The following is a 53,666-nucleotide window of genomic DNA, read 5'->3' on the forward strand; positions in this document are numbered from 1 at the left end:
GAAGGGCCCGCGCGCTCCGGCAGCAGGTTCAGCGCGTCCTTCCCGGCGGCCCGCTGACGGGCGATCTGCAGCCATACCTGCGCGGCGGGCGCCCACACGTCCGGGCGCGGGCCGTCGGTCACGGGATTCCACCCTCGGGCCAGCGCCCGCATGGCGATGCCCGAGTCGACGCTGTCCACCGCGACGGTCACGCAGCCGCCGTGGCTGGAGCGTGGCCCGTAAACCTGCGCGAGGTCCCGGAGGATCGCGGACTTGTCGGTCGAGGAGGCGATCCGCAGCTGCGCGGTGGGCCGCGGGCAGGCCGCGAGCGCGGAGTCCTGGGACGCGGGGCCGCCACTGTCCGCCCGAAGGCTGATGACGGTGACGGCGGCCACCACCACGACCAGCCCGGCCGCGAGGCCCGCCGTCCACCGGATCCGCGCCGCCCGGCCGCCGCGCGATCCGCCGCCCCCTCCGGACCCTGACCCGCCCGGCCCGGAGCCGCCCGTTCCCGATCCGTCCGAGCCGGAGCCGCTCGGCGAGGCCGACCTGGAGCCGCCCCTGGTGGAGGCGCCGCCCTCTCCCTGCCCGCCCGGCCGTACGGAGCCGGAGTCGTCGCCCTCCTCGGTGGAGGCGGCGGGAGGGGTCCAGGAGGCGAGGAGGTCCTGCGCGGTTCCCACCTGCTGTGCGGCGAACTGCTCGGGCAGGCTCGTAGTGCCCAGCTCGACGAAGGCCTCCGCGAACCGCCGGAGCTCGTCCGCCCCCTCGCCGGACTTCTCCGCGAGGTCGCGCAGCCGCTCCCACGGCCCGGTGTCCTCGACGCCGTGGATCGCGAGGTATGCCCTCATGGGCCCCAGCGACGGCAGTTCCTTCCCGTTGGTCAGCCTGGAGACCCTGCTCTTGTCGTAGTTGATGAGGCGGCCGATCTCCTCCAGGGTCCGGTGGCCGTCGTGCCCCCGCGGGGGACGCAGCACGAACAGGGCCCACGCGAGCGCCATGAGCGGGCCCCTGTGCGGGTCGAGATCGGGAGCCGGACGCCCCCGCCCTGCCTGCCCCGGACTCATCGCGCGTCCCGGCCCGGAAGCAGGGGTCCGAACACCTGGCGGATGACGTGCCCGGCGGCGAGGCCGGTGCCCACCACCACGGCCAGTGTGGTCGGCAGGTCGTAACCCGCCACCAGCAGGACGACCACCACAACCTGGATCACGACGAACACACCCGCCCGCCAGTTCGGCGATACGGCGGCAGACTCCCGTACGTCGTTGTGCTGTGCCTTGCTCACGACGAACTCCTCCGGTCCGGACTGCGCTGCGGTGGGCCGCGGGACGTGTACGACGGCCGGGAGCTGCAACTCCCGGCCGGGCCCGGCGGCTGCCTCAAGAGTGGGCCACTCCGCCACCGCACACGAGCAGTAAATCGTCAAAAGCAACATGTAGCGGGCGGTTCGCAATATCAGTGGGTCCGTCCACCGGCACCTCCCCGCGCGGCGGGCCTGCGGCCCCCGCCGTGCGCGGCACCTCGCCGCGACGGCCGCCCGTCTTCCGGAGTCGTCGCAGGTCAGAGGGGAGGCGAATTGTTGCACTCCCTGCCGCGCAACAAAGCGCGGACCACATTCAACGGCGGCTGGACGACACTGGTGACCGATCCCGTCATGCCGGGATCGGTCACCGCGGAGGTCCTCTGGTCCGGACGCCGCGACGCCGGGGCCGGTCCGCCGCTGCAACGGAGGGCCGGCCCTCCACCCCCTCCGGCAACAATTCCCGCCGCCGCGCCGAGCGTGGACATGCCGGCACTCGACTGGAGTCCACTCCAGGTTCCTAGGGTGGAGGGCATGGAATACGGACATCTCGGCCGCACCGGCCTGCTGGTCAGCAAGCTCTGCCTGGGGACCATGAACTTCGGTCCGCAGACCACGGAGGACGACTCCTTCGCGATCATGGATCGCGCGCACGAGCTCGGGATCAACTTCTTCGACACGGCCAACGTCTACGGCTGGAAGAAGGGCGAGGGGATCACCGAGAACATCATCGGCCGCTGGTTCGCCCAGGGCGGGGGCCGCCGCGAGAAGACGGTCATCGCCACCAAGCTGTACGGCTCGATGGGCGACTGGCCGAACGAGGAGAAGCTGTCGGCGCTGAACATCCGGCGGGCCGCGGAGGCCTCGCTGCGCCGGATGCAGACCGACTACATCGACGTCTACCAGGCCCACCACATCGACCGGGACACCCCGTTCGAGGAGTTCTGGGAGGCCATGGACATCCTCAAGCAGCAGGGCAAGATCCTGTACGTCGGCTCGTCGAACTTCGCGGGCTGGCACATCGCCAAGGCGCAGGAGTCGGCCCGCCGTCGCGGCTCGCTCGGCCTGGTCAGCGAGCAGTCCCACTACAACCTGCTCGTCCGCGCCCCCGAGCTGGAGGTCATCCCGGCCTGTGCGGACTACGGCCTCGGCCTGATCCCGTGGAGCCCGCTGGCGGGCGGCCTGCTCGGCGGCATCCTCCGCAAGATCGACAAGGGGCGGTCCGCGGACGACCGCATCGTCGCGCAGCTCGACAGGCACCGCGACAAGATCGAGGCGTACGAGGCGTTCTGCGACGAGCTCGGCGAGGACCCGGCCAACGTGGGGCTGGCCTGGTTGCTGCACCAGCGGGCGGTCACCGCGCCGATCATCGGTCCCCGTACGGTCGAGCAGCTCGACGGGACGCTGCGGGCGCTGGAGATCAAGCTGGACGACAAGGCGCTCGCCCGGCTCGACGAGATCTTCCCCGGCTTCCGGACCGCCCCGGAGGAGTACGCCTGGTGATCGGGCCCGTGATCAGGCGTTGTTGAGCAGCGCGCCGACGACCACGATGAGCACGAGCAGCGCGAGCACCGTGGGCAACAGCCAGCGTCGAGGACGATCCACGTCATGGAGCCTAGCCGCGCACCGCCAATGCGTACGCCTCGACCTGTTCGTACCGCACGGTCGCGCCGGTGTGGCTGCGTACGAGGTGGACCGACGTCGCCTCCCAGCGCCGCCCGCCGAAGGCGCCCAGCGCGCCGCCGACCAGGGGGCGCAAATCGTCGCCGTGGCCTGAGCGGGCTCTGGAGCGGGCCAGGGTGAGATGGGGATGGAACCGCTTGCGGTCCGTCTCCTCCGCCCCGGCCCGCCGCGCGCCGGCCGCCACCGACTGGGCCAGTCTCGTGAGGGCCGGGCCGGCGTCGAGGCCCAGCCAGAAGATCCGGCCCCGGGCCGGGGAGGGGAAGGCTCCGGCGCCGCCGAACGACACCGTCTGCGCGGGGTGCCGGGCCGCCGCCCGGGCCAGCCGTACGCGCAGCTCGGGCAGGACCTCGTCGGGCACCTCGCCGAGGAAGGCCACGGTCACGTGCCACAGGGCGGGATCGACCCAGCGCAGCTCCGGCCACCCGGCCCGTACGGGCTCGACCGCCGTGGCGATCTCCGCCAGCGCCTCAGGCGGCGGCAGCAGCGCCACGAACAATCTGCTCACGCGTCGATTCTTCCCCGCGCTCCACGCGCGCCGCGACCATGCGGGTGACCAGCACGGCCAGGCAGACCCCGCACATGCTCAGCGCGCCCGCGGCGGCGACCGCGAGGCGGGGACCGGTCACCTCGGCGAGCCAGCCCACCAGCGGCGCTCCGATCGGGGCTCCCCCGGTGAAGACCAGCACGTAGATGCCCATCACCCGGCCGCGCATCTCGGGCGACGCGCCGAGCTGCACGATCGTGTTCGCGGTCGTGTTCACGGTGATCATCGCCATTCCCGCCGGGACCAGCAGCAGCAGGAAGGCCGGATAACCGGGGGCGAGCCCGGAGGCGATCTGGAACAGTCCGAAGCACAGCGCGCCGGCGATCAGGAACCGGCGGCTCGGCTTGACCCGCCGGGCGGCCAGCAGCGCGCCGCCGAACGCCCCGACGGCGAACGCGCTGGACGCGATGCCGAACGAGGACGCCCCCGCGCCGAACACCTGCTTGGCCATCAGCGCGATGCTCGTCGAGAAGCTCTGCGCGAAGATCGCCATGAACGCCACCATCAGCAGCGGCAGCAACAGGTCGGGCCGGCCGCCGACGTACCGCAGGCCCTCCCGCAACTGTCCCTTGCCCCGCGGCACCGGCTCCGGCGTGCGCAGCTCGGAGGACCGCATCAGCGCGAGGCCGGTGATCACGGCGGCGAACGACACGGCGTTCAGCACGAAGATCGGGCCGGTGCCCATCCAGTAGATCAGCAGCCCGGCCAGCGCCGGGCCGACGACCCGCGCGAGGTTGAAGGTCGAACTGTTCAGCGCGATCGCGTTGGGCAGGTCGCGCCTGCCCACCATCTCGACCACGAACGACTGCCGCGTCGGCACCTCGACGCAGGACACCAGACCGAGCGTGAACGCCATGGCGTACACGTGCCAGACCTGGGCCGTCCCGGTGAGGACCAGCGCGCCCATGGTGAGCGCGAGCAGGCCCATGAGCGTCTGGGCGGCCATGAGCACCCTGCGCTTGGGATACCGGTCGGCGATCACCCCGCCGAACATCCCGAACAGCATCGTGGGCAGGAACTGCAGCGCGACGGTCACGCCGAGGGCCGAGCCGCTGTTGTGGGCGAGGTCGAGGACGAGCCAGTCCTGGGCGGTGCGCTGCATCCAGGTGCCGACGTTGGAGACGACCCCACCGGCGGCGAACAGCCGGTAGTTGTGGTTCCGCAGCGAGCGGAACATGCCGCCTACATCGTCGACAGCTTCTCCAGGATCGGCGCCGCAGCCCGCAGTGCCGCCCTCTCCTCCGGCGTCAGGTCCTTGAGCCGCTGCGCCAGCCAGGCTTCCTTCGTCCGGCGCTCCTCCTTGAGCAGCGCCGCCCCCTGCGGCGTCACGCTGACCGTCACCTGCCGGCGGTCGGTCGGATGCGGGGTGCGTTCCAGCAGGCCCCGGGCCTCCAGCTTGGCGATCACGCGGGTCATCGAGGGCGGCTGCACCTTCTCGTGCTCCGCGAGCTCGCCGGGGGTCATCGCGGTGTGGCGCTCGACGGCGACGAGCGTCGCGAGCTGTGTGGGTGTCAGTGAGTGGTGCGCGGCCTGCTTGCGCATCCTCCGCGTCAGCCGCGCGAGGGACACGCGCAGGGCGGACGCGAGAGCGGCGTCGCTGCGCAAGTTCTGGGCGTTCGTTAGCATGAGTCATTACCTTTGCTAACTATATGCCGCATGTCGTCATTCCTCCAAACGGTCCCCATCTGGGGTGATGCTCGTGGACCGACCGTACCGGCACGGAACCGATGTTGATCACGGAGTCGGCCAGGGAGGACGCAGTCTGTCAGCTGACGGAGAGGCCCGGCCCCCGCATCGGGGGCCGGGCCTCTCCACGAACCGTTCCGCCGTCAGGCGAAGTCCCCCGGCGAGAACTGCTTCGGCTCCACGAGGACGAGCCAGTTGCCCTGGTTGTCCCGCATGACGGCCTCGACCCCGTACGGCCGCTCCGCCGGCTCCTGCAGGAACGTCACCCCCTTGGCGGTGAGCTCCTCGTAGGTCTTCCGGCAGTCGTCCACGGCGAGCCCCAGGCCGCCGGCCTGCCCCTTGTCGAGTTGCCTGCGATGGAAGTCGGCGCCCTCCTCGTCCAGCGGAGGCCCCGGCTTCATCAGGGTGATCTCCAGCTCCGGACGATCGGGAAGGCCGACGGTCAGCCAGCGATATCCGTCGAGCGTGACGTCGGTCCTCGTGACGAAGCCGAGGACGTCCACGTAGAAGTCGCGGGCCTCGTCCTGATCCTTGCAGTAGACGGTGACCAGAGAGACGTTCGTAATCATGCGTAGACGCTACTGCCGCCCCGCTGACCTGGGCTTCTCCAAAATTGCAGAGTCGGAGACGCGGTGCGCTCCGAGGTCGAGCACGCCTGACATGAACAGGTAGCAGCCGGGGACGCGGGGGCCGCCGCGCGCCGCCCACCTGTCGCGGTACTCGCTCGGGCTCTCCCCCACCAGCCGCCGGAACTTGGCCGAGAACGACCCGAGACTGGTGAACCCGACCGCCATGCAGATCTCGGTGACCGTCAGGTTGGCCCCGCGCAGCAGGTCCTGCGCGCGCTCCAGCCTGCGCCGGGTGAGATAACGCATCGGCGTCTCGCCGTACACCGCCTCGAAACAGCGGACGAAGTAGAACTTGGAGATCCCGGCGACCGCGGCGAGCCCGTCGAGATCGAGATCGCTCCGGTAGTCGCGGTCGATGCGGTCGCGGGCCAGGCGCAGCCGAGGCACCAGGTCCGCCGGCACCGCCCCGCCTCCTCTGCGCGCCACGTCACGACACTACCGTCCCCGGCGTCTTGCACCGCCCTTTCTAACAGCGTTAGAGTGAGCCTAACGATGTTAGAAAGGACTGCTTGTGAGCCCGGCCGCCCGTATCGACACCGAATCGGTCCTGCGCGCCGCGCTGCAGGTCCTCGACGAGGAGGGCGTCGCGGCGCTCTCCATGCGCACGATCGCCGCCCGCCTCCAGGTCAGGGCGGCATCGCTCTACTACCACGTGCCCAACAAGGCCGCGCTGCTCCAGTCGGTCGCCGACAGGGTGGCCGCAGAGGTGATCGCGTCGGTCACTCCGGGCGGCGGGTGGCGCGACCTGCTCGCGGACGTGGCCCAGGGGCTTCGCCGGGCCCTGCGGGCCCACCCCGGCGCGGCCGCCGTCGTCGCCGTACGGCACGCGTCTCCGCAGGTGTTCGAGCGGGCCGTCCCGACGGTGCTGGCCGCCATGAACGCGGGCCTGCGGGTGACCGACGAGGAGGCGCTGTATCTCGTGCAGTCCCTCTACATCCTCGTGACCGGCCACGCCCTCGCCGAGTTCGGCGACACCCCCGAGCCGCCGGCCGCGCCCACCGCGTACTACGACGCCTGGTTCGACATCGCCGTCTCGACCTTCCTCGCGGGCGTCGAGGCGCGCTACGGCGCCTGACCCCCCGGCCGCACGGAAAGGAAGCCCCATGGTGTCCATCGCGCTCGTCCTGCTGATCCTGGCCGACGCCTACTTCGTTCTCACCACGCTCGTGGACCTGTTCCCGTTCAACAACGTGCGGGAGGCGAGGCGGTCGGAGAAAGCCACCGAGGTGGCGATCAACGCACCGGTCATGGCGCTCCCGGCCGTGCTTCTCGCCTGGGCGGCCGGCGCCGGGCTGCCCGCCCTGGCGTACGCCGGCGGGGCGCTGGAACTGCTCGCCGTCCTGAACGGCCTCATGCTGTGGTGGCTTCCCTACCTGGCCGCCGTGACGGTCCCCTGGGCGACGGCGGGCACCGGGGAGAGCTGGGCCGCGTTGCACGCCCGGACCTACGCGAAGACCGTCATCGTGCTGCCGCGCCGGGGCGACCGCCCGCGCCCCAACCTGGAGCACATGATCCTCCACGCGCTCATGCTCGCGGCCGCGATCTGCACGTTCGCGGCCGCCCGTACGCTCTGAGACGCGAAGAGGCCGCCGCGGCCGGAGGGCGCGGCGGCCTCTGGGGACCGAACCGGCGGTCAGCTCAGGCCGAGCAGGTCCTTGAGGGGCTCCAGCGCGAAGTACACGACGAACAACGCCCCGACCAGCCACAGCAGGGGGTGGATCTCCTTCGCCCTGCCGCGGAAGACCTTGATCACGATGTAGCTCACGAAGCCCGCGCCGATTCCGGCGGTGATCGAGTACGTGAACGGCATGAGCACGATGGTCAGGAAGGCGGGGATCGCGGTCTCGAAGTCGCTGAAGTCGATCTCCTTGACCTGCGTCATCATCAGGAAGCCGACGACCACGAGAGCCGGGGTCGCCGCCTCGAACGGCACGATCTCCGTCAGCGGGGCGAAGAACATGGCCAGCAGGAAGAGCACGCCGGTGACGATGCTCGCCAGGCCCGTGCGCGCGCCCTCGCCGACACCGGCCGCCGACTCGATGTAGGTGGTGTTGGACGAGACGCTCGCCGCGCCGCCGGCCGCCGCCGCGAGCGAGTCGACCAGCAGGATCTCCCGGGTGCGCTCGACCGTCCCGTCCTCCCGGACGAGGTTCGCCTGCCGGCCCACGCCGACGATGGTGCCCATGGTGTCGAAGAAGTCGGCGAGCATGAGCGTGAAGACGAACATCACCGCCGCCAGTCCGCCGATCTTGGCGAAGCCGCCGAACAGGCTGAACTGTCCGAGCAGCGACAGGTCGGGCACCTCGATGAACGTGGCCGGCCAGGCGGGCACGTTGAGCGACCAGCCGTCGGGGTTGGCCGGCTGGCCCGGGGCCACCTGCGGCCCGATCTTGCCGATCGCCTCCACGATCATGGCCAGCACGGTGGTGCCGATGATGCCGATCAGGATGGCGCCCTTGACCCTGCGGGCGACGAGGAAGGCCGTCACGAGCAGGCCGACGACGAACACCAGGGTCGGCCATCCGGTCAGCGAGCCGTTGCCCAGGGCGCCGAGCTTGACCGGGACGGTGGTGCCGCCCGCGTCGGGCATCCTCCGGACGAACCCGGCGTCCACGAAGCCGATCAGCGCGATGAACAACCCGATGCCGACGCTGATCGCGGTCTTGAGCTGCGCCGGGATCGCGTGGAACACCGCCACTCTGAAGCCCGTCACCACGAGGATCGCGATGACGACGCCTTCGAGCACCACCAGGCCCATCGCGTCCTCCCACGACATCTGACTGGCGATGCCGAAGGCGAGGAAGGCGTTCAGGCCGAGCCCGGTGGCCAGGGCGAACGGCACCCGGCCGAAGACGCCCATCAGGATCGTGAGGATGCCCGCCGCGAACGCGGTGGCCGCCGCGACCAACGGGATGTTGGGGTTGGCGCCGTCACCGAGGAACTGGCCCGTCTTGTCGGCGACGGTGCCGATGATGAGCGGGTTGAGCACCACGATGTAGGCCATCGTGAAGAATGTGGCGAAGCCGCCGCGGACCTCCTGGCCGACGGTGGAACCACGGGCTGAGATGGAAAAGTATCGATCGAGGAAATTAGGGGTATTCATGGGGTTCGTTTTCACGCGCGCAGAGTCGCAGGCCCCTAGCATCGGCGGGAAGAGCCAGGGGAGCAGCGTTGTCCTTTCGTGACGGGTTTGTCATAAAAATACCCGGTCGCCGTCATGCCCTTCTAAGCTGGCCCACGTGAGCGAACGCCGGCCGGACCCCACGCCCCTCAGAACCCGGGACACCCTGACGATCCTGACCGGAACGGTGTTGTGGGCGGTCGCCCTGGTCGTGGTGCTGCTGGTCGTACGGCCGGCCGACACGCGGCTCGTCTGGACCTGCGTGGCCGGCGTCGGTCTCGGCCTGTTCGGCCTCCTGTACGTCCGCCGCCGGGACGCCCGCATACGTGACACCACCCCCGCCTCCGGCCTGTCCGGATCGGAGCCGCACAGTCCCTGACCCGGCGGCTCCGCTCAGGGCGTGTCGGTGAGGAGCATCGAGATGCCGTCGAGGAGGCGCTGCAGGCCGAACTCGAACAGCGCGCCGATGTCGAAGTCGTAACCGCTCGCGCTGAGGGACTCGAACATCGGCAGCCTGCGGCCCGCCATGATCGCCTTGAAGGCGGGCTCCTGGGCGTCCATCCACTCGTCGACGCTCATCCCGGTGAGCTCCTCGGCCTCCGCCTCCACCTCCAGGTTGATCGCCGTACCCCGGACGTGGTTGAACACGGTGATGTACGCGGTGAACACCGTCTCCAGGTCGAGACCGTGACCGTCGAGAGCGGTGAGCATCCACTCGCTGAAGGGCAGCGCGGCGGCGATCGGCTGGGGCCGCGTCACCGACATGGCCGGCGCGAGCCACGGATGGCGGCGGAACGTCACCCACAGCAGGCGCGCGGCCAGTTCGATCCGGCCTCTCCAGTCGCGGGGCGGTTCGTCCGGGAACCGCATCCGGGCGAAGATCTCCTCCATCATCCGCAGCACCAGGGCGTCCTTGTCCGCGACATGGCGGTAGAGCGACATCGTCGCCACCCCCAGCTCGGCGGCCACGCGGCGCATCGAGACCGCCCCGAGCCCCTCCGCGTCGGCGACCGCGATGGCCGCCGAGGTGATCCGCGCCGGTGTGAGCGCACCGTCCGGGGCGCCCCGGCGCCGGGAACGGACCGGCGCGCCCAGCCGCCCGCCGGAAAGCGGACCGCCGCTGGCGGCCTTCCCCTGCGGCGGAACGGCGGGTGACGGCCGGCTCCCGGTGCGGACGCCGGTGTCGACGACCGTGCCGACGCCGGGCACGGCGCGGACGAGTCCCTCCCGGCGCAGCTCGGTGAGCACCTTCGTCGCGGTCGCCATCGCGACGCCCCACCGCCGGATGATCTCCCGGGTGGACGGCACCCGGTCGCCCGGCCTGAGCTCACCCGTCTCGATCCGCCTCCGCAGCTCGGCGGCGATCTCCTGGTAGCGCCCCGCGCCCGAACCGTCCACACCCACCTCCGCACTAGTGCACCACTCTAGCCCAGCACGCTGCGAGGACGGCCCAACGTCGCTCCGGACCTGCCCTAATGCACTAGTGCGGCACTCTTGTTTACCGAGCTTAACGCCTTGCGATGCGTACGCCGTACAGTTCGACGTATGCAGAACACCGACATCCTCGTCTCCGGCGGCGGCGTCGCCGGGCCCGCACTGGCGTACTGGCTGGGCCGCGCGGGTTTCACCGTCACGGTCGTCGAGCGCGCGCCCGCCCCCCGCCCGGGTGGCCAGACCGTGGACCTGCGCGGCGCGGGCCGCACCGTGGCCGCCCGGATGGGCCTGCTCGACCGGGCGCGGGAGGTCGCCGTGGACCAGCGCGGCGTCGCCCTGGTCGACGGGAAGGGCCGCTTCACCGCCACCCTCCCGGTCGACGCCTTCGGCGGCGAGGGAATCGTCTCCGAGATCGAGATCCTCCGCGGCGACCTGGCCGACCTCCTCTACCAGGCGTCCCTCCCCGGCACCGAGTATCTGTTCGACGACACCGTCACCGCCCTGCGGCAGGACGACGACGGTGTGACCGTCACCTTCGAGAAGTCCCCGCCGCGCCGGTTCGGGCTGGTCGTCGGCGCGGACGGGCCGCATTCGGCCGTACGCGCGCTGGCCTTCGGCCCGGAGGCGGAGTTCGTCCGCCCGCTCGGGCTCTACACCTCGTGGTTCACCACCACGATGCCGATGGACCTCGGCGGCTGGTACCAGATGTACAACGCCCCGGGCGGCCTGGTCGTCTCGGCGCGGCCGGGACGCCTGCCCGGGGAGATCAAGGCCGGCCTGAGCTTCCGGTCAGGGCCGATCGCCTACGACCGCCGCGACGTCGCCGCGCAGAAGCAGATCCTCGCCGACCGCTTCGCGGGCGCCGGATGGGAGACCGCTCGCCTGCTGGCGGCGATGGCCGACGCGTCCGACTTCTTCTTCGACCCCATGGGACAGGTGCGTCTCGATCGGTGGTCGCGCGGCCGGGTGGCGCTGCTCGGCGACGCGGGTTACTGCGCCACGCCGCTGACCGGCCTCGGCACCAGCCTCGCGCTGGTCGGGGCGTACGTCCTGGCCGGCGAACTGGCCGCGGCCGACGACCACCGGGTCGCGCTGCGCGGCTACGAACGCGTCATGCGGCCCTACGTGACGGAGGCGCAGAAACTGCCGCCCGGCGGCGCCGGCGGCTTCGCGCCGTCCACCGCGCTCGCGATCCGGCTGCGGGCCGCCTCGATGCGGTCCATGACCCGCTGGCCGATGCGCGGCATCCTGGCCGCCCAGTTCGCCAAGGCCGGGAACATCGCCCTGCCCGACTACCCCCTCCCGGCGGTGCGATGAGGGGTCAGAGGGACGTGACGGGGTCGAGGTCGGCCTCGGCGAGGAGGAGGGGGACCCGGGCCGGGTCGCGCAGCAGGGCCGCGACGGCGAGGCGGTCGCCCCACTGGCCGGACGCCCAGGCCAGGCCTCTGGCCAGCCCCTCCACGCCGGTGGCGTGGACCACGCCGTCGAAGAACCGCCACGGCACGGGGGTGCCGTCCACGAGAAGCTCGTCGTGCTCGACGTAGGTCGCGGGGGCGCCGGGCAGCAGCGAGCGCACCTCGGGCGGCACCGGCTTCTCCGCGCCGTGCGAGGTGACCGCGCCGGTGACCGCCTCTCCCGCCAGCGGCAGGTCGAGCACGTCCGACAACGCCTCGGCGAGGTCGAACGGCGCCAGCACCAGCGGGCGGTCCTCCACCAGGGGGAGCAGGTCGGGCGCCTCCACCACGACCGGGCCGTCCTCGACGTCCGCGACCGTGACCATGCCCTTCCGCACGGCCCGTACGGCCTCGGGCGGGCCGACGCGGTCCGGGTCGACCGCCGCCAGCGCGATCCACAGGGAGCGCAGCTGGGCGCGGTCCACCTCCAGGGACGCGTCGGCCAGCAGGTCGAGCAGCTCCTCGGGGCCGCCGCGCGACTCCAGCAGCCCGGCCAGGGTCGACCGGACGCCCATCATCGTGAGCGCGTCCTCGTCGATCCCCGCCGGCGCCTCGGCGTACAGGCCGAACAGCAGCGGGTCGCCCGTAGGGAGCCGCAGCTCGACCGGCCTGCGCCCGCCGAGCACCGGGTGCCGCGACAGCCACCAGGCCGTGTACGACGGCACCTCGACGGTCTCCCCCGCCGCGAGCACCCGCATCGGCCGCAGCGCGGCGCGCAGCGGCGGCCGCGACAGCAGCGCGAGCGCGTTCGGCCAGTCCGCGACGTACTCCAGATCGCGTACGGCGGTGAACTCCCGCACCACCGGGGGCACGTCGAGATCGGGTAGCAGGTCGAGCACCGCCTCCAGCCACTCGTCCTCGAGATCGAGGTCGTGGTCGCACTCGGCGGGGTCGAGCAGCACGTCGGAGTCGTTGACCACGGCGAAGCCGTCGAGCACCCCGGTCGCCGCGAGCACGTGCGGCCCGTACTTCTCCACCAGGTCGGGCGCGGCGACGCCGAACGGCACCTCCGGGTCGATCAGTCCGGCCAGCGATCCCTCGGCCAGCAGCAGCTCACCCGCCGCGTACCGCTCGCCGTCCGCGCCGCGCAGGGCCAGCTCGGCCAGCCAGGGCGCCTCTCCCGCCGTCAGGCCGGCCGCGTCCACCAGGGCCAGCACGGCCTGGGCCACCGGCTCGGGGTCGGCGCTGTTCAGCGACTCGGCCACGGCCGCGTGGGTGAGCGGGTCCTCCAGCACCGTACGCGGAGTCGCCTCGGCCGCGCCCAGCCGCAGCAGCAGCGGGTGGACGGCGTCGGGATGGACGATCCGCAGCCCGAGCGGGGCCAGCAGGGCGGGGTCCAGGGAGCCCGGAACGCCCGGCCCGCCGGACGAGGCGGCGGCGCCGTCCGGTGACAGCACCAGGGTGCCGCGCGGGCCGCGCACCAGGCGGCCGTCGGCGAGCGGCACGGGGATCGCCCCGATCGCCTCCGGGTCGTCGGCGGGCAGCGTCTCGTACAGCGACCGCCACCACGCCGGGTCCTTGTCCTCCACGGCCTCGCCGGACAGCATGTCCACGACGTCGGCCAGTTCGACCCGGCGTACGCCGAGCGTCGCCAGGGCCGGATGCCGGGAGGCCCATCCGGCGGGCAGCAGCCCGGGAACGATGCCGGCGATCTTCTCCAGGAACTCGGCCGGGCCCTCGACCGCCCGCGCCTGACCGCCCGGGACGACGCCGTCGGCGTCGTGGGAGATCGACGGCAGCAGCGGCGTGTCCGGCAGCGCCGCGATGATCTCCCGCCTGATCGCCGCGTCGAGCGCGCCGCTGCCCATGAGGCCGGGGACGAGGCCGAGCAGGGCGGGGGTGGCCGGAAGCTCCCCCAGCAGCCGCACGTACGCCTCGGCGGCCCTGGAGACGAGGAAGGCGGTGAGCGGCCCCGGCGCGACGTGCCGCCGGTCGGTGGTCATCGGGAACGACGCGATCAGCAGCGCGGGCAGGTCGAGCGGCTCGTCACTCGGCGTCGGCGCGTGGACCACCCGGGGGACGCCGTCGCGGCCACCGGAGGGGCGGCCGGTGGGGACGGCCCAGCGGACCTCCCAGTAGGGCCGGGCCCGCTCCTCGGTCGGCCGGTCGGCGAACAGCTCCGCCACCTGCGCGGGGGTGAACGTGCCCGCCTCGGCGACCACGTGCCAGCCCTCGGCCGAGATCGTGCGGCTCCGCCCGTCGACCTCGACCTCGACGGTCTCCAGCGCCGGCATCGACAGCGGCAGCGCCGGCCCGGCCTCCTCCAGCATCCGCCGCACGGCCTCCTCGGCGGCCTGGTCGCGCAACGGCAGCCGGACGAGCGTGTCGTAGCCCTCGGGGACGCCCGGGGCGTCGTCGCCGAAGGGCAGCCGCAGCAGCGGGACGTGGCCCTCGCGGCCCTTCAGCTCCCCGGCGAGCGCCGGCGTGGCGGCGACCAGCGCGGCGGTCTCCGCACGCGACCAGCGCACTCCCCGGATCTCGCCGGACGGCAGCCGGGAGGCGATCGAGGGCTCGTCGGTCACCGACACCACGGCGGCGAAGCCGACGCCGAACCGCCCGGCCGCCCCCGTCTCGTCCTTCTTGCCGGAGACCCGCAGCGTGCTGAGGCCCTCGACGCCGGTCTCGTCGAGCGGAGCGCCGGTGTTGGCGGCGAGCAGCACGCCGTCGGCGAGCGTCAGCCGCAGGCGGCCGGGCACGCCCGCCCGCAGTGCCGCGTCGGCGGCGTTCTGGGCGAGCTCCACGACCAGCCGGTCGCGGTAGCCGCCGAGGGCGAAGTCCTCCTCGGCGTTGGCGTCCTCGCGGAAGCGGGCGGGCGAGGCCGCCCAGGCCGCGAGAACCGTGTCACGCAGGCGCTCGGTGTCGAACATGATCAGGCGTGGCCCAGGGGTTCGGAGCTCGCCTCGTCGGCGGAGCCGGACTCGATCAGGTCGTATCCCAGGTCGTCCAGGATCGGCGGCGCCGCGTCCGTGACCATGGAGGGCACGGTGGTCGCCTCGGAGTGGGCGCCGCAGCCATGATCGGCCGACACCACCCGGCCGTCGTCCGGCGCGTACTCGTTGGCACAGACGCCGAAGCCCAGCCCCAGCGTCCCGGCGAGCGGCCAGTAGAAGCCGCAGGTGGAGCATTGCGCGGGCGCGGCGTGCGCGATCGGGGCGTGCGGCCCGGGCTCGCCGGACCGCCAGCGGTGCGCGGCGAGGTCGCGGCCGAGGGCCGACAGGACGCGGGCCCGGCCCAGGCCGAGCTCGAAGACGGCCTGCGCGTCGATCTCCTCGTCGGGGGAGGCGAACCCGGGCACGAGCCGGTCGTCGTCGGCCTCGGCCGGCAGCAGGTCGCCCACCCCGAGGTCGCCGGGGAGCAGCCGTTCGTTCCACGGCACCCAGCGGGGGGCGAGCAACGCGCCGGCTCCGGGCAGGAGCACGGTCTCGCTCACGGTCACCACGCGGGCGCGGGAGGCCCGGGTGACGGTGACCGCCCAGCGCCAGCCCAGGTACGCCCGGTCGAGGCACTCGAAGTAATGGGTGACGACCCGGTCGCCCTCGTTGTCGAAGCCCAGGTGCTCTCCCACCTCCCCCGGGCGCGCGATCTCCTCCGCCGCGCCGCGGGCGAGGCCGACCGCCGCCGCACAGGCCTGGTCGACTGGAGTGCTACGGATTCGGGTACGACTCACACTCTCCATTTTCACCCACGCCGGGAGCGGACCGCACCGGCTTGATGGGCAAATCATGAGAGGACCCTCGGGGCCTATGGTGAACATTTGGGCGAACGTTATGCATGTTGTGGGCGCGCCCGCGCGGGCGACCCGCCGGCTCACGCACGCCCAGGGAGCGGACCGCACCGGGCTCGGCCGCCTGATCGAGCTGACGGCCGCCCACTCGGCCGGGGACGCGCTGGTCACGGTCGCCCTCGCGGGGGCGCTGCTGTTCCGGCTCCCGGTCGGCCAGGCCCGCGGGCAGGTCGCGGCGTACCTGCTGGTCACGATGCTGCCGTTCACGGTCGTGGCGCCGTTCGTCGGGCCCGTGCTCGACCGGCTGCGCTCGGGCCGCCGCTACATCATGGCCGGCACCCTGCTCGCGCGGGGCCTGCTGTGCTGGGGCATGGCCGGCGCCGTCCACACCTCCGACGCCGTCACGCTGTTCCCGTCCGCCCTCGCCGTCCTGGTGCTGTCGAAGGCCTACAACGTCTCCCGGGCGGCGATCATGCCGAGTCTGCTGCCCGCCGACATCCCTCTGGTGACGGCCAACGCGCGGGTGGCGCTGTTCGCGCTGGTGTCCGCCGGGGCCGGGGCGGGCCTGGCCACCGGCCTGTCCGCCGCGGCCGGGCCCGACTGGGTGCTGCGCGCCGCCGCGCCGCTGTTCCTGCTGTGCGGGGTGTTCGCCGTACGGCTGCCGCGGCACGTGGACGCGCCCGACCCGGAGGAGGACGAGCCGCGCCCGCGCTGGCGCACGCTGCTCGGCCTGGGCCCGGACGTGAACAGGGGCCCCGACGTGAACAGGGGCCCGGGCGCGCGGCCGGGCGTCGGCTCCCTGGTGGGCTCGGCGGTGGGCGAGGCCATGGGCGCCAACGCCGCGATCCGGGTCCAGTCGGGCTTCCTCGTGTTCTTCCTGCTGTTCCTCGTCCAGGACGGCCACCTGCGCGGGCCCGGCCCCACGGTGGCGCTGGCGCTGCTGGCGGCCGCCGCGGGCGTGGGCGGCCTGGCGGGGGCCGCCGCCGGCTCCTGGACCCGGTCACGCTCGCCGCAGCTGACCGTGCTGGCCACGCTCGCGCTCGCGACGGTCGCCACCGTCGCGGCGGCGTTCGTCTTCACCATCTGGACCGCCGCCGCCGTCGCCCTCGTGGGCGCGTTCGCCCAGGGCCTCGGCAAGCTCGCCTTCGACGCGATCGTGCAACGCGAGATCGGCGAGGAGGTGCGCTCGTCGGCCTTCGGGGTCGCCGAGACGCTGCTGCAGATCGCCTGGGTGTCCGGCGGCCTGCTCGGCCTGGTGCTCTCCCTGTTCGTGGCCGGTCCCGCCGGGCTGGGCGTGATGTCCGCGGCCCTCGCGCTGTCCCTCGGCCGCCTCCTCGCGCTGCGCCGCCGAAGGCTCGCCACCGGAGCCGCCACCGCCTGAGCCCCGCCGGGGCCCTCGCCGCACCCGGACGCCGGGGTAACCGGACGCCGGAGCGCCCGGCCGCAGGAGTGCCGGACGCTACGCGTCGAGGTCGTCGGCGACCGCGCGCAGCACGGTCGCGACCTTCTTGGCGTGCGACACGTCGGGATGCTTGCCCCGCTGGTAGGAGTTCGAGATGTCGTCGAGCAACTTGATCAGGTCCTCGACGATGACGACCATCTCGTCTGGCTTCTTCCGCTTCGCCTTGGGCTTCACGGTCTTGGCCAGCGTCGGAGGCTGGTCGATCACCCGCACCGAGAGCGCCTGCTGTCCGCGGCGGCTCTCGGCCACCCCGAACTCGACCTTCTGCCCGGGCTTGAGGGCCTCCACGCCCTTGGGCAGCGCGGAGGAATGGACGAAGACCTCACCGCCGTCGTCGCGGGTGAGGAAGCCGAAACCCTTGTCGGCGTCGTACCACTTGACCTTGCCACTCGGCACAGGGGTGACCTCGTTCAGACTGTCGTGAAGGTGATGGATGTAGGTTATGCCCACAGACAGGCCCCGTGGACCCACTAAGGGGCCACTGAAGCGTCGCGTCTCCGGATTCCCGTCGATCTTCCGTCAACCCTTGTCACGCGGGCGGTCCCGTGATCCCCAGGAGGCGTCGCCCTACCATGGAGACGATGACGGGCACGGACTTCAGCGAGTGGCTGCGCGGCCGTTCCGACGAGCACCTGCGAGCGCTCGTGACGGCACGGCCCGAACTCGTCACGCCCGTCCCCGCCCACCTCGACGGCCTCGCCGCCCGCGCCTGCAGTCCCTCGGCCCTCGGCCGGGCGCTGGACCGGCTCGACCGCTTCCAGCTCGCCGTGCTGGAGACGCTGGCGCTGGGTGACGGCCCCTCCTCCCGCCCGGCCCTGCTCTCCATGATCGTGCGCGCGGTGCCCGACCCGCCCGGCACATCGGGCACGTCGGGCCCATCCGGCGCGTCCGGCGAGGAGGACATCGCGGCCGCTCTCGACGCGGCGCTCGACACGCTGGTCACCCGCGGCCTGGTCTACGGGCCGCCGGACGCCCTGCTGCCCGCGCCCGGAGTGCCCGCGGCCCTGGAGCCCCCGGCCGCGCTCGGCCCGCCGGCCGCCGAGGTCTTCCGCCACCATCCGCCCGAACGGCTCGACGTCCTCCTGCACGACATCGACCCCGCGTACGAGGGCGGCGGGCAGGCGGACGCGGGAAGACCGGCCAGGGAACGGCTCACGGCGCTGCTGTCCGACCCCGCGACCGTCGCGCGCCTGCTGGAGGAGGTGTCGCCGCAGGCGAGGGCGGCGCTGGACGAGCTCGTCTGGGGCCCGCCGAGCGGACGGCTGCCGAGCGCCCGCCGTGAGGTGGACACCGCGACCGCGCAGTCGCCCATCGAGCAGCTGCTGGCCCGCGGGCTGCTGGGGGCGACCGGGGAGGAGACGGTCGCGCTGCCCCGTGAGGTCGCCCTGGTCCTGCGCGGCGGCCGGGTGCACCGCGACCTGTCCCCCGGGCCGCCCGCCCTGGACGGACCCGTACGCGACCAGGAGCTGGCCGACCGGACGGCCGCCGGGCAGGCGTTCATGTTCGTCCGCATGGTGGAGGAGCTGTGCGAGCTCTGGAGCGTCGACCCGCCCGGCGTGCTGCGCGCCGGCGGCCTGTCCGTACGGGACCTGCGGCGCGCGGCCCAGCTCCTCGATCTGCCGGAATGGGCGGCCGGGCTGGTCGCGGAGGTGGCGCTCGCGGCCGGGCTGATCGCGGCGGGCGAGGGTGAGTGGCTGCCGACCGGCGGTTACGACGGCTGGCGGATCAAGGCGACCGAGGACCGGTGGGCCGTGCTCGCCGCCGCCTGGGCCGCGATGGACCGCGCGCCGGGCCTGATCGGCGAACGCGACGACCGGGACCGCCCGCTGAACGCGCTCCACCCCGACCTGCGCCGGTCCGGCGCGGCCCAGACGCGGGCGCGCACGCTCTCCGTGCTGGAGGCGGCGCCGCCCGGCCTCGCGCCGACGCCCGAGTCGGTGCTCGCCCGGCTCACCTGGGAGCAGCCCCGGCGCCGGTCCGCGCTGCGCGACCCGCTCGTCCGGTTCGCCCTGCGCGAGGCCGAGCACATCGGCGTGACGGGCCTCGGCGTGCCGGCCGCGCACGGCCGCTCGGCGGCCCGCGGCGACGGCCGGGCGGCGGACCTGCTCGCGCCGCTGCTGCCGCAGGCGGTCGACCACGTGCTGCTGCAGGCCGACCTGACGGCCGTGGCGCCCGGACCGCTGACCACCGACCTCGGCCGGCGGCTCGCGCTCACGGCCGACGTCGAGAGCAAGGGCGGCGCGACCGTCTACCGCTTCTCCGAGCAGTCGGTCCGCCGGGCGCTCGACGCCGGGCACTCCGCCGGCGACCTGCTCGCGATGCTGGAGCGCCACTCGGCCACGCCGGTCCCCCAGCCGCTGGCGTACCTGGTGACCGACGTCGCCCGCCGCCACGGCCGCATCCGGGTCGGCGTGGCGTCGTCCTACGTCCGATGCGACGACCCGGCCCTTCTCGACGAGGTGCTCGCCGACAAGCGGGCCCATCTGCTGCGGCTGCGGCGGCTCGCGCCCACCGTGCTCGCGTCGAAGACGTCCCGGGCGGCGCTGGTCGACTCGCTGCGGGCGATGGGATACGCGCCGGTCGCCGAGTCGCTGGAGGGCGACGTCGTCGTCGCGCGGGCCGACGCCCGGCGGACCGAGGGCCCGCCCGCCGCCCGCGTGTCCGCGAACCCCGGCCCGAACCCCGACGCGGCCGCGGCGGCCGTGCGGGCGATGCGGGCGGGAGACGCGGCGCACCGGTCCCGCCGCCGGCCCGCCGAGACGCCCGAGGGGCAGGTGCCCCGCTCCCCCAGCACCGCCACGATCAGCGCGCTGGAGGAGGCCATCCGGCAGGGGTCGCGGGTGTGGATCGGCTACACCGACTCGCAGGGGCACGCCACCAGCCGTATCCTCGAACCGGCCCGCATGGAGGGCGGCTACCTCACGGCGTACGACGAGACCCGGGCGACGGTCCACCGCTTCGTCCTCAGCCGCATCACCGGTGTCGCGGGCTACGACGCCGAGCGGTCCCAGACGCCCGGAGAGCGCGCCGCCGGAGTCGACTGAGGGGCGTCTCACAACACGGCGGGCGACCGGCCTCGGTGAAACGGGACTCATCAGGCCTGGTCTCTTGTTGGATAAGGGACAGCCGTACAAGGGAGCAGGCATTGAGTGACGGGCCGCTGATCGTTCAGTCGGACAAGACGCTGCTGCTGGAGGTGGATCACCCGAGGGCCGGCGAGTGCCGCAAGGCCATCGCCCCGTTCGCCGAGCTCGAACGCGCGCCCGAGCACGTCCACACCTACCGGGTCACCCCGCTCGCTCTGTGGAACGCCCGCGCCGCCGGGCACGACGCCGAACAGGTCGTCGACGCCCTCATCGGGTTCAGCCGCTACCCCGTGCCGCACGCGCTGCTCGTGGACGTCGCGGAGACCATGGCGCGGTACGGCCGCCTGCGGCTGGAGAAGCACCCCGTGCACGGCCTGGTGCTCGCCACCAGCGACCGCGCGGTGCTGGAGGAGGTGCTGCGCTCCAAGAAGATCCAGCCGCTGGTCGGGGACCGCCTCGGGGCCGACTCGGTGACCGTGCACCCCTCCGAGCGCGGCAACATCAAGCAGACGCTGCTCAAGCTCGGCTGGCCGGCCGAGGACCTGGCCGGATACGTCGACGGCGAGGCTCACCCGATCGACCTGCGCGAGGACGGCTGGGAGCTCCGGCCGTACCAGAAGGAGGCGGCGGACGCCTTCTGGCACGGCGGTTCCGGCGTCGTCGTGCTGCCCTGCGGCGCGGGCAAGACGATCGTGGGCGCGGCGGCGATGGCACACGCGCGGGCGACCACGCTGATCCTGGTCACCAACACGGTCTCGGCCCACCAGTGGAAGCAGGAGCTGCTGCGGCGCACCTCGCTGACCGAGGACGAGATCGGGGAGTACACCGGCACCAAGAAGGAGATCCGCCCGGTCACCATCGCCACCTACCAGGTCATGACCACCCGGAGGCAGGGCACGTACCGGCACCTGGAACTGTTCGACGCCCGCGACTGGGGGCTCGTCGTGTACGACGAGGTCCACCTGCTGCCCGCGCCGATCTTCCGGATGACCGCCGACCTGCAGGCGCGCCGTCGTCTCGGGCTGACCGCCACGCTGGTGCGCGAGGACGGCCGGGAGGGCGACGTCTTCTCGCTCATCGGGCCCAAGCGGTACGACGCGCCCTGGAAGGAGATGGAGAACCAGGGCTACATCGCCCCGGCCGAGTGCGTCGAGGTCCGGGTGACGCTCCGCGACGACGAGCGGCTGGCCTACGCCATGGCCGAGAGCGACGAGCGCTACCGGTTCTGCTCCACCACCCCCGCCAAGATCCGGGTCACCGAGGCGCTGGTGCGGCGGCACGAGGGCGAGCAGGTGCTGGTCATCGGGCAGTACATCGACCAGCTCGACGAGCTGGGCGAGCACCTGGAGGCGCCGGTCATCAAGGGAGAGACCAAGGTCAAGGAGCGCGAGCGGCTGTTCCAGGCGTTCCGCGACAAGGAGATCCAGGTGCTGGTGGTCTCCAAGGTCGCCAACTTCTCCATCGACCTGCCCGAGGCGGCCGTGGCGATCCAGGTCTCCGGCACGTTCGGCTCACGCCAGGAGGAGGCCCAGCGGCTCGGCCGGGTGCTGCGTCCCAAGGCGGACGGCGGGGGCGCGCTGTTCTACTCCGTCGTCAGCCGGGACACCGTCGACCAGGAGTTCGCCGCGCACCGGCAGCGCTTCCTGGCCGAGCAGGGGTACGCCTATCACATCATCGACGCCGACGACGTGGGCCAGGAGGACCCGGCGAGGTGACCGGTGGACGCCGTGTCCCGGGGCACGCTTCCCCGGGAGCACGTCCACGGTGAAGATCGACGGACGCCTGTCAGATCCAGGAAATGCCTGCGGGCCGTGTCACCACATCACCCCCTCGCGCCTGTACCGACATCACGGTGCCGTGATGGCGGCAATACCCACTCAGTACGGCGAATCACGCAATATGCGCATTTTTCACCTTGTCCCTGGTTTGTCGGTAAAAAGCGGGAAGTGTTACCAATTCTTCGGTGTGTGAGCAAGTCGCTACAGAACGCGCTAAATAAACGCGACATACAGCAATAAAGCACCCCGACAGCACCGCGCCTGATCAGCACCGCGTTTGAGCAGCACCGCGTTTGAGCAGCACCGCGCCCGGCACCCTCGGCAACAGGGTGCCCCGGCGCGCCGACGCACCAGGCAGGCGTCCGGGGCACAGCACCTCGGAGCCTCCGGCGGTCCAGGCAACGGACAACCCGGAACGCCGTGCATCCGGAAGCCCCCGGCCCCGGCGTCCCGCGTGCGGCGGCTCAGCGAACGGCCAGGCCGCCGAAGAGCAGGACCGCCAGCGCCGCGATCCACGCCGCCACGGCCACGCCGTACAGGGACTCGCGACGGGCGAACCAGGCGAATCCCATCGTCCCCGCCGCGACGAGCGCGACCAGTTCGGACAGCGAGGCCACCGGCGCCAGCCGATCCGCGCAGTCCGGCGATGGCTCCAGACCGGCGCAGAAGGCCGGCCGGCTCCAGCCGCCGAAGACCGCGAAGCCCCACAGCGTGGCGAGCAACAGGCTCACCGCCGCCAGGATCGCGGGAGGAACCGACGTGCGCGTCACCCGCGTAGAGATACCCAGGCAGGCCGACGGCGACACGCTAGAGAAATACCGTTTCGGCATCAGGGCGCCCGTCGCTAAGCTCTTGTCCTTCCGCCTCTCGTCCTTCCCGCCTCCGTCCTGTCCGCTGCCCGTCTTCAGTCCTCGGTCCTGCCCTCGTCGTGTACGGAGGAGTTTTCGCATGCCTGAGAATGTGCTCGAAGCCGAGCGCGCCCATCTCGCGGCCTCCCGCGCCGCGTTGCGGGCGATGCGTGAACACGCGCAGTCGCTGTCCGCGGACGCCGCCGGCGACTGGGTGTCGCAGCAGGTGCTCCAGGGCCTGCTCGACCAGCGCGTGGCCGCCCTGGCGGACCACCCGGACACACCTCTGTTCTTCGGCCGCCTCGACCGGTCGGCCGGCGACGACCTGCCGGACACCATCCACGTCGGCCGCCGGCACGTCCACGACGACAGCAGCCGGCCCCTCGTCATCGACTGGCGCGCGCCGATCTCCCGCGCCTTCTACCAGGCGAGCCCGTCCGACCCGATGGGCGTCGCGTTGCGCCGCCGGTTCGGCTACCAGGGCGGCGACCTCACGGCGTACGAGGACGAACCGCTGGACGGCCGGACGCTCGGGCAGAGCAGGCTCCTCACCGAGGAGATCGAGCGGCCCCGCACCGGCCCCATGCGGGACATCGTCGCCACCATCCAGCCCGACCAGGACGAGATCGTCCGCGCGGACCTCGGCGTGACCGTCTGCGTGCAGGGCGCCCCCGGCACCGGCAAGACCGCCGTCGGCCTGCACCGCGCGGCCTACCTGCTGTTCACGCACCGCGAGAAGCTGGCGAGGTCGGGTGTGACGATCGTCGGCCCCAACCGCGCCTTCCTGGCGTACATCTCCTCGGTCCTCCCGGCTCTCGGCGAGGTGAAGGTCGACCAGACGACCGTGGCGGGCGTCCTCGGCGAGCACGCGCATCCCGAGGACGCGGCGGTGGCGGCCGTGAAGGGCGACGCCCGGATGGCGGAGGTCCTGCGCCGCGGCCTGTGGCTGCACGTCGTCAAGCCGGTCGAGGGTGTGCTCGTCACCAAGGGCGTGAACCGCTACCGCGTGCCCGACCACGAGGTCCGGGAGATCGTCGCCTCGCTGCGCGGCACGACGAGGTACGGCCCGGGCCGCGCGATGCTGGCCCAGCGGCTCGCGCACGCCGTGCTCGTCCAGATGGAGCGCCGCGGCGAGTCTCCCGACGACCGTACACAGGACGCGGTGGCCCGCTCGAAGCCGGTCAGGGCCGTCCTCGACGCCGTGTGGCCCAGGCTGACCCCTCAGCAGGTGCTGCACCGCCTGCTGTCGGACGCCGAGTTCCTCGCGAAGGCCGCCCGGTCGGACCTCTCCGCGGAGGAGCGGGAACTGCTGCTGTGGCCCAAGCCGTACAAGTCGCACCGCTCGGCGAAGTGGACGGCCGCCGACGCCGCCCTCCTGGACGAACTCGGCGACCTCATCGAGCGCACCCCCTCTCAGGGCCACCTCGTGGTGGACGAGGCGCAGGACCTGTCGGCCATGCAGTTGCGCGCGCTCGGGCGGCGCTGCCGCACCGGTTCGGCGACCGTGCTCGGCGACCTCGCGCAGGGCACCACGCCCTGGTCGGCGCGGTCGTGGAAGACCGTGCTCGACCACCTCGGCCAGCCCTCGGGGGAGGTCACCGAGCTCACGCTGGGCTTCCGCGTGCCCCGCGAGATCCTCGATTTCGCCGCGCGGCTGCTGCCCTCCGTCGCGCCCGATCTCGCCCCGCCCCGCTCCCTGCGTCCCGGCGCCGGGTCGCTGTCCGTACGGCAGGTGCCCGACGTCGCCGCGGCCCTTCCGGAGACCGTGCGGGAGACGCTGGACCGCGAGGGCTCGATCGGCGTGATCGCGGCGGACGCGGCCGTACCGGCTCTCTCGGCCGCACTGGACACCGCCCGCGTGCCGCACACGGTGCTCGGCCCCGACGCGACGGGCGACGACCGGGTGCTGCTGGTGCCGGCCACGCTCGCCAAGGGCCTGGAGTACGACCACGTGATCGTGACCGAGCCCGCCGGCATCGTGGCCGCCGAGGACCGGGGGCTCGCCCGCCTCTACGTCGTCCTCACCCGGGCCGTGACGTCCCTGACCATCCTGCACGCCCACGATCTGCCCCCGGAGCTGACATGAGTGAGGAGCCGGCATGAGCGAGGTCACCCTGCGGTACGGCGGTCCCGGCGACGTCGACGCCGTGCTGCGGTTCTGGCTGGAGGCCGCGGAGAACACCGACCGGCACGACGACGCCGCCAAGGTCGCGGCGCTGGTCGAGCGTGATCCCGAGGCGCTGCTGATCGCCGAGATCGGCGGCCGCGTGGTCGGCACGCTCATCGCGGGCTGGGACGGCTGGCGGGCGAGCCTCTACCGGCTCGCCGTCGACCCCTCCGAGCGGCGCAAGGGCATCGGATCGCAGCTGATCCGGGCCGCCGAGGAGCGGTTCCGGAAGTACGGCGCGTTCCGGGTCGACGCGATGGTCCTCAACGACAACGCCCTGGCGCACCACGCCTGGACGGCGGCGGGATACACGATGCAGACCGACTGCGCCCGCTGGGTCAGGCGCCTCACCTGAGCCGTGGGGATCAGTCGTCGATCGCCTGGTAGAGCGTGGTCCAGAAGTCGTGGATGAGCCGCGCCGAGTCCGGGGTCGACATCCCGACCTGGGTGAGCAGGATTCCGGTGAGCTGCTCGTCCGGGTCGGCATAGGTCGAGGTGCCGCTTCCGCCGTCCCAGCCGAACTGGCCGACGGACGCGTAGTCGCCACGGTAGGTGCGCACCGCCATCCCCATGCCCCAGCCGCCGTGCTGCCCCTGGCCGAAGGACACATGGACGTTGTCGGCGGCCATGGCGGTGCGGGCGGCGTTCTGCTCGGGAGTGAGGCGGTTGGTGGTCATCAGCTCGACGGCGGGCCGGGACAGGATCCGTTCGCCCCGGTGCCTCCCGCCGTTCAGCAGCATCCGGAAATAGGCGTGGTAGTCGTCGACGGTGGAGACCAGCCCCCCGCCACCGCCCTGGAACGCCGGAGGCCGGCTCCACCGGCCCCCCTCGGCCTCGTCCCACACGGTGAACTCTCCGGTCCCGGGGTCGGGGGCGTAGAGGGTCGGCAGCCGGTCGATCTTGTCGGCGGGCACGTGGAAACCGGTGTCCTTCATCCCCAGCGGCTCGAAGACGCGTTCCCGCAGAAACGTCTCGAACGACCGGCCCGTGACCCTGGCGACGAGCACGCCGAGCAGATCGCTGCTGATGTGGTACTGCCAGCGCTCTCCGGGCTGGTGCATCAGCGGAAGCGTGCCGAGACGGCGGATCCACTCGTCCGGCTCGGGCATCGGCACCGGCAGGTCGGGCGTGAGCCCCTGCTCGAAGACCGCGCCCATGATCGGGGTGCCGAGCGACGTCATGTCCATGCCGAGCCCGAACGTGGAGGTGAGCAGGTCGCGTACGGTGATCGGCCGCCGCGCCGGCACGGTGTCGTCCAGCGGGCCGTCGATCCGCTTCAGCACCCGCCGGTCGGCCAGTTCCGGCAGCCACTGCTCCACCAGGTCGTCCAGCCGCAACCGGCACTCGTCGAGCAGGACCATCGCCGCCGCGACGGAGACCGGCTTGGACGTCGAGGCCATCCGGAAGATCGTGTCGCGGCGCATCGGCGCGCCGCCGTCGTGGCGCATCGTCCCGATCGCCTCGACGTGCGTCTCCTCGCCCCGGCCGACCAGGGCGACGAGCCCGGGAATCCGTCCCGAGTCGACGTGCCGTGCCAGCACCTCGCGCAGTCTGCGCAGCCCCGCCGCGGAGAAGCCGCCGTTGCCGTTTCCCATCATGAACCGCCCTATCCAGCGTTGTTCGCGAATCCCTGAACGCTCGCAAAGCTACATTGCATTCACAAAGTAGTCAACAAACTTTCCGGAAGAACGCCCAGATAGACCAGGTGTCACTGCCCTTTATTGCAATGACTGTGGCACTGAATGCAATAGGTGGACGGCCCATGCTTTGCAATGGGCTCAGGGTGAATGCATACTGTGCGGCGGGTGTGCGGGCGCGGAGCCGCGCATGCCGGCAGACAGGAGACGATTGCCGTGCCCGGAGGCAGACTCACCAACGAGGACCGTCAGCACATCGCCGCGGGGCTGGCCGAGGGACTCGGATACGCGGAGATCGGCCGGCGGCTGGGACGCCCCGCCTCGACCATCATGCGGGAGGTCACCCGGAACGGCGGACCGGACGACTACGGGGCAGACCGGGCGCACGAGGCCACGCGGCACCGGGCGCGCCGCCACAGGCAGGCACAGCCGCCGACGCCGCCGGTCCCCGACGGCGGCCATGGGCGTGATCCCCAGGCGGTGCGGGACTTCACGGAGTCCTTCACCGCCCTCCTCGTGGAGCAGGGGCTGCCCCGGATGGAGGCCAGGGTGCTGACCTGCCTGTACGTCACCGATTCCGGCGCTCTCACCGCCGCCGACCTGGTTGAGCGGCTTCGCGTCAGCCCGGCGTCGGTCTCGCACGCCGTCGCCTTCCTCGAACAGCAGGGAATGCTCAGGCGGGAGCGGGTTCCCGGCGCGCGGCGTGAACGCTATGTCATCGACGACGAGATCTGGGTGCGGTCCATCCTCGCCTCTCTGCGGATGAACGAGGCCCTGGCGGCCGCGTCACGGCGCGGAGCCGGGATTCTCGGGGCCACGACCCCGGCGGGCGCCCGCTTCGGGTCCTCCGCCGAACTTCTCGCCCTCGTGAGCGAGGCCTTCCGGCAGGTCCTGAAACAGTGGCGGCAGGGCTGACCGCCCGGCGCCCATACACGTGGGGAGACCGGGCGCAAGGGAAAGGGCGGCTCCCCCGAGGGGGAACCGCCCTTCCTGGTGAAGCGGGAGAGCAGGACTCAGAAGTCCATGTCGCCGCCGCCGGGCATGGCGGGGGCCTTCTCCTTCTCGGGCTTCTCGGCGATGACGGCCTCGGTCGTGAGGAACAGGGCCGCGATGGACGCCGCGTTCTGCAGCGCCGAGCGGGTGACCTTGGCCGGGTCGATGATGCCCGACTCGAACATGTTGACGTACTCGCCGGACGCGGCGTTGAGGCCCTCGCCCGCGGGCAGGTTGCGGACCTTCTCCACCACGACGCCGCCCTCGAGGCCGGCGTTGACGGCGATCTGCTTCAGCGGCTCCTCGAGCGCCTTGCGGACGATCGCCGCGCCGGTCGCCTCGTCGCCGTTGACCTCCAGCTTGTCGAACGCGTTGGCGCCGGCCTGCAGCAGGGCCACGCCACCGCCGGGGACGATGCCCTCCTCGACCGCGGCCTTGGCATTGCGGACGGCGTCCTCGATGCGGTGCTTGCGCTCCTTGAGCTCGACCTCGGTCGCCGCGCCGGCCTTGATGACGGCGACGCCGCCGGCCAGCTTGGCGAGACGCTCCTGGAGCTTCTCGCGGTCGTAGTCGGAGTCGGTGCGGTCGATCTCGGCGCGGATCTCGTTCACGCGGCCGGAGATCTGCTCGGCGTCACCGGCGCCGTCGACGATCGTGGTCTCGTCCTTGGTGACGACGATCTTGCGAGCGCGGCCGAGCAGGTCGAGGGTGGCGTTCTCCAGCTTGAGACCGACCTCCTCGGAGATGACCTGGCCGCCGGTCAGGATCGCGATGTCCTGCAGCATGGCCTTGCGGCGGTCGCCGAAGCCGGGGGCCTTGACGGCCACGGACTTGAACAGGCCACGGATCTTGTTGACGACCAGGGTCGCCAGGGCCTCGCCCTCGACGTCCTCGGCGAGGAGGACCAGCGGCTTGCCGGACTGCACGACCTTGTCGAGCAGCGGGAGCAGGTCCTTGTTCGCCGAGATCTTCTGGTTGGCGATGAGGATGTAGGCGTCCTCGAAGACCGCCTCCATACGCTCGGGGTCGGTCACGAAGTAGCCGGACACGTAGCCCTTGTCGAAGCGCATGCCCTCGGTGAGCTCCAGCTCCAGACCGAAGGTGTTGCTCTCCTCGACGGTGATGACGCCTTCCTTGCCCACCTTGTCCATCGCCTCGGCGATGAGCGCGCCGATCTCCGGGTCGGCGGCGGAGATGGAGGCCGTGGAGGCGATCTGCTCCTTGGTCTCCACGTCCTTGGCGAGCTTCGACAGCTCCTCGCTGACGCGCTCGACGGCGGCCTCGATGCCCTTCTTCAGCGACATCGGGTTGGCGCCGGCGGCGACGTTGCGCAGACCCTCGCGGACCAGCGCCTGGGCGAGCACGGTGGCCGTCGTCGTGCCGTCACCGGCGACGTCGTCGGTCTTCTTCGCGACTTCCTTGACCAGCTCGGCGCCGATCTTCTCCCACGGGTCCTCGAGCTCGATCTCCTTGGCGATGGAGACACCGTCGTTGGTGATCGTGGGGGCGCCCCACTTCTTCTCCAGCACGACGTTGCGGCCCTTGGGGCCGAGGGTCACCTTCACGGCGTCGGCGAGCTGGTTCATACCGCGCTCGAGACCGCGCCGGGCGTCCTCGTCAAACGCGATCATCTTGGCTGCCATTAGGCTAGACCTCCCAGTAGCAGGGTGTCTTCAACGGACCGAGCCGACGCCCGCGACGGCGTGGACCCGCTATCCCTGCGCGAGCCCCATCGCCCCGATCCCGGTTGTTGTCACTCTCGACCTCAGAGTGCCAAACAAGTATTTAGCACTCTACCCCCGAGAGTGCAAGCGGAAGCCACTCTGACCAGCTTGGACGAGGTTCCCGAACACCCGGACGAGCCCGGACGAGCCGAAGGCCCGGCCCGCGGAACGCGGACCGGGCCTCCAATGGTCGCTTGACGGGATCAGACGGCCCGTACGGCCTCCGCCTGCGGGCCCTTCTGCCCCTGCGTGATGTCGAACTCAACCCGCTGACCCTGCTCGAGGGCCTTGTAGCCGTCCATCATGATTGCCGAGTAATGGACGAACACGTCCTTCCCACCGTCTACCGCGATGAAGCCGTAGCCCTTGTCCGCGTTAAACCATTTGACGGTGCCCTGCGCCACTTCCGACTCCTCTTGCTGGGCTGGGGACCACACCCAAGAAGCCCCCGGTTTTGTCGATCGTCTTCGACCATACCCGTGTCAAGGCGTAGAACAACAGAGTCAATCCGCAAACTACTACGGCGCGTTCGCTCAAAGCGGTACAGACGATTATTCACTTTTCTACCGAAAGGTTGAGAGCTTCACCATTCGCTCTGGCGACATCTCACTTCCCCGGCGAGAGAAGTGCATGTCAGGTGCCCGGCGGCGGTGTCGCGGCTCAGCCCCCGGCGACGGCGGGGATGACCGAAATCTGTACCCCGTCCGGCGTGGCGGTGTCCAGCCCATCGGCGAAACGGACGTCCTCTTCTCCGACATAGACGTTGACAAAACGCCGGATCTTGCCCGTCTCATCCAGGATTCGACCTCCGATGCCCGGATAGTCCGCATCCAGCTTCTGCAGGACCTCACGGAGCGTTCCCCCCTCCCCGCTTACCTCCGCGACGCCGTCGGTGTACGTCCGCAGAATCGTCGGAATCCGCACGGAAACGCTCATTGTTCACTCGCTTTCGTTGCTGCCGATGGGCCTGTGATAACGCTTTCAGTTGGCGAATGCCGCACGGAAGGCGTCGAGGGAGGGACGGATGACCGCGGTTGGACGGGCCTGCTCGGCCACCGCGTCAAGTGTCTTGAGACCGTCGCCGGTGTTCAGCACTACGGTTTCGGCCTCGGGGTCGAGGCGGCCCTCGCGCACGAGCTTGCGCAGCACGCCGACCGTGACGCCGCCCGCGGTCTCGGCGAAGATGCCCTCGGTCCGGGCCAGCAGGCGGATCGCCTCGACCACCTCGCCGTCGTTCACGTCCTCCACCGCGCCGCCCGTACGGCGGGCGATGTCGAGCACGTACGGCCCGTCCGCCGGGTTGCCGATGGCCAGCGACTTGGCGATGGTGTCCGGCTTGACCGGCTGCACCACGTCCTGCCCGGCCTTGAACGCGCGGGAGACCGGCGAGCAGCCCTCGGCCTGCGCGCCGAAGATCCGGTACGGCCGCTCCTCGACCAGGCCGAGCTTGATCAGCTCGCGGAAGCCCTTGTCGATCTTCGTGAGCTGCGAGCCGGAGGCCACCGGGACGACGATCTGCTCGGGCAGCCGCCAGCCGAGCTGCTCGGCGATCTCGTACGCCAGCGTCTTGGAGCCCTCGGCGTAGAAGGGCCGGAGGTTGACGTTGACGAAGCCCCACTTCTCGCCCAGCTCGTCGCCGATGAGCTCGGAGCAGAAGCGGTTCACCTCGTCGTAGGTGCCGTCGATGGCGACCAGGCGGCCGCCGTACACGGCGGCCATGGTGACCTTGGCCGGCTCCAGGTCGGCGGGGATGAAGACGCAGGAGTCCAGCCCGGCCCTGGCCGCCGCGGCGCCCACCGCGCCGGCGAGGTTGCCGGTGGACGAGCACGAGAGGGTGTGGAAGCCGAAGGTGCGCGCGGCCTCCAGCGCGATCGCGACGACCCGGTCCTTGAAGGAGTGGGTCGGGTTGCCGGAGTCGTCCTTGACGTGCAGCGACCGCAGCCCCAGCTCGGCCGCCAGCCGGTCGGCCCGCACGAGCTTGGTCCAGCCGGGCTGCAGGTTGGGCTTGTCCGCCACCCCGGCGGGGACGGGAAGCAGGGAGCGGTACCGCCAGATGTTCGCCGGGCCCGCCGCGATGTCCTCCCGGCGGACCTCTCCGAAGTCGTACGCCACCTCGAGTGGGCCGAAACACTCCGTACAGGCGAAGACCGGGCCGAGGTCGTAGTGGGCGCCGCACTCGCGGCAGGACAGACCGGTGGCGGGGCCGAAGTCGGTGGCGGTGGTGGGGGTCGCGGTGCTGATGTGCGCCATGAAGCGAGGCCTTTCCCTCATCTTCGCTCGCGACCGCCCTGGCCGCGAGCCGGAATTGGCACCTGTCCCGGCCGGGCCTCGTGGGCACGAGTTCGACACCGGGGAGGTTGCCGGGGCTTCGCAGGGCCGGTCCCTCCACCCCTCTGGATGAGCATCTTCAGTTGTGGGACCTTCGAAAAAGGTCCTCCAGCACTGTACCCCGGCGTCCCCTGTGTCCGTTCCGCCGTCTCGGATGGCGAGACGGTTTGTATCAGCCGTAGGCCTCGCCGAGCGCGCTCTGCACGTACTTGCGCGCCTGGTGTATCCGGGACTTGACGGTGCCGAGGGGAATGCCGAGCTGGTCGGCGACCTGGGAGTAGTCGAGCTGGCAGATGTCGCGCAGCACGAGCGCCTGGGCGAGGTCGGGCCGCTCGGCCTCCAGCGCCTCCATCGCGTCGAGCAGGTCGAGCCGCGACCCCGCGATGACGCTCACCCGCCGCGGGTCCGGCCGCTGCTCGGGCAGCTCCTCCGCCTGCTCGGACGAGCGCCGCTTGAGCGACCGGTAGGTCGTCCTGGCGCAGTTCACGGTCACGATGTGCAGCCAGGTGCTGAACTTGGCCCGGCCCTCGAACCGGGCGATGTTGCGGGCCACGGCGAGCAGCGTGTCCTGCGCCGCCTCCTCCGCGTCCTGCCGGTACGGTAGTAGCCGCTCGCAGTGCCGCAGCACGTCGGGCTCGATGCGCCGCAGCAGCTCACCGAGGGCGCGGTGATCTCCCCGGGCGGCCGATCCGGCCAGCTCCTCGGTGACGTCGTCCAGTGCCATCCCGTTCCAGCCCTCCCGCGATCGGTTGACATCCTATTGATGGAGGTCCGCTTTTATTAATCTTCCGGCATGCGCGCCCGCTCTGATCGAGGGGAAACCCCAATGAGCAGCTCCGTCCTGATCGCGTCCAACCGGGGCCCGGTGTCCTTCACCCTGTCGGAGGACGGCGGCCTGACCATGCGCAGGGGCGGCGGCGGGCTCGTGTCCGGGCTGTCGGACGTGGTCAGGGACACCGACGTGCTGTGGGTCTGCGCGGCGCTGTCGGACGGCGACCGCGGGGCGGTGCGGCAGGCGCCGGGGGGCCGGCTCGACCGGGCGTTCGAGACGGGGCCCATCCGCATGCTGGACATCCCGCCCGCGGTCTTCCACCGGGCCTACAACGCGGTGGCGAACTCGACCCTGTGGTTCGTCAACCACCTGCTCTACAACACGCCCTTCTCCCCCGAGTTCGGCACCCGGTTCGCGCGTGAGTGGGAGTCGTACCGCACCTACAACGGCGCGTTCGCGCTCGCGCTGGCGGAGGAGGCCACGCACCGGGCCCGCGTGATGGTGCAGGACTACCACCTGACGCTCACCCCCGCGATGCTCCGGGTCGAGCGGCCCGACCTGCGCATCGGCCACTTCTCGCACACGCCCTGGGCCCCGCCGGAGTACTTCGCGCTGCTGCCCGAGGACGTCGCGGCGGAGGTGCTGTCGGGCATCCTCGGCGCCGACCACGCCGGCTTCCTCACCGCCCGCTGGGCGCGCGCCTTCATGGACTGCTGCGCCGCCCTGCTCGGGGCGCGGGTGGACCACGCGGCCCGTACGGTGACCTGGGGCGGCAGGACCACCCGGATCGGCGTGCACCCGCTCGGGGTGGACGGCGACGCGCTGCGGGCGCGGGCGGCCGAACCGGACGTCGAGTCGCACATGGCGGCGATCAGGGACCACGTCGGCGACCGCAGGCTGATCGTGCGGATCGACCGCACGGAGCTGTCCAAGAACATCGTCCGCGGCCTGCGGGCCTACCAGGAGTTCCTGGAGGGCCATCCCGAGTGGCACGGACGGGTGGTCCATTTGGCGTTCGCCTACCCCTCCCGGCACGACCTGCCGGAGTACCGCGAGTACACAGCGGCCGTGCAGCGGTGCGCCAAGGAGATCGAGGACGAGTACGCCACCGAGGACTGGGACCCGCTGATCCTCAACGTCAACGACGACTACCCGCGCTCGCTCGCGGCGTACCGGCTGGCCGACGTGCTGCTCGTCAACCCCGTCAGGGACGGCATGAACCTGGTGGCCAAGGAGGGCCCGATCCTGTCGCCCCGGTGCGCGCTCGTGCTGTCCCGCGAGGCGGGCGCGGCGGCCGAGCTCGGCGCCGACTCCCTGCTGGTCAACCCGTTCGACGTCACCGCCACGGCGGCGGCGCTGCACGAGGCGCTGACGCTGCCGGAGGAGGAGCGCCTCGACCGCGGCCTGCGGCTGCGGGAGGCGGCCACCGCGCTGCCGCCGCGGCGCTGGTTCGACGACCAGATCGCCGCGCTGCGCTGAGACGCACCGGCGACGGCGGCGGCGCTCAGTTCCAGGTGGCCTTCTTGAGGATCCCGTCCAGGCCCGGGGTGTTCCACTGGTCGACGATCAGGATCTTCGACGTGGGCAGATACCACTCGCGCTGGCTGTAGCGCATCTTCACCCTGAACTTCTTGTCGACGCAGGTCCCCGCCCACGCGTGGTAGTCCGCTCGGTGACCCGCCCCGACCTTCCGCAGCCCCTTGCCGGCGAGCTTCATGGTGCCCTTGTACAGGCGGACGGTCCTCGGGCAGACCGAGACGTCGGTCGCGGGATCGAACCCGTACCTGGGGTTGTAGGACTGGAACGTGTGGTTGCCGATCTTGAGGGCCTTCGGGCCCAGCACCCAGAAGCCGTGGCACCCCGCGTCACGGAAACCGAAGTCCATGGTGCCGAGACTGGGGCACGAGCCGGTGACGACGCGGGTCCAGTCCGTGCCGGCCTGGACCGCCTTCCACGACGCGGGGATGGTGAGGGTCAGGCCCTTGCGCAGGTGGACCTGCTTGGTGCCGCTCGCGGACGCCGCGGAAGGAGCCGCCAGGGTGGCCGTCAGCACGGCCAGCCCGGCCGCCGCGGTCGCAATGGTCTTTCCGATCATGTCTCCTACGGTAGGCCAGGCCACTTGGAGACGACTTGCGGGGCGATGCCGGCGAGAGGTCAGTGCCAGGTGGCCTTCCTGAGGGTCCCGTCCAGGCCGGGGGTGTTCCACTGGTCGACGATCAGGATCTTCGACGTGGGCAGGAACCACTCCCGCTGGTGGAAGTGGGCCTTGACCTTGAACTTCGTCATCGTCACGCACGGCCCCGCCCAGTCGCGGTAGTAGGCCTTGTGCCCCGGCCCGACCTGGCGCAGCCCCTTCGCGACGAGCTTGGTCTGGCCGATGTAGAGGTTCTTCCGCACCGGGCAGGGCCCGACGTCGGTGGCCGGATAGAACGGCCCGTCCGGCGTGTACGCGTTGAACAGCTCATGGCCGATCTTGATGGCCTTGGGACCCAGGACCCAGAAGCTGTGGCACCCCGAGTCGCGGAAGCCGTAGTCCGCGGTGCCGCGCGTGGGGCACGAGCCGGTGATGACGCGGGTCCAGTCCGTGCGGACGGCGTCGACCCGCCACGAGGCGGGGATGGTGAGCGTGAGGCCCTTGCGCAGGTGTACCTGCCTGGTGCCGCCGAGGTCGCTCGCGGACGCCGCCGCGGGAGCCACCAGGGTGGCGGCCGCGAGGGCGGCGGTCAGCACGGCGAGCCCGGCCGGGATGGTCTTCCGGTTCATGTCCGGAACGTTAGACCTGCCCGCTTGCAGACCGCTTGCCAAGCGATTCCACCAGGTCGCCGAGGAGGGCCACCACGCCGTCGGGGCCGTCCACCACCAGGTCGGCGCGTTCCGCCAGCTCGGTCACCTCGGCGGACCCGCTGCACACCCGTACGCCGGGCAGGCCGGCCTCCTCGACCGCGGCGAAGGCCGCGAGGTCGCCGAGGTCGTCGCCGGCGAACATGACCGAGCGTGCGCCGCGCTCGGCGAGGAAGGCCGACAGCGCCCGGCCCTTGTCCATGCCGCCGGGCCGCAGTTCCAGCACCATGCGGCCCGGCTCGACCGCGAGCCCGGCCTCCCCGGCCAGCGCCGCGACCGGTCCGCGCAACTCCTCCAGGGCCGCGGCGGGGTCGGCGCACCGCCGGGTGTGCACGGCGACGGCGTGGCCCTTGTCCTCGATCCACGCGCCCGGCAGCCCGGCCACGAGATCGGGCAGCCGGGTCCGTACGAGGTCGAGCCCCGGCGGCGGTGGCGGGGCGGTCACGCGGCCGTCCTCCCAGCGTTCGAGGCCGTAGTGACCGAGGATCACCAGGCCGGGCACGTCCCCGAGCGACGGCCCGCCGGGGACCTCCCCCAGGCCGATGGCCGTCAGGGGCGGCCGGCCGGTGACGACGACCACGGCGCGTACGAGCGGGGCGAGCGCGGCCAGCACGCCCGGCACCGCGGGGTGCACGCGGGCGGCGGCGGGGTCGGGGACGATCGGGGAGAGCGTGCCGTCGTAGTCGAGCCCGATCACGGCGCCTGCCGGGTCGGCGACGATCGCGTCGAGTCCTGGGTGCGCGGGCAGTGTCATGGCCTCGTTCCGGAGAAGTGGTCGGGACGCTTCGGCGCGCCGTGCGGGGACGGTGAGCGGGTGTCTCAGGGGTGCATGCCGAACCTGCGGGCGGAGCGGTCACGCCGCCGGCCGGCCCTCATCCGGCGCAGTCGCTTGACCAGCATGGGGTCGTGCTCCAGCGCCTCCGGCCGGTCGATCAGCTCCCCGAGTAACTGGTAGTACCGGGTGGCGGAGACGCCGAAGGCCTCCCTGATCGCCTGCTCCTTGGCGCCCGCGTACCGCCACCACTGACGCTCGAACGCGAGCATCTCGCGGTCGCGGTCGGAGAGGTCGAGCCCGTCGCCGCCGGTCGGTTCGGTGTCCATCCGCTCCTCCTCGATCGGCCGCGAGCCCGTCCCTCATGGTAAAGGGACGCACGACGTTGGACGACCCGGGGTGTGCAGAGGAGAGCGGCCGACGTAGTGTCACGTGGTGTGAGCTCTGTAATCACGCTTCTTACCGACTACGGGCTGGAGGACGGGTTCGTCGCCGCGTGCCACGGCGTGATCGCGGGCATCGCACCGCAGGCTCGGATCATCGACGTGGGTCACCTCGTTCCCGCCGGGGACGTGCGGCGCGGCGCGGCCATCCTGGCGCAGACCCTGCCCTATCTGCCGGCCGGCGTCCACCTCGCCGTCGTCGATCCCTCCGTCGGCGGCAACCGCCGCCCGGTCGCGGTCGAGGCGGGCGGGCGGGTGTTCGTCGGCCCGGACAACGGCGTCCTGTCGTGGGCCGTCCGGGCCGCCGGCGGCGCCGACGCGGCCTACGAGATCACCAACAGGGAGCTGTTCCTGGCCAACGTCTCACCGACCTTCCAGGGACGCGACCTGTTCGCCCCGGTGGCGGCGCACCTGTGCGCCGGCCGGGCGGTGGCCGACGTGGGACCGCCGATGCCGGTGGACCGCCTGGTGACCCTGCCCGCCCCGACCTGCCGCCTGCGGGACGGCGCGGCGGAGGGCGAGGTGCTGTCGGTGGACCGGCACGGCAACGTCCAGTTCTCGATCACCGCGACCGACCTGGCCGAGATCGGCGTACGGCTCGGCGACACCCTGGCCGTGTGGCTGGGCCGTCGCCAGGTCGCGGTGCCGTACCGGGAGACCTTCACCGCCGTGCCGCCGGGCGACCTCGTGGCGTTCGCCGACTCCGCCGGCCTGGTCGCGATGGCGATCAACGCCGGGGACGCCGCCGACCGCCTGGGCCTGCCCCCGGGCGCGCACGTACGGCTGTCGCCCGGGCGCTGACCCGGCGGCGGGTCTCCTACTCGGCGTTGACCACGTCGCGGGCCTCCGCGAAGTGGCAGGCGCTGGGATGCGCGCTGCCCGGGCGGGCCTCCAGCGCGGGCTCCTGCTCGGCGCAGATGTCCTGCGCCTTCCAGCAGCGGGTGCGGAAGTGGCAGCCCGACGGCGGGTTGGCCGGCGAGGGCGGGTCGCCCTGCAGGATGATGCGCTGGCGGGTCTCCCGGCCCTCCGGGTCGGGCACCGGCACCGCCGACAGCAGCGCCTGCGTGTACGGATGGGTCGGGCTGTCGTAGATCTCGGCGTCGTTCCCGAGCTCGACGATCTTGCCGAGGTACATCACCGCGATCCGGTCGGAGATGTGGCGGACCACCGACAGGTCGTGCGCGATGAAGATGTAGGCGAGGTTGAACTCGTTCTGCAGCCGCTCCAGCAGGTTCATCACCTGCGCCTGGATCGACACGTCGAGGGCGGAGACCGGCTCATCACAGATGATGATCTCCGGCTGGAGCGCGAGGCCGCGCGCGATGCCGATGCGCTGACGCTGGCCGCCGGAGAACTGGTGCGGGTAGCGGTTGATGTGGTCGGGGTTGAGGCCCACGACCTCCAGCAGCTCCTGCACCCGCTGCCGCCGGCCGCCCTTCGGCGCGACGTCCGAGTGGATCTCGAACGGCTCGCCGACGATGTCGCCGACCGTCATCCGGGGGTTCAGCGAGGTGTACGGGTCCTGCATCACCATCTGGATGTTGCGGCGCATCCGCTTGAGCTCGGCGCCCCTGGCGGTGGTGATGTCCCTGCCGTTGATCCGGACCGAGCCCGACGTGGGCCGCTCCAGCGCCATCAGCAGCTTGGCCAGCGTGGACTTGCCGCAGCCCGACTCGCCCACGACCCCGAGCGTCTCGCCCTTGCGCAGGTCGAAGGAGACCCCGTCCACCGCCTTGATCGCGCCGACCTGCCGCTTGAAGACCACGCCGTAGTTCAGCGGGAAGTGCTTCACCAGGTCGCGGACTTCGAGGATGGGCTCAGCGGGAGCCGTCATCGAGAACCTCCCTCCAGTAGTGGCAGGCGCTGCCGCGGGTGTCGCTGACCGTGTACAGCGGTGGGACGTCGGTCACGCAGTTCTCCTTGCGATACGGGCACCGCGGGTGGAAGGCGCAGCCGGTGGGCATGTCGAGCAGGTTCGGCGGCATGCCCTTGATCGCGTACAACTCCTGGCCCTTGAGGTCCACCCGGGGGATCGACTCCAGCAGGCCCTTGGTGTAGGGGTGGGCGGGAGCGCGGTACCCGTCGAAGACCGAGGCGTGCTCGACGATGCGCCCGCCGTACATGACCGCGATCTTGTCGGCCACGTCGGCGACGACGCCGAGGTCATGGGTGATCAGGATCAGGCCCATGTCGCTTTCCTGCTGCAACTCCGCCAGCAGTCCCATGATCTGCGCCTGCACGGTCACGTCCAGGGCGGTGGTGGGCTCGTCCGCGATCAGGATCTCCGGGTCCAGCGCGATCGCCATCGCGATCATGATGCGCTGGCGCATGCCGCCGGAGAACTGGTGCGGGAAGTCGTCGACCCTGGACTTGGCGCCCGGGATCCTGACCCGGTCCATGAGCTCCACGGCCTTCCTGCGGGCGTCCCGCTTGGACATGCCCTGGTGGACGCGGAACATCTCCCCGATCTGCCAGCCCACGGTGAACACCGGGTTGAGCGCGGACAGCGCGTCCTGGAAGATCATCGCGATCCGGCGGCCGCGGATCTGGCTGTGGTCCTCGTCCCGCATCGTGAGCAGGTCGGTGCCGTGGAACCGGACCTCCCCCTTGGGGATGCGCGCCGGCGGCATGTCGAGGATGCCCATGATCGCCTGCGCGGTGACCGACTTGCCGGAGCCCGACTCCCCGAGCACCGCGAGCGTCTCTCCGGCGTTGACCGAGTAGGAGACGCCGTTCACGGCCCGTACGACGCCCTGGCGGGTCTGGAACTCGACGTGCAGGTTGTCCACGGCGAGCAGGGGTTCGTCGCCCGCGCGTTCCGCCGGGAGCAGATGCGTGTCGACAGATGGGTTCTTCACTTGCCGCCCCTCTTATCGAAGCTTCGGGTCGAGCGCGTCGCGGACGGCGTCGCCCAGCATGACGAACGCCAGCACGGTGATGCTCAGGAAGAGCGCGGGGAAGATGAGCGGTTCCGGCGCCTCCAGAAACCGGCGCCGGGCGTCGCCGATCATCAGGCCCCACGAGATCGCCGGCGGCTGGACGCCCACTCCCAGGAAGGACAGGCCGGCCTCGGCGGCGATGAAGACACCCAGGTTGAGGGTGGCCGTCACGATCACCGGGGCGATCGCGTTGGGCAGGATGTGCCGCACCATGATCCGGCCGGGCCCGGCGCCCAGCGCCCGGGCCGCGGTGACGTAGTCCTGGTTCTTGGCCGAGATGACCGCGGCCCGCATGATCCGCAGGATCAGCGGCCAGGCCAGCACGGCGAGCGAGAGGACCACGATCCAGGCTCCGGCGTTCTCCCGGCCGGCCACCGACAGGAACAGCAGCGCGCCGAGCACCGAGGGGATCGCGAAGAAGATCTCGGCGATCCGCGACAGCAGCACGTCGACCCAGCGGCTGTAGTAGCCCGCCAGCAGGCCGAGCCCGCCTCCGACGATGGCGCTGATCAGCGAGGTGGCGATGCCGACGATGACCGAGACCCGGGCGCCGTAGATGACCCTGGAGTAGGTGTCGCAGCCGAGGTTGTCGGTGCCGAACCAGTGCTTGGAGGTGATGCCCTCCCGCGCGTTGCTCAGGTCGCAGGTGGAGGGGTCGTAGGCGTTGACGGACGAGAACAGCGACGGGAAGGCCGCCATCAGGATCAGGATCAGCACGAGGATCGATCCCAGGATGAAGACCTTGTTCCGGCGGAGGTCGTGCCAGGCGTCCGACCACAGACTGGCCGGCCTGCGGGCCTTCTCCGGCTTGGCGTCCTTGTCCTTGGCCGATTCGGCCACAGTCGCGTTACTCATAGCGGATCCGGGGGTCGAGGACGGCGTACAGCAGGTCGACGATCAGATTGGCCAGGACGTAGACCAGGACCAGTACGGTCACGATACCGACCACCACCGCGTTCTCACGCAGGTAGACGGACTGGAAGAGCTGCTGGCCGATGCCGGGCAGGTTGAAGATCGTTTCGGTGATGATCGCCCCGCCCATCAGCGTGCCCAGGTCGGCGCCCAGATAGGTGATCAGCGGGATGAGCGAGTTGCGCAGCGCGTGCCGGCCGAGCACCCGTCGTCGTGGCAGGCCCTTGGCGACGGCGGTGCGGATGTAGTCGGCGCGGAGCGTCTCCATGAGGCTCGTCCGGGTGAGCCGGGTGAGATAGGCGATCGAGAGCCCGGCCAGCACCAGGCCGGGCACGATGTAGCTCCGCATGCCGTCCTGGATCCCGGCGACGGGGAAGAAGTCGATCCCGGTGTTCTGCTTCAGCTTCACGCCGAGCACGAGCTGCAGGACGAACCCGCTCACCAGCGTCGGGATCGAGACCAGCAGCAGGGTGAAGGCGAGCACCGCCTGGTCCTGCCACCTGCCCCGGCGGAGCGCCGCCCACAGGCCCAGCCCCACGCCGATGACCGCCTCGAACACGAGGGCGGTGATCGAGAGCTGGAAGGTCACCTGGAACTTGCCCTGGAACAGCGAGGACACCGGCACCCCGCGGAAGGTGGTGCCAAAATCACCGGACACGATGTCGCGGATGTAGTACCAATACTGGACGAGCAGCGGATCGTTCAGGTGGAACTGCTCGCGCATGCGCGCCACAAGCTGGGGGTCGAGACGCCGGTCCCCGCCCAGGGCCGCGATGGGATCACCCGGCAGCGCGTAGACGGTGGCGAAGAGCAGGAACGTGGTCCCCACCAGTACAGGGATCGCCTGCAGTAGGCGTCTGATCACGTAGCGACCCATGAGGTCTCCCGGTCATGAACAGGGGCAGCCCATTCTGTCTGTCATGGACTGCCCCTGAGGATGGTCGACTACCGGGGGGCAGATCAAGGACCGCCCCCCGAATAGCTCTTCGGTCAGGCCCGCTCGACGTTGAAGACGTCGATGCGCTCGAACGGGTCGATCTTGACGTTCTTCACGTTCGAGGAGAACGCGCCGTTCGTGGTGTAGAAGTAGATCGGCACGTACGCCATCTCCTTCAGCGCCAGGTCGTCGGCCTGCTGGTAGAACTTCACGCCCTCGTCGAGGGACGCGGCGGAGTCACCCTTGTTGAGCAGCTCGTCGAACTCCTTGTTGGAGTACTGGACGTAGTTGGAGCTGCCGCCGGTCCCGAAGATCGGGCGGAGGTAGTTCTCCGGGGACGGGTAGTCCATGATCCACGCCATCCGGAAGGCGCCCTTGACCTTGCCGTCGCCCAGGTCGTTGAGGATGTCGGCGAACTTCTCGTACGGCTTGACGCTGACCTCGACCTGGAGGTTGGTGCGGATGTTGTTGGCGACCGCCTCCATCCACTCCTTGTGGGCGCCGTCGGCGTTGTAGCTCAGGTCGATGGACTTGACGTCCTTGCCGCCGTTGGAGTCCCAGAGCGACTTGGCCTTCGCGGGGTCGAAGGTGCACGCCTCGCCGCAGGCGCCCTTGCGGTAACCGGCGACGACCGGGCTGATGTTGTCGTCGGCGGGGACGCGGGTGCCGGAGAAGACCTTGTCGGTGATGGTCGCCCGGTCGATCGACATCGAGATCGCGGTGCGCAGCTCGCGGCTCTTGGCGTACGCGTCACCGCTCTTGATGTTGAATCCGAGCCAGCCGATGCCGGAGGAGGGCTGCTCGATGTAGCGGTCGCCGAACTCGGCCTTGGCGCCGCCGATCTGCTCCGGCGGCAGCTGGTCCATGATGTCCAGGTTGCCGGCCCGCAGGTCGTTGTACGCGGTGTTCAGGTCGGTGTAAATCTTGTACTGGAGCGCGTCGACCTTGGCCTTGCCCTCCTTGAAGCCGTCGAAGCGGGCCATCTCGACCGTCTGGTCGGTCCCGCGCTTGTACGGCTTGCTCATCTTGAAGGGGCCGTCACCGATCGGGTTCGAGCCGTAGTCGGCCTTCAGCTTGCCCTCGGACTCGAAGGCGGCCTTCGGCAGGGGGTAGAAGGCGGTGTAGCCCAGCATGGTCGGGAAGCCCGAGTAGGGGTGGGTGAGCTCGACCGAGATGGTCTTGTCGTCCACCGCCTTGAGGCCCGACAGCGTCGTCGCGGTGGGCTCGGCGGCCTTCTTCGGGCCCTCCTCGCCGTCCGGGTCCTGCGGGTTCATGGCGTCGTAGCCCTTGAACACCGAGAAGAAGTAGTTGGACTGCTGCTGGTTCGGCCCGTAGGCCGTGTAGTTCCAGGAGTCCACGAAGTTCTGGGCGGTGACCGGCGTGCCGTCGTGCCAGGTGTAGCCGTCCTTGAGCTTGATCGTCCAGGTGGTCTGGTCGGTCGAGTCGATGGACTCCGCGATCCGGTTGACCGGCTTCTTCTGGTCGTCGTAGTCGACGAGACCGATGAACAGCGCGTTCAGCACCTCGGCGCCGCTGGTCTCGCCGGTGTTGCCCGGAATCAGGTCGTTCTGCGGCTCGGCGATCTCGATGCGGACCGGCTGCGCGGCGGAACCGGAGCCGGAGCCTGAGTTGTCGGACCCTCCACCACCGCCACAGGCGGCCACGGCGAGCGCCAGCAGCGCTGCTCCGGCGGTAATCCTTACGCCCCTAGTCACACGCATAGCGGATCTTGGTCCTCCCTCTAGGATGGGCGTTCACGCTGGTGCGACCCCGGGTTTGCGGGCACCGTCAAACCAGCTGACGTCCTGCCAGTCGTCCGGAGCATCCCTCACCTCTCGCACCAGAGGTATCTCCGGCACGTTGCAGTTCGGTCACACGTGCGCGAGTCGGGCGTCACACACGCAGTCCCGCGTGCCAACCCTAAACGCCCAGATAGGCACTAAAACCCCCTTTAGCGTACATTCACCGTGAGAGTGCGAGCCCTTGACCGGCGGAGTCGGTGGCACCCCCTCCCCGGTCCCCTTATCACGATGTCCTGGGCTACCGTTGACCAGTCGCAGCCACGTCCGGTGCGACAGCCGTCCCACCGACCTCCATCCAATAGAGTCACTGCCATGAGCCAGCCGGAATCCGCGGTCGCGGAGGCCCAGGGTGGCGGCCGAGCCCCGGAGTCGCTGGCCGCGCTCGCGGAGCGTCACGGACTGCGACGCGCCATCGCACGCCCCAGCATGCCCGCCTACCTGCGCCAACTGTGGGACCGGCGGCACTTCATCCTCACGTACGCCACGTCGCGCAACGTCTCGAAGTACTCCGAGTCGATGCTCGGCCAGCTCTGGCAGGTGCTGACGCCGCTGCTCAACGCCGCGGTCTACTGGCTGATGTTCGGCGTGATCCTCGGGCAGAGCAAGTCGATCGTCAACTACCCCGCGTTCCTCATCACCGGGGTCATGGTGTTCACCTTCACCCAGCGCACGGTGATCAGCGGGGCCAAGTCGATCTCGTCGAACCTGTCCCTGATCCGCGCGCTGCACTTCCCCCGCGCCTCGCTCCCGCTCGCGTACACCATGCAGGAACTGCAGCAGCTCGGCTACTCGATGGGCGTGCTGCTCCTGCTGGTGCTCGTCACGGGGGAGCCGATCACCTGGCTCTGGCTGCTGGTCCCGGTCACGCTGGCGATGCAGACCGTGTTCAACATCGGCATCGGCCTGTTCATGGCCCGCGTCGGCGCGTTCATGCGGGACATGAACCAGCTCCTGCCCTTCATCACCCGCACCTGGCTGTACGCCTCCGGCGTCTTCTACGCGATCGACGACAAGACCCGGGAGCTCCCCGACTTCCTCCGCTGGGCGCTGGAGTTCAACCCGGCGGCCGCCTACATCGAGTTCATGCGCGACCTGCTGATCTACCAGCGTTTCCCGGAGCGCTGGGCGTGGGTGACTTGCGTATTCTGGGCAGTGTTCGCGGTGATCGTCGGCTTCTGGTACTTCTGGCGGGCCGAGGAGAGGTACGGCCGTGGCTGAGCTGACCAAGGAGCAGGAGCTGTCCCAGGTGGCGCCCCAAGACCCCAAGACGCAGACCCCCTCCGAGACCCGGGACCCCGAGTCGCCCGACTCCACGACCGGGACGCCGACCGTCATCGTCGACGACCTCCACATCGTCTACAAGGTGTACGGCTCGGCCGGCGACGCCGAGAAGGGCAACGCGGCCAACGCGCTCATGCGCCTTCTCCGGCGCCAGGGACGGCCGCAGATGAAGGAGGTCCACGCCGTCAAGGGCGTGAGCTTCGTGGCCCACCACGGCGACGCCATCGGCATCATCGGCCGCAACGGCTCGGGAAAGTCGACCCTGCTGCGCGCGATCGCCGGTCTCCTGCCCCCGCACAAGGGCGCCGTCTACACGAACGGCCAGCCCTCCCTCCTCGGCGTCAACGCGGCCCTCATGAAGGAGCTGACCGGCGAGCGCAACATCATCCTCGGCTGTTACGCCATGGGGATGACGCCCGCCGAGGTACGCGAGAAGTACGACGAGATCGTGGACTTCTCCGGGATCGGGGAGTTCGTCCAGTTCCCCATGTCGACCTACTCGTCCGGCATGGGCGCCCGGCTCCGCTTCGCCATCTCGTCGGCCAAGACGCACGACGTGCTGCTGATCGACGAGGCGCTCGCGACCGGTGACCGCGAGTTCAAGCGCAAGAGCCAGGACCGCATCAAGCAGATGCGCCAGTCCGCCGGCACCGTCTTCCTGGTCGCCCACAACCTCGACGTGATCGAGGAGACGTGCAACCGCGTGATATGGCTGCACAAGGGGAAGATCAGAATGCAGGGCGACCCCCAGGAAGTCCTGGAGGCGTACAACAAAGCCTGAGAGAAACGGAGGGGTGAACGTGCCGACGCCGCCACCGATCCCGTACGACCACCTGCCCGAGGTGCCCGCGCTGACCGTCGAGAGCGACGACGTGCGGGACGGCGAGAGGCTCCCCGAGGCCCACGTGTTCGACGACTGGGGCATGGGCGGGCAGAACGTCTCCCCGCACCTGCGCTGGTCGGGCGCCCCCGAGGGCACCCGGAGCTACGCCGTCACCTGCTACGACCCGGACGCCCCCACGGGCAGCGGCTTCTGGCACTGGGTGCTGTTCGACATCCCGGCCTCCGTCACCGAGCTGCCGGCGGGCGCGGGCAACGGCCCCGACTTCAAGGGACTGCCCGAGGGGGCCAGGCACGCCCGCAACGACTTCAGCACGAAGGAGTACGGCGGCGCGGCGCCCCCGCCCGGACACCCGCACCGCTACCTCTTCGCCGTGCACGCGCTGGGCGTGGAGTCCCTCGGCCTGGACACCGACGCGCCGCCCGCCGTGGTCGGCTTCAACGTCACGGCCAACACGCTCGCCCGCGGCCTTATCGCACCGGTGTACGAAACCTGATGCCACAGGGCCCGGCGTTCCACTATGATTCGAACGGAGATTCGACATAGCGGAGGGCCGGGATGAGCGACCTCGCGTCGGCGATCGACAGTCTCGCCGCCGAAGACCCCTCGGAGCTGCCCGTCGGGCTGATCGCCGAGCAGCTCATCGATCTGCACTGGCAGATGGCCCGCCTGCAGGCCCAGATCGCCAGGCGCACCTACCTGCGCGCCTCCTCCGAGTCGCCCAACTAGCACCCCTCGCCGGGACGCGAACGGCCGGCACCCTCACGAGGTGCCGGCCGTTCGTCGTGGCCGAAGCCGGAATGTTCGATTCCTGGGTCAGTTGCCGTACCCGCGCACCCGCCCCGTCGGGACTGCGCCGGACACCAGGCCCGGTGCGGACGACACGGCGCCCGACAGGGCCGCGTCGGCGGTGACAGCCGCGGAGGAGGCCAACCGGGACGTCGCGGCGGTGGCCGCACCGGCTCCCCGCGCCGGCACGCTCGTGGTGGTCGCGGCGACCCCGGCGACCGCGCGGACGTCCGCGTTCACGCGGGCCGCGACGTCGGCGGTCACCGTACGGGTGCTGCTCGTGTCGGCGCACGGAACCAGCGTCAGCAGGCCGCCCGCGCTGCCGGCGGTCGCCGCGGCGGCGCCGTTCAGGTTGAGCAGCGCCTTGAGCCTGGCGGTGACGTCGAGCGCGGCGCTGACGTCGGCGCCCGCGGCGGCGACGGCCGCCGCCGAGGCATCCACGGCGTCGGCGGCCCGGCCGGAGGTCGTGACGACCGGCCGGCCGACCTGGGCGGTGAGAGCCGCGACGGCCTTCGCCTTGGCGCGCACGGCCGCCTCCACGGTGGCCCTGGCGTCGACGACCGCCTGCAGGGCGGCGCGCAGATGCGCCTCCAGGGTGGCGATCACGGCCGCGTCGACGGTGATCGTCGCGTCCGCGGCAGCGGCGGCCGCGGCGTCGACAGTGGCATCGACTGTGGCGTCCGCCGTGATGTCGGCGGCGATGTCGGCCGCGATGACGGCCGCGGCGTTGATCTGCGCGTTCGCGGTCGCGGTGAGAGCGGCCGTGGTCGTGCCTGCGAGGTCCGCGACGGCGACGAGGTCGGCCCGGAGCGCGGCGGTCACGTTCACCGCCACCTGGGCGGCGGCGTCGGCCTGCGCGACGGCGCCGCTCGCCGCGGCGCTCGTGCCGCTCGCCGCCCCGCTCGTCGTGCCGGCCACCGCGTCGGCGACCACGCCGGCCCGCAGGTCGGCCAGCAGGCTCGCCACCGCCGCGACCCGGGTGTTCGTGCACTTGACCGCGCACCCCTCGGCCTGCGCGGGCGCGGCGAGCATGCCGGCGACGCCGATTGCGACGGCGACGACGGCTGTCCTAACCAGTCGTTTCATTTGACTTGCCCCCGGTTCATATTCCTTTTCACGAGAGTGGGAATGACGAACCCAAGAACCCCCGTGCGTCGGCGGGCACGCCGACAAAGACGTCGGCATTTCTATCACCGCGGTTCGCGCCGGAAGGCCCATCGAGGTGGGGGATCCAGGCAGGACGACGCGCCAGAAAAATCGGGATATCGAGCATCGGACGACCACTTCACGGTCGCCCCAATCCCCGCGCAGCAGAAAGCTACGGTAAACACCGCGCCCGGTCGCGGCGGTGAATTTTTCCGCTCGCTTTTGGCGACGCGCGCGTGGCGCCCGTGACGCGCACCCGGCGGGCGCCGGCCCGCGGCCCCTGGGACTCCCTGCTCCCGACTGGCGCTATCGCGACATATCGCGTTAGGAGTTAGGCTGTCGGGGTGACCTACCTCACCCCGTACGCGGGCGACGATCCCGCGCAGCGCGCCTCCGACGCCGACCGCGACAGGATCGCGGCCGTGCTCGGCGAGGCGCTGGCCACCGGCCGCCTGACGAGCCTCGAACACGCCGACAGGCTCGACTCCGTCTACCACGCCGTGACGCTGGGCGAACTCGTGCCACTGATCAGGGATCTGCCGGACGTGTCCGGCCAGACGTCCGCGCTCCCCACGGACCGGCTCCGGATCTCGGCGGTGTTCAGCAAGATCATACGGCGCGGACGTTGGATCGCCGGGCGGCACACCGAGCTCAGCGCCGTCTTCGGAGCGCTGATCGTCGACCTCGACGAGGCGGTCCTGCCCGGCCGGGAGGTGACGCTTGAGGTGAACTCGTTCTGCGGGAAGATCATCATCACCGTCCCCCCGGATGCCAGGGTGATCGACCAGGGCGGCACCGTGTTCTCCAAGCGCGCGATCAGCGGCGGGGACGGCGCCGAGAACGGCCCGCTGATCCGGCTCACCGGCAACGCGCGCTTCGGCAAGATCGTGGTGTACCGGGGGACGCGCCGCTGACGGCCTACGATTCGGCCATGCAACCCACCGGCCGTACGCTGCCCGTGGCCCTGGACGCCATGGGCGGCGACCACGCGCCCGGCGAGATCGTCGCGGGAGCCGTGCGGGCGGTGCGCGAACGCGGCGTGCCCGTCGTGCTCGTCGGCCATCCCCGGGTGCTCCACCAGGAGCTGGCCGGGCACGACGCGGTCACCGAGATCCCCATCGTCCGCGCCGAGGAGGCCCTGGCGATGAACGAGGGCGCGCTGGCGAGCCTGCGGCGCCCGCGGTCCAGCATCGCCGTCGCGTGCCATCTCGTCCGGCGCGGCGACGCCTGCGCGGTGGTGTCCGCCGGGTCGACCGCCGGCGTCGTCGCCACGGGACGGCTGCGCCTGCGGGCCCAGCAGGGCGTCGTACGGCCCGCCATCGCGGTCGGCCTGCCGACGCTTCCCCAGCCCACCGTGCTGCTCGACGCGGGGGCCACGGCGGACGCCAAGCCCGAGATGCTGGTGCAGTTCGCCCAACTCGGGGTGGCGTACGCGGAGGCCGTGCTCGCCACGCGGCGTCCGCGCGTCGGCCTGCTCACGATCGGAGCCGAGGCCGAGAAGGGCAACAAGCTCGCCAAACGCGCGCACGAACTGCTCGTCGCCACCCCCGGCATCGACTTCGTCGGCAACGTGGAGGGACACGACCTGCTCACCGGGAAGGCCGACGTCGTCGTCACCGACGGGTTCACCGGCAACGTCGCGCTGAAGACGGTGGAGGGCACCGTGCGGTACACCTTCGACCAGTTCAGGGAGGCGATCGCGGACAGCCGCCTGGCCCGGCTCGGCGGGATGCTGCAGCGGGCCCGGCTACGCGAGCTGGCCGGCCGGCTCGACCCCGAGGCGCACGGCGGGGCCGTGCTGCTCGGGCTGAACGGCACGGTGGTGATCGCCCACGGCTCGTCGCGGGCCCGCGGGGTCGCCGCCGCCTGCGAGCTCGCGGCCCGCCTGTCGGCCCAGGGCGTCGTCGCCAGGATCGGCGAGCGGATCGCCGCGGGCAACCGGTCGCACCGCCGCCGCTGACCATGCGGACGACCGCCGGACGGACGGCGGGACGGCCGCCGATTTCGGCAGGCGGGCCGAAGTCGCGCGCCGATAAGCTTGACGCATGACCGACCCGCAGCTCGTGCTCACCGAGCGGGTCCAGCAGGCGCTGGGCTCCGCCTTCGGTCCGGAGTACGCCACCGAAGATCCGCTGATCAGGCCCTCACAGTTCGCCGACTACCAGGCGAACGTCGCGCTCAGCCTGGCCAAGCGGCTCCGACGTGCGCCGCGGGAGGTCGCCCAGGCCATCGCGGGCCACCTCGACACCTCCGACGTGAGCGTCGAGGTCAGCGGGCCCGGGTTCCTCAACCTGACGCTGCGCGACGGCTGGATCGCCGAGCAGGCCGGCCAGCGGCTGCTGGACGACCGCCTCGGCGTGCCGCAGCCGGCTCCGCAGACCGTGGTCGTCGACTACTCGGCGCCGAACGCCGCCAAGGAGATGCACGTCGGTCACCTGCGCACCACGATCGTCGGCGACACGCTCGCGCGTACGCACGAGCACGTCGGCAACCAGGTGATCCGGCAGAACCATCTCGGCGACTGGGGCACGCCGTTCGGCATGCTCATCGAGCACCTCCTCGACATCGGCGAGGAGCAGGCGCTCGGCCGCCTGGCCGCCGGTGACGGCAACGCCTTCTACCAGGAGGCGCGGCACAAGTTCGACACCGACAAGGCGTTCGAGGAGCGCTCCCGCCGCAGGGTGCCGCTGCTGCAGGGCGGCGACCCGCCGACCCTGCGCCTGTGGCACGAGTTCATCGAGTACACCAAGCGTTACTTCAACAAGGTGTACCGCGCGCTCGGCGTCACGCTCACCGACGACGACATCGCGGGCGAGAGCAAGTACAACCCCATGCTCGCCGACGTCTGCGACGAGCTTGAGCGCATGGGCGTGGCCGAGATGAGCGAGGGCGCGCTGTGCGTCTTCCCGCCCGGCTTCACCGGCCGCGACGACCAGCCGCTGCCGCTCATCGTCCGCAAGAGCGACGGCGGGTACGGCTACGCCACGACCGACCTCGCCGCGATCCGCTACCGGGTCCGCGACCTCAAGGCCGACCGGGTCCTGTACGTCGTGGGCGCGACCCAGTCGCTGCACTTCCAGATGGTCTTCGCGGCGGCCCGGATGGCCGGCTGGCTGCACGACGAGGTGAAGGCGGAGCACGTCCAGATCGGCAGTGTGCTCGGCAGCGACGGCAAGATGTTCAAGACCCGCAGCGGTGAGTCGGTCAAGCTCACCGAGCTGCTCGAGGAGGCGGTCGTCCGGGCCGAGGCGGTCATCGCCGAACGCGGGTACGAGCCGGAGGCCCGGCGGCAGATCGCCCGCCAGGTCGGCATGGGCGCCGTCAAGTACGCCGACCTGTCGGTCAGCCACGACAGCGAGTACGTCTTCGACTTCGACCGCATGCTCGCGCTGACCGGCAACACGGGGCCGTACCTCCAGTACGCCACGGCCCGCATCCGGTCGATCTTCCGCAATGGCGGGATCGACCCGGAGTCGGTCACCGGCCCGATCGTGCTCGGTCACCCGGCCGAGCGGGCGCTGGCGCTGCAACTGCTCGGCTTCGGCACGGTGGTCGCCGCCGTCGCCGAGCTGTCCGAGCCGCACCGGCTCTGCAACTACCTGTTCGACCTCGCGCAGGCGTTCACCTCGTTCTACGAGGGCTGCCCGGTCCTCAAGGCCGAGGAGGAGTCCGTACGGCAGTCGCGCCTGGCCCTGTCGGCGCTCACGCTGCGCGTGCTGCTGCGGGGCCTCGACCTGCTCGGCATCGAAGTGCCCGAGCGGATGTGAGCGGCGTGCCCGAACCCGCTCCGGCGTGCCTAACCCCTCGTCAGCGCGCCGAGCGTCTAGTCTGGCGCGGGCAAGGGAGTGCCAGCCGATCCCTCGGGGAGCGATCCGCGTGAGCATGGACCTGACCACGAGTCCGGACCCCGGAAACGTGGCCGACGCCACGGAGTTGCACCGCTACGCCGAAGCGCTGCTCGTCAGCCTGGCGGCCGACGGCACCACGCCCGAGCTGCCGCCGGGCGTCACGGACGTGCCGGGATACTGGCTCGCGCCGGCGGTCGAGACCCTCGTGCTGATCCTGTCGGGCGCGGACGCGCTGGAGCCGCTGGCCCTCGCCTCCCAGCTGGACGAACGGCGCACCGCCCTGTTCCTGTGCCTCGCCCTCGCCGTCTGCGGCCAGGGCGACCGCATCCACGCGTCCTGGCTCGGCACCGCCTTCGGCGACCTCTCCGAGGACCACCCGGTGGCCCCCGGCCAGCGGGCCCTGTGGCTGGCCGCGGCGCGGGGGGCGTACGGGCCGGTCGGCAAGATCTTCGTGCTGCGCAAGCTGGACGCGGTCGACGTGCCGGCCACCGACGACCGCTGGCTGAAGGCCATCGTGCCCGGATCGCCGGAGACGTCGGTGCCCCCCTCCCTGGAGCCGTTCCCCGAACTGGCGAAGGTCGCCGAGATCGAGCGGTCCCTGCAGGCGTCGGTGACGCTGCAGCGCCTCCGTGAGCGCTGCGACGCGATCACCTCCACCCGGCAGCCGGGCGAGGTCACCAAGGTCGTACGCGGCACCGTGTGGGCCGACGACGAGCCGCTGGCCGTGCTCCGCACGCTGGTCGGGCAGGGCGGCCCGGACGGGCCGCTGAGCTCGCTCACCGGCCATCTGCTGCAGGACCTGCGCCCCGACGCCGATCCGCATCTGGCCGCGCTCGCCCTGCATGTCGCGGCGCCCGCCGTCCGGGCCGCCGCCGAGGCGCTTGTCGACGTGGTGCGCGAGCCCCCGCCGGACGCCCTGGACGTGCCGATCCTCGGCTATGCGGTACGGCTCCGGCCCGAGGGCCCCGACCAGGAGTCGATGGCGGCGGCCGAGCAACGCCTCGTCACCGAGTGCGTGCCCAAGCGTGCCCGGCCCTGGCCGGCGTACCTGCTCCTGGTCCTCGCCGCCGCCGTCTTCGCCTGGGGTTTCGTGGTCAACCCGCCGCTGGCCCTCGGCGGCCTGGTGATCGCCGCGGTGGGCGGTCATCTGCTGTGGCGGCACCGCATCCAGGAGCACTCGGACGTGCGGTACGTCCAGTCGCGGGCCGGGAAGCTCGGCGATCTCGCCGACAAGGCCGTCTGGGCCCTGCACGAATACGCCAGGGAGTCCGAGGAGCGGGCCTCCGTCGCCGCCCGCGACCTCAGCGAGATCACCACTCTCCTGCGCCGGGGCCCACGGGCCGCCTGACGCCGCTTCGCCGTACGAACCACGGGCCCTCTCCCGCTGTATGGGAGAGGGCCCGTCAGTCTGTCAGGCGCGTGTGGGGCGCCGGTTCAGGCGCTGGAGACCTCCACGTTCGCGGGGGTGATCAGGAACACCTTGTCCGCGATCCGCTCGATGCGGCCCTCACAGCCGTAGGCGAGGCCCGCGGCGAAGTCGACCATGCGGGTGGCCTCCGCGGTCGACATGCCCGCCACGTCCATCACCACCGTGTGGCCCTCGCGGAAGTGCCGGCCGATCGTCAGGGCGTCGTCGTACTTGTGCGGGCGGACCATGACGATGTGGGCAGGGTCGGCATTGGGCTGCCAACGCTTGGCGGCGCGCTCGGCCGCCGGCATCCAGTCGTCCTCGTACTCGTCCTCGTCGGTGTAGGCCTCGTCGTACTGCTCTGCCCCACCCAGGCCAAGGTAGCTTGCCACCTTGCGCACAGCCCCCATCGGCTCGTCCTTTTCCGGCTTGTCCTTTTCCGGGCTTGTCCCTACACACGGGACCGTAATCGACGATTCAGCGAACCCCCACCGACACGCCCGGCCGTTTAAGGGTTGTTGGTTGGATAATGTAGCGGCCGAGTGCGTATGTCTTCGTCGTCAATTCTGTTTCAGCCCTTCCAGGGTAACTCTCGAACCCGCCTACCCCACGGAACACTTCGCAAACATTTTTCCCGGTCATCAGGAAGGACATCGTTCCCTCAGTAGATCACAACGTACGCCGCCGATGAAGGGTTCCGGAAATAAGATCTTGCTGGTAGAGCCGCCGCCGGCGGGTGCCGGGAGCACGAATCGAACCGCCGGCCAAGATGATCGAATTGCGTGGCGGATGCCCCGCCCGGAGGCCGGGAATTCGAAATTCGAAAATATTTGCGATAGCGGTCGCGGCCTCCATACAGCCGAACGCGCAGCCCAGGGCCGGTCGGAAGGCCGCTGGTGATCCTGGGTTCGGTACCGGAGCCGATGACGTTGCCACACGAGAAGTTAGAGGCACACAGACGCCCATAGGTTCCCGGAGGGCCCGAACTTCCCGTCTTAGCCCCACATCCGGCCCTCACTCACCCACCGGCCCGTCACCGCAAGGCCCTCAGAGCACCGGCAGGCGCCGGCGAGGTCGGCCGGCGGTCGGACACGACGATCGCCCTGTCGACCCAGATCCCCTACCGCGTCGAACCTCTGCTGAAGGCCGCGGTCACACCGGACACACCGTGACGGCCGGTATTTGGGCACAAAAAAAGGGGGGTCATCCCAAACGGGATGGCCCCCCTCAAAAGATTGTCCGGCGGCGTCCTACTCTCCCACACCGTCCCCGGTGCAGTACCATCGGCGCTGGTAGGCTTAACTTCCGGGTTCGGAATGTAACCGGGTGTTTCCCCACCGCTATAACCGCCGTAACCCCAT

51 protein-coding genes, 1 rRNA gene and 1 riboswitch (1 of these 53 cut by a window edge) are annotated in these 53,666 nt (G+C 71.2%); of the genes, 21 read left to right on the plus strand and 31 right to left on the minus strand.

The annotated features are described in order from the left end of the window. Together HHX40_RS32130 and HHX40_RS32135 are read right to left on the minus strand one after the other, a co-directional pair. A protein-coding gene (locus HHX40_RS32130; RefSeq protein ID WP_182883578.1) for a substrate-binding and vWA domain-containing protein crosses the window boundary here: on the minus strand, positions 1-977 show its 5' portion. It extends 1,375 nt beyond the left edge of the window; the window shows 977 of its 2,352 coding nt (coding positions 1-977); it begins with the start codon at positions 975-977; the stop codon falls past the left edge of the window. Between the two features lie 62 nt (positions 978-1,039). Further along, positions 1,040-1,261: a hypothetical protein gene (locus HHX40_RS32135; RefSeq protein ID WP_111697533.1), complete on the minus strand. Its 222-nt coding sequence runs from the start codon at positions 1,259-1,261 to the stop codon at positions 1,040-1,042. Positions 1,262-1,810: 549 nt separating this feature from the next. Here HHX40_RS32135 and HHX40_RS32140 point away from each other — a divergent pair. Further along, entirely contained in the window at positions 1,811-2,779 is a 969-nt protein-coding gene (locus HHX40_RS32140; protein WP_182883579.1) for an aldo/keto reductase, read from the plus strand. A 112-nt stretch (positions 2,780-2,891) separates the two neighbouring features. Here HHX40_RS32140 and thpR read toward each other — a convergent pair whose 3' ends face one another. The 5 genes from thpR to HHX40_RS32165 all read right to left on the minus strand — a co-directional run bounded on the left by thpR (position 2,892) and on the right by HHX40_RS32165 (position 6,244). Further along, a complete protein-coding gene (gene thpR / locus HHX40_RS32145; RefSeq protein ID WP_111697531.1) occupies positions 2,892-3,464 on the minus strand; it encodes an RNA 2',3'-cyclic phosphodiesterase in 573 nt (190 codons plus the stop codon). Then, positions 3,427-4,680 carry an MFS transporter gene (locus HHX40_RS32150; RefSeq protein WP_182883580.1) on the minus strand — a complete coding sequence of 418 codons (1,254 nt, stop codon included), beginning with the start codon at positions 4,678-4,680 and terminating at the stop codon, positions 3,427-3,429. Before HHX40_RS32150 ends, thpR begins: the two co-directional genes overlap by 38 nt. Before the next feature lie 5 nt (positions 4,681-4,685). Then, the gene (locus HHX40_RS32155; protein ID WP_111697529.1) at positions 4,686-5,129 is read right to left on the minus strand and encodes a MarR family winged helix-turn-helix transcriptional regulator; all 444 of its coding nucleotides are present in this window, start codon (positions 5,127-5,129) and stop codon (positions 4,686-4,688) included. Between the two features lie 203 nt (positions 5,130-5,332). Next, positions 5,333-5,758, minus strand: coding sequence for a VOC family protein (locus HHX40_RS32160; protein WP_182883581.1), 426 nt, complete (start codon positions 5,756-5,758; stop codon positions 5,333-5,335). A gap of 9 nt (positions 5,759-5,767) precedes the next feature. Further along, the gene (locus tag HHX40_RS32165) at positions 5,768-6,244 is read right to left on the minus strand and encodes an AraC family transcriptional regulator (RefSeq protein ID WP_310738377.1); all 477 of its coding nucleotides are present in this window, start codon (positions 6,242-6,244) and stop codon (positions 5,768-5,770) included. 85 nt (positions 6,245-6,329) lie between these two features. On the opposite strand from HHX40_RS32165, the gene HHX40_RS32170 reads away from it, so the two are divergent. Continuing rightward, positions 6,330-6,893 (plus strand): TetR/AcrR family transcriptional regulator, encoded by a 564-nt coding sequence (locus tag HHX40_RS32170; protein WP_182877966.1) that lies wholly within the window; start codon positions 6,330-6,332, stop codon positions 6,891-6,893. 28 nt (positions 6,894-6,921) lie between these two features. Next, positions 6,922-7,392 carry a hypothetical protein gene (locus HHX40_RS32175; protein ID WP_182883582.1) on the plus strand — a complete coding sequence of 157 codons (471 nt, stop codon included), beginning with the start codon at positions 6,922-6,924 and terminating at the stop codon, positions 7,390-7,392. Between the two features lie 59 nt (positions 7,393-7,451). On the opposite strand, the gene HHX40_RS32180 is transcribed toward HHX40_RS32175, so the two are convergent. Further along, positions 7,452-8,963: an NCS2 family permease gene (locus HHX40_RS32180; protein ID WP_117410025.1), complete on the minus strand. Its 1,512-nt coding sequence runs from the start codon at positions 8,961-8,963 to the stop codon at positions 7,452-7,454. Positions 8,964-9,057: 94 nt separating this feature from the next. Between HHX40_RS32180 and HHX40_RS32185 the strand changes: the two genes are divergently transcribed. Beyond that, entirely contained in the window at positions 9,058-9,318 is a 261-nt protein-coding gene (locus tag HHX40_RS32185; RefSeq protein WP_310738378.1) for a DUF2530 domain-containing protein, read from the plus strand. A 14-nt stretch (positions 9,319-9,332) separates the two neighbouring features. On the opposite strand, the gene HHX40_RS32190 is transcribed toward HHX40_RS32185, so the two are convergent. Beyond that, on the minus strand, positions 9,333-10,337 hold the full coding sequence (locus HHX40_RS32190) for a TetR/AcrR family transcriptional regulator C-terminal domain-containing protein (protein ID WP_182883583.1): 1,005 nt from the start codon (positions 10,335-10,337) through the stop codon (positions 9,333-9,335). A gap of 147 nt (positions 10,338-10,484) precedes the next feature. Between HHX40_RS32190 and HHX40_RS32195 the strand changes: the two genes are divergently transcribed. Continuing rightward, positions 10,485-11,690, plus strand: coding sequence for an FAD-dependent monooxygenase (locus tag HHX40_RS32195; protein WP_182883584.1), 1,206 nt, complete (start codon positions 10,485-10,487; stop codon positions 11,688-11,690). 4 nt (positions 11,691-11,694) lie between these two features. On the opposite strand, the gene HHX40_RS32200 is transcribed toward HHX40_RS32195, so the two are convergent. After that, on the minus strand, positions 11,695-14,694 hold the full coding sequence (locus tag HHX40_RS32200; RefSeq protein ID WP_182883585.1) for a sacsin N-terminal ATP-binding-like domain-containing protein: 3,000 nt from the start codon (positions 14,692-14,694) through the stop codon (positions 11,695-11,697). Between the two features lie 2 nt (positions 14,695-14,696). Next, positions 14,697-15,494, minus strand: a complete 798-nt coding sequence (locus tag HHX40_RS32205) for a DUF3027 domain-containing protein (protein ID WP_310738379.1) — start codon at positions 15,492-15,494, stop codon at positions 14,697-14,699. A 100-nt stretch (positions 15,495-15,594) separates the two neighbouring features. Between HHX40_RS32205 and HHX40_RS32210 the strand changes: the two genes are divergently transcribed. Further along, positions 15,595-16,932, plus strand: a complete 1,338-nt coding sequence (locus tag HHX40_RS32210) for an MFS transporter (RefSeq protein ID WP_259404096.1) — start codon at positions 15,595-15,597, stop codon at positions 16,930-16,932. A 78-nt stretch (positions 16,933-17,010) separates the two neighbouring features. On the opposite strand, the gene HHX40_RS32215 is transcribed toward HHX40_RS32210, so the two are convergent. Beyond that, a complete protein-coding gene (locus tag HHX40_RS32215; protein WP_117410018.1) occupies positions 17,011-17,409 on the minus strand; it encodes a cold-shock protein in 399 nt (132 codons plus the stop codon). Between the two features lie 185 nt (positions 17,410-17,594). Here HHX40_RS32215 and HHX40_RS32220 point away from each other — a divergent pair, with 185 nt between their 5' ends. Next, positions 17,595-20,057, plus strand: coding sequence for a helicase-associated domain-containing protein (locus HHX40_RS32220; RefSeq protein WP_182883587.1), 2,463 nt, complete (start codon positions 17,595-17,597; stop codon positions 20,055-20,057). 101 nt (positions 20,058-20,158) lie between these two features. Then, complete coding sequence (locus HHX40_RS32225; RefSeq protein WP_182883588.1) at positions 20,159-21,814, plus strand: DNA repair helicase XPB; 1,656 nt, start codon at positions 20,159-20,161, stop codon at positions 21,812-21,814. A 527-nt stretch (positions 21,815-22,341) separates the two neighbouring features. Here HHX40_RS32225 and HHX40_RS32230 read toward each other — a convergent pair. Further along, positions 22,342-22,647: a hypothetical protein gene (locus HHX40_RS32230; protein WP_117410016.1), complete on the minus strand. Its 306-nt coding sequence runs from the start codon at positions 22,645-22,647 to the stop codon at positions 22,342-22,344. Positions 22,648-22,825: 178 nt separating this feature from the next. On the opposite strand from HHX40_RS32230, the gene HHX40_RS32235 reads away from it, so the two are divergent. Together HHX40_RS32235 and HHX40_RS32240 are read left to right on the plus strand one after the other, a co-directional pair. Beyond that, the gene (locus tag HHX40_RS32235; protein WP_182883589.1) at positions 22,826-24,811 is read left to right on the plus strand and encodes a HelD family protein; all 1,986 of its coding nucleotides are present in this window, start codon (positions 22,826-22,828) and stop codon (positions 24,809-24,811) included. Between the two features lie 13 nt (positions 24,812-24,824). Beyond that, positions 24,825-25,247, plus strand: coding sequence for a GNAT family N-acetyltransferase (locus tag HHX40_RS32240; protein WP_117410014.1), 423 nt, complete (start codon positions 24,825-24,827; stop codon positions 25,245-25,247). Positions 25,248-25,257: 10 nt separating this feature from the next. Here the strand turns inward: HHX40_RS32240 and HHX40_RS32245 are convergent, their stop codons facing one another. Further along, a complete protein-coding gene (locus HHX40_RS32245; protein ID WP_182883590.1) occupies positions 25,258-26,487 on the minus strand; it encodes a serine hydrolase domain-containing protein in 1,230 nt (409 codons plus the stop codon). Between the two features lie 258 nt (positions 26,488-26,745). Here HHX40_RS32245 and HHX40_RS32250 point away from each other — a divergent pair, with 258 nt between their 5' ends. Continuing rightward, positions 26,746-27,444 (plus strand): GbsR/MarR family transcriptional regulator, encoded by a 699-nt coding sequence (locus HHX40_RS32250; protein WP_182883591.1) that lies wholly within the window; start codon positions 26,746-26,748, stop codon positions 27,442-27,444. A 98-nt stretch (positions 27,445-27,542) separates the two neighbouring features. Here HHX40_RS32250 and groL read toward each other — a convergent pair whose 3' ends face one another. From groL to HHX40_RS32275, 5 genes are all read right to left on the minus strand, one after another. Further along, a complete protein-coding gene (gene groL / locus HHX40_RS32255; protein ID WP_117410012.1) occupies positions 27,543-29,165 on the minus strand; it encodes a chaperonin GroEL in 1,623 nt (540 codons plus the stop codon). 284 nt (positions 29,166-29,449) lie between these two features. Then, positions 29,450-29,650: a cold-shock protein gene (locus HHX40_RS32260; protein WP_030509192.1), complete on the minus strand. Its 201-nt coding sequence runs from the start codon at positions 29,648-29,650 to the stop codon at positions 29,450-29,452. Between the two features lie 256 nt (positions 29,651-29,906). Next, positions 29,907-30,182: a MoaD/ThiS family protein gene (locus tag HHX40_RS32265; protein WP_182883592.1), complete on the minus strand. Its 276-nt coding sequence runs from the start codon at positions 30,180-30,182 to the stop codon at positions 29,907-29,909. A gap of 45 nt (positions 30,183-30,227) precedes the next feature. Next, the gene (thrC, locus tag HHX40_RS32270) at positions 30,228-31,496 is read right to left on the minus strand and encodes a threonine synthase (protein ID WP_182883593.1); all 1,269 of its coding nucleotides are present in this window, start codon (positions 31,494-31,496) and stop codon (positions 30,228-30,230) included. A gap of 14 nt (positions 31,497-31,510) precedes the next feature. After that, a riboswitch (SAM riboswitch) is annotated at positions 31,511-31,650 on the minus strand. Between the two features lie 96 nt (positions 31,651-31,746). After that, positions 31,747-32,298, minus strand: a complete 552-nt coding sequence (locus HHX40_RS32275) for an RNA polymerase sigma factor (protein ID WP_117410009.1) — start codon at positions 32,296-32,298, stop codon at positions 31,747-31,749. 102 nt (positions 32,299-32,400) lie between these two features. On the opposite strand from HHX40_RS32275, the gene HHX40_RS32280 reads away from it, so the two are divergent. Then, positions 32,401-33,825 (plus strand): alpha,alpha-trehalose-phosphate synthase (UDP-forming), encoded by a 1,425-nt coding sequence (locus HHX40_RS32280; protein WP_117410008.1) that lies wholly within the window; start codon positions 32,401-32,403, stop codon positions 33,823-33,825. 25 nt (positions 33,826-33,850) lie between these two features. On the opposite strand, the gene HHX40_RS32285 is transcribed toward HHX40_RS32280, so the two are convergent. From HHX40_RS32285 to HHX40_RS32300, 4 genes are all read right to left on the minus strand, one after another. Then, positions 33,851-34,441, minus strand: coding sequence for a hypothetical protein (locus HHX40_RS32285; RefSeq protein ID WP_182883594.1), 591 nt, complete (start codon positions 34,439-34,441; stop codon positions 33,851-33,853). A gap of 59 nt (positions 34,442-34,500) precedes the next feature. Next, a complete protein-coding gene (locus HHX40_RS32290; RefSeq protein ID WP_182883595.1) occupies positions 34,501-35,109 on the minus strand; it encodes a hypothetical protein in 609 nt (202 codons plus the stop codon). 10 nt (positions 35,110-35,119) lie between these two features. Then, positions 35,120-35,941 carry a trehalose-phosphatase gene (gene otsB / locus HHX40_RS32295; protein WP_182883596.1) on the minus strand — a complete coding sequence of 274 codons (822 nt, stop codon included), beginning with the start codon at positions 35,939-35,941 and terminating at the stop codon, positions 35,120-35,122. 65 nt (positions 35,942-36,006) lie between these two features. Continuing rightward, positions 36,007-36,288, minus strand: a complete 282-nt coding sequence (locus HHX40_RS32300; RefSeq protein ID WP_117410004.1) for a DUF3263 domain-containing protein — start codon at positions 36,286-36,288, stop codon at positions 36,007-36,009. Between the two features lie 108 nt (positions 36,289-36,396). Here HHX40_RS32300 and HHX40_RS32305 point away from each other — a divergent pair, with 108 nt between their 5' ends. Then, positions 36,397-37,203, plus strand: coding sequence for an SAM hydrolase/SAM-dependent halogenase family protein (locus tag HHX40_RS32305; protein WP_182877947.1), 807 nt, complete (start codon positions 36,397-36,399; stop codon positions 37,201-37,203). 16 nt (positions 37,204-37,219) lie between these two features. Here the strand turns inward: HHX40_RS32305 and HHX40_RS32310 are convergent, their stop codons facing one another. From HHX40_RS32310 to HHX40_RS32330, 5 genes are all read right to left on the minus strand, one after another. Beyond that, positions 37,220-38,236 (minus strand): ABC transporter ATP-binding protein, encoded by a 1,017-nt coding sequence (locus HHX40_RS32310; RefSeq protein ID WP_117410002.1) that lies wholly within the window; start codon positions 38,234-38,236, stop codon positions 37,220-37,222. Continuing rightward, complete coding sequence (locus tag HHX40_RS32315; RefSeq protein ID WP_310738380.1) at positions 38,220-39,260, minus strand: ABC transporter ATP-binding protein; 1,041 nt, start codon at positions 39,258-39,260, stop codon at positions 38,220-38,222. The genes HHX40_RS32310 and HHX40_RS32315 overlap by 17 nt, the downstream gene beginning before the upstream one ends. Positions 39,261-39,272: 12 nt before the next feature. After that, positions 39,273-40,196: an ABC transporter permease gene (locus HHX40_RS32320; protein WP_117410000.1), complete on the minus strand. Its 924-nt coding sequence runs from the start codon at positions 40,194-40,196 to the stop codon at positions 39,273-39,275. After that, positions 40,189-41,130 (minus strand): ABC transporter permease, encoded by a 942-nt coding sequence (locus HHX40_RS32325; RefSeq protein WP_117409999.1) that lies wholly within the window; start codon positions 41,128-41,130, stop codon positions 40,189-40,191. The genes HHX40_RS32320 and HHX40_RS32325 overlap by 8 nt, the downstream gene beginning before the upstream one ends. Positions 41,131-41,243: 113 nt before the next feature. After that, positions 41,244-42,911, minus strand: coding sequence for a peptide ABC transporter substrate-binding protein (locus tag HHX40_RS32330; protein ID WP_182883597.1), 1,668 nt, complete (start codon positions 42,909-42,911; stop codon positions 41,244-41,246). Positions 42,912-43,304: 393 nt separating this feature from the next. Here HHX40_RS32330 and HHX40_RS32335 point away from each other — a divergent pair, with 393 nt between their 5' ends. The 4 genes from HHX40_RS32335 (at position 43,305) to HHX40_RS32350 (ending at position 45,843) form a co-directional block, all read left to right on the plus strand. Then, the gene (locus tag HHX40_RS32335) at positions 43,305-44,210 is read left to right on the plus strand and encodes an ABC transporter permease (RefSeq protein WP_117409997.1); all 906 of its coding nucleotides are present in this window, start codon (positions 43,305-43,307) and stop codon (positions 44,208-44,210) included. A 1-nt stretch (position 44,211) separates the two neighbouring features. Then, positions 44,212-45,054: an ABC transporter ATP-binding protein gene (locus HHX40_RS32340; protein WP_259403106.1), complete on the plus strand. Its 843-nt coding sequence runs from the start codon at positions 44,212-44,214 to the stop codon at positions 45,052-45,054. Positions 45,055-45,073: 19 nt separating this feature from the next. Beyond that, complete coding sequence (locus tag HHX40_RS32345) at positions 45,074-45,610, plus strand: YbhB/YbcL family Raf kinase inhibitor-like protein (protein WP_182883598.1); 537 nt, start codon at positions 45,074-45,076, stop codon at positions 45,608-45,610. Between the two features lie 62 nt (positions 45,611-45,672). Next, complete coding sequence (locus HHX40_RS32350; protein ID WP_182883599.1) at positions 45,673-45,843, plus strand: hypothetical protein; 171 nt, start codon at positions 45,673-45,675, stop codon at positions 45,841-45,843. Between the two features lie 87 nt (positions 45,844-45,930). Here HHX40_RS32350 and HHX40_RS32355 read toward each other — a convergent pair whose 3' ends face one another. After that, entirely contained in the window at positions 45,931-46,989 is a 1,059-nt protein-coding gene (locus tag HHX40_RS32355) for a hypothetical protein (RefSeq protein WP_182883600.1), read from the minus strand. A gap of 404 nt (positions 46,990-47,393) precedes the next feature. On the opposite strand from HHX40_RS32355, the gene HHX40_RS32360 reads away from it, so the two are divergent. The 4 genes from HHX40_RS32360 (at position 47,394) to HHX40_RS32375 (ending at position 52,245) form a co-directional block, all read left to right on the plus strand. Continuing rightward, positions 47,394-47,963: a DUF1707 SHOCT-like domain-containing protein gene (locus HHX40_RS32360; protein WP_182883601.1), complete on the plus strand. Its 570-nt coding sequence runs from the start codon at positions 47,394-47,396 to the stop codon at positions 47,961-47,963. A gap of 17 nt (positions 47,964-47,980) precedes the next feature. Further along, the gene (gene plsX, locus HHX40_RS32365) at positions 47,981-49,009 is read left to right on the plus strand and encodes a phosphate acyltransferase PlsX (RefSeq protein ID WP_182883602.1); all 1,029 of its coding nucleotides are present in this window, start codon (positions 47,981-47,983) and stop codon (positions 49,007-49,009) included. A gap of 85 nt (positions 49,010-49,094) precedes the next feature. Further along, positions 49,095-50,816: an arginine--tRNA ligase gene (gene argS, locus HHX40_RS32370; RefSeq protein WP_182883603.1), complete on the plus strand. Its 1,722-nt coding sequence runs from the start codon at positions 49,095-49,097 to the stop codon at positions 50,814-50,816. 115 nt (positions 50,817-50,931) lie between these two features. Then, positions 50,932-52,245 (plus strand): hypothetical protein, encoded by a 1,314-nt coding sequence (locus HHX40_RS32375; RefSeq protein WP_182883623.1) that lies wholly within the window; start codon positions 50,932-50,934, stop codon positions 52,243-52,245. 86 nt (positions 52,246-52,331) lie between these two features. Here HHX40_RS32375 and HHX40_RS32380 read toward each other — a convergent pair whose 3' ends face one another. Continuing rightward, positions 52,332-52,697: a cell division protein SepF gene (locus HHX40_RS32380; RefSeq protein ID WP_307800863.1), complete on the minus strand. Its 366-nt coding sequence runs from the start codon at positions 52,695-52,697 to the stop codon at positions 52,332-52,334. 845 nt (positions 52,698-53,542) lie between these two features. Then, positions 53,543-53,659: ribosomal RNA gene (gene rrf / locus HHX40_RS32385) — 5S ribosomal RNA — on the minus strand. Positions 53,660-53,666: the final 7 nt, after the last annotated feature.

Origin of the sequence: Microbispora sp. H10949 (genome assembly GCF_014161435.1) — a bacterium.
Classification (GTDB): domain Bacteria; phylum Actinomycetota; class Actinomycetes; order Streptosporangiales; family Streptosporangiaceae; genus Microbispora; species Microbispora triticiradicis.

What these genes read in the sequence shown, in the direction of transcription:
- HHX40_RS32355 (WP_182883600.1), bottom strand. Translation starts at nt 46,989, where the DNA reads ATGAAACGACTGGTTAGGACAGCCGTCGTCGCCGTCGCAATCGGCGTC.
- HHX40_RS32155 (WP_111697529.1), bottom strand. Translation starts at nt 5,129, where the DNA reads ATGCTAACGAACGCCCAGAACTTGCGCAGCGACGCCGCTCTCGCGTCC.
- HHX40_RS32220 (WP_182883587.1), top strand. Translation starts at nt 17,595, where the DNA reads ATGACGGGCACGGACTTCAGCGAGTGGCTGCGCGGCCGTTCCGACGAG.
- HHX40_RS32335 (WP_117409997.1), top strand. Translation starts at nt 43,305, where the DNA reads ATGAGCCAGCCGGAATCCGCGGTCGCGGAGGCCCAGGGTGGCGGCCGA.
- otsB (WP_182883596.1), bottom strand. Translation starts at nt 35,941, where the DNA reads ATGACACTGCCCGCGCACCCAGGACTCGACGCGATCGTCGCCGACCCG.
- HHX40_RS32285 (WP_182883594.1), bottom strand. Translation starts at nt 34,441, where the DNA reads ATGATCGGAAAGACCATTGCGACCGCGGCGGCCGGGCTGGCCGTGCTG.
- HHX40_RS32300 (WP_117410004.1), bottom strand. Translation starts at nt 36,288, where the DNA reads ATGGACACCGAACCGACCGGCGGCGACGGGCTCGACCTCTCCGACCGC.
- HHX40_RS32210 (WP_259404096.1), top strand. Translation starts at nt 15,595, where the DNA reads ATGCATGTTGTGGGCGCGCCCGCGCGGGCGACCCGCCGGCTCACGCAC.
- HHX40_RS32275 (WP_117410009.1), bottom strand. Translation starts at nt 32,298, where the DNA reads ATGGCACTGGACGACGTCACCGAGGAGCTGGCCGGATCGGCCGCCCGG.
- HHX40_RS32150 (WP_182883580.1), bottom strand. Translation starts at nt 4,680, where the DNA reads ATGTTCCGCTCGCTGCGGAACCACAACTACCGGCTGTTCGCCGCCGGT.
- HHX40_RS32265 (WP_182883592.1), bottom strand. Translation starts at nt 30,182, where the DNA reads ATGAGCGTTTCCGTGCGGATTCCGACGATTCTGCGGACGTACACCGAC.
- HHX40_RS32350 (WP_182883599.1), top strand. Translation starts at nt 45,673, where the DNA reads ATGAGCGACCTCGCGTCGGCGATCGACAGTCTCGCCGCCGAAGACCCC.
- HHX40_RS32375 (WP_182883623.1), top strand. Translation starts at nt 50,932, where the DNA reads ATGGACCTGACCACGAGTCCGGACCCCGGAAACGTGGCCGACGCCACG.
- HHX40_RS32175 (WP_182883582.1), top strand. Translation starts at nt 6,922, where the DNA reads ATGGTGTCCATCGCGCTCGTCCTGCTGATCCTGGCCGACGCCTACTTC.
- HHX40_RS32325 (WP_117409999.1), bottom strand. Translation starts at nt 41,130, where the DNA reads ATGGGTCGCTACGTGATCAGACGCCTACTGCAGGCGATCCCTGTACTG.
- thrC (WP_182883593.1), bottom strand. Translation starts at nt 31,496, where the DNA reads ATGGCGCACATCAGCACCGCGACCCCCACCACCGCCACCGACTTCGGC.
- HHX40_RS32245 (WP_182883590.1), bottom strand. Translation starts at nt 26,487, where the DNA reads ATGGGAAACGGCAACGGCGGCTTCTCCGCGGCGGGGCTGCGCAGACTG.
- HHX40_RS32140 (WP_182883579.1), top strand. Translation starts at nt 1,811, where the DNA reads ATGGAATACGGACATCTCGGCCGCACCGGCCTGCTGGTCAGCAAGCTC.
- HHX40_RS32180 (WP_117410025.1), bottom strand. Translation starts at nt 8,963, where the DNA reads ATGCTAGGGGCCTGCGACTCTGCGCGCGTGAAAACGAACCCCATGAAT.
- HHX40_RS32330 (WP_182883597.1), bottom strand. Translation starts at nt 42,911, where the DNA reads ATGCGTGTGACTAGGGGCGTAAGGATTACCGCCGGAGCAGCGCTGCTG.
- groL (WP_117410012.1), bottom strand. Translation starts at nt 29,165, where the DNA reads ATGGCAGCCAAGATGATCGCGTTTGACGAGGACGCCCGGCGCGGTCTC.
- HHX40_RS32320 (WP_117410000.1), bottom strand. Translation starts at nt 40,196, where the DNA reads ATGAGTAACGCGACTGTGGCCGAATCGGCCAAGGACAAGGACGCCAAG.
- HHX40_RS32290 (WP_182883595.1), bottom strand. Translation starts at nt 35,109, where the DNA reads ATGAACCGGAAGACCATCCCGGCCGGGCTCGCCGTGCTGACCGCCGCC.
- HHX40_RS32280 (WP_117410008.1), top strand. Translation starts at nt 32,401, where the DNA reads ATGAGCAGCTCCGTCCTGATCGCGTCCAACCGGGGCCCGGTGTCCTTC.
- argS (WP_182883603.1), top strand. Translation starts at nt 49,095, where the DNA reads ATGACCGACCCGCAGCTCGTGCTCACCGAGCGGGTCCAGCAGGCGCTG.
- HHX40_RS32235 (WP_182883589.1), top strand. Translation starts at nt 22,826, where the DNA reads ATGCCTGAGAATGTGCTCGAAGCCGAGCGCGCCCATCTCGCGGCCTCC.
- HHX40_RS32200 (WP_182883585.1), bottom strand. Translation starts at nt 14,694, where the DNA reads ATGTTCGACACCGAGCGCCTGCGTGACACGGTTCTCGCGGCCTGGGCG.
- HHX40_RS32240 (WP_117410014.1), top strand. Translation starts at nt 24,825, where the DNA reads ATGAGCGAGGTCACCCTGCGGTACGGCGGTCCCGGCGACGTCGACGCC.
- HHX40_RS32310 (WP_117410002.1), bottom strand. Translation starts at nt 38,236, where the DNA reads ATGACGGCTCCCGCTGAGCCCATCCTCGAAGTCCGCGACCTGGTGAAG.
- HHX40_RS32195 (WP_182883584.1), top strand. Translation starts at nt 10,485, where the DNA reads ATGCAGAACACCGACATCCTCGTCTCCGGCGGCGGCGTCGCCGGGCCC.
- plsX (WP_182883602.1), top strand. Translation starts at nt 47,981, where the DNA reads ATGCAACCCACCGGCCGTACGCTGCCCGTGGCCCTGGACGCCATGGGC.
- HHX40_RS32160 (WP_182883581.1), bottom strand. Translation starts at nt 5,758, where the DNA reads ATGATTACGAACGTCTCTCTGGTCACCGTCTACTGCAAGGATCAGGAC.